This window comes from Corynebacterium sp. MC3, assembly GCF_900099485.1.
GTDB classification, from domain to species: domain Bacteria; phylum Actinomycetota; class Actinomycetes; order Mycobacteriales; family Mycobacteriaceae; genus Corynebacterium; species Corynebacterium pseudogenitalium.
The window spans coordinates 1-57,089 of sequence record NZ_LT622810.1 but is presented as its reverse complement, the minus strand read 5'-3'; the positions used below and the strand labels follow the sequence as shown (position 1 = coordinate 57,089).

The following is a 57,089-nucleotide window of genomic DNA, read 5'->3' as shown; positions in this document are numbered from 1 at the left end:
TGGGTAGAAACTAACGACGCGGGCGAGAAGCTCAACCGGTACCGCACCGTGCTGAAAGCCGACAAGGTTGCGTTCGAGCTCGGCATGCACCAAATCTCCTCCTGGAAGATCACCGAGAACGGCCACACACTCGAGGGCCAGCCCGCGGTGAAGATCAAGACGGCGGTCGACTTCATGACGGAGGAGGAGCGCGAGTTCTACTTCGAGCAAATGAAGATGCAGGCGTCGGCGTCGTCGGCGGACTCGGCGTCAGCCACCGACCTGCAATCGCAGTCGCCTGAGCTCGAGCCGGTCGCTGTGGGCGCTAGCAGCACTGAAAGTGACGACGGTCCCGCGCCGTTCTGACGCCCGCGGTTGCGCTCTCGCTCGGCGCTGGGGAAGCGCACGTTCACCTTTCGCTGATGTACCCTGTGAAACGATGTATGTCCGCTTCAGTTAAAGGGGTTTTTACGTGGCTGAGTTCATCTACACGATGAAAAACGTTCGCAGGGCCATCGGTGACAAGGTCATTTTGGACAATGTCACCATGGCCTTTTATCCCGGCGCCAAGATTGGTGTCGTTGGGCCAAACGGCGCAGGTAAGTCCTCGCTGCTCAAGATCATGGCGGGGATTGACCAGCCAAACAACGGCGAAGCATTCCTGGATCCTGGTGCAACGGTCGGCATCCTCCTGCAGGAGCCACCGCTGAACGAGGAAAAGACCGTTCGCGAGAACGTCGAAGAGGGCCTCGGCGACATCTTCGAGAAGAAGCAGCGCTTCGAAGAAATCGCTGAAGAGATGGCGACGAACTACACCGACGAGCTCATGGAAGAAATGGGCAAGCTCCAGGAGGAGCTCGACGCCGCTGACGCCTGGGAGGTCGATTCCAAGATTGAGCAGGCGATGGAAGCACTGCGCTGCCCGCCATCCGATAGCCCGGTGACCAAGCTTTCCGGTGGTGAGCGCCGCCGCGTCGCGCTGGCGAAGCTGCTGCTGTCCGAACCGGACCTGCTGCTGCTCGACGAGCCGACGAACCACCTCGACGCCGAGTCCGTCCTGTGGCTGGAGAAGCACCTGCAGAACTACCCGGGTGCCGTCCTGGCAATTACCCACGACCGCTACTTCCTGGACAACGTTGCCGAGTGGATCTGTGAGGTCGACCGCGGCAAGCTCTACCCGTATGAGGGCAACTACTCCACCTACCTGGAGAAGAAGGCCGAGCGCCTCGAGGTTGCTGGCAAGAAGGATCAGAAGCTGCAGAAGCGCCTGAAGAACGAGCTCGAGTGGGTACGATCCTCGCCGAAGGCGCGCCAGGCGAAGAACAAAGCGCGTCTGGAACGCTACGAGGAAATGGCTGCCGAGGCAGAGCAGTACAAAAAGCTGGACTTCGAAGAAATCCAGATCCCGACGCCTCCACGCCTGGGCAACAAGGTCGTCGAGGTCGAGCACTTGGACAAGGGCTTCGACGGCCGCGTCCTGATCAAGGACCTGTCCTTCACGCTGCCGCGCAACGGCATCGTGGGCGTGATCGGCCCGAACGGTGTGGGTAAGTCCACCCTGTTCAAGACCATCGTTGGGCTGGAAGAGCCAGACGCAGGCACCGTCGTGGTCGGTGAGACCGTGAAGCTGTCCTACGTTGACCAGAACCGCGAAAACATTGACCCGGAAAAGACGGTGTGGGAAGTAGTCTCGGACGGCCTCGACTACATCGTGGTCGGCCAGAACGAAATGCCGTCGCGCGCCTACCTCTCGGCGTTCGGTTTCAAGGGCGCGGACCAGCAGAAGCCATCCAAGGTGCTCTCCGGTGGTGAGCGCAACCGCCTGAACCTGGCGCTGACGCTGAAGCAGGGCGGCAACCTGATTCTGCTCGACGAGCCGACCAACGACTTGGACGTCGAAACCCTTGGCTCGCTTGAGAATGCGCTGCAGAAGTTCCCAGGTTGCGCTGTCGTGATTTCGCACGACCGCTGGTTCCTGGACCGCACCTGTACCCACATCCTCGCCTGGGAAGGCAACGTTGAGGAAGGCAAGTGGTACTGGTTCGAGGGCAACTTCGGCGACTACGAGAAGAACAAGGTTGAGCGCCTCGGTGAGGAAGCGGCGAAGCCGTCGCGCGTCACCCACCGCAAGCTCAGCCGCTAACAGCGGAAAAGGTAGGAATTGGCTATGTCGGAACAGAATATGCGCGGCAGGATTCACACGCACTCCATCTCGCTGAGGTGGAACGATTTTGACCGGTACGGCCATGTGACAAACTCGGCTTACATCGAGATCGCGCAGCAGGCGCGACTCGCGTTTGCCCAGGAGTTCTTCGAGTCTCAGGGGTACGAGTTTGTGGTGTTCGTTCGGCGCATCGAAGCGGACTACGTTCGCCCAGTGCTGCCGAACACGCAGGCAGTGACCGTTGATACGCAGGTGATCCACCTCGGCAACACGTCGTTTACGACGCGTCAGGAGATCAAGGACGCACAAGGCAGCGTCTGTTGCGTGATTGATTGCGTGCAGGTCACCGTGGATAAGCGGACGGCGACCCCGCGAGCAATCACCTCGCAGGAGCTCGGCATCCTTGCCCGCGCCTACACAACGCTCGACGGAGACGACGAGCTGGGGCAGGCATAGGTGGCTACCACCGAAACGCTGACTGTTGAGCAGGGTGAGCGCGGACTGCGCGCCCTGCTGCAGCGCGTCCTCGCACTCCAGGATGACGCCTACGCGCGGTTCCAACGAGTCGGGGAACACGATGTCGACGTCTTCGTCACCACCCCGTTCGACTGCGTCGTCTCGCGCCGGGTCCGGGGTACCGTCTCCCGCGACGGCGCGGTGGTGCCTGCGCGCCGGGTTCTCGAGGCACTCGAAACTTCGACGGGAGCACTTGGCGCGGCGCAGGATCAGAACTGGCCCGGGGCACTGCCACCGGCGCAAGGGTTCGTGTTGCGCGAAGAGGTACCGATTTCTACAGCGCGCCAGCTCGCCGACGAAGGCCGAAACCTTGCGCGCCAGTTCGCGGGCCCGCTCGGCCCGCCGGTTTCACTTCTCGACGCCGTGGTCATCACCGTCGACGCGGACGACCGCGGCCCGAAACTTGAAATACCCATGCGTGCGGTGTTTACCTGCACCTCGCTTGGGCTCATTCCGGGGTTCGAAGCCCCGGTCGAAGTGCCTCGCTACCTGCGGGTTTCGAGCGCAGGCAGGTGGGTGCGTATCGACGCCCCCTTCGGCACCGTCTACCACAGCAAGTCGCTGAGCCTATTCGTATGACCGCGGGCCCTGGTTGATCATCATGTACGCGACTCGCTGCATGTGATTCCACATAGCGTCGCGGTAGGGCTGGGGCAGGGTGGCGTCGTCAAACTCGGCGACAGCCTTGCCCATTAGCTCGAGCCAGCGGTCCGCCTCAGCCTCCCCGATTGCGAACGGGAAGTGGCGGCGGCGCAGCATCGGGTTGCCGCGGCGCTCCTGGTAGGTGCGCGGGCCGCCCCAGTATTGCGTGAGGAACCAGCGCAGGCGTGATTCGGCGCCCTCCCAATCGTCGTCGGGGTACATGGGGCCGATGAGGTCGTCTTCCTTGACCTGGGCGTAGAAGCGGTGCACGAGCGTGTGGAAGAACTCCTCGCCGCCGACGGCTTCGTAGAGCGTTTGCTGTGCCTCGTTGCTATTGCTGATCTGCATCGTTGTTCTCGCCTCCAGGGGTGCGGTCCAGGTGTCGGATGTAGGTCGGCTCCGTGCCAGGCAGCGGCACGCCGTGCGTGTGAAGCGCCTCGAGGATGACCGCGGTCATGAAACGGGAGACGCCCCATTGCTCGCCAGGCAGCGTATTGACCATCACGCGCAGGGTCGCGCACTCTGGGTCGAACTTGGAAATGCCCAGTATGGTGGCCTCGCCGACGATTTTGTCCTTGATCTCGGGGCGCGTCACTGCGTCCTGCATTGCGGCCTCGACGACGCTGGCTGCCTGCTCCGGATCAGCCTGGATGGAAACAGGGATCTCGAGGCGGGCAACGGAGAAGACGTCGCTCTGGTTGCCAAGCAGATCGATGTTACCGTTTCGGACGTACCAGAGGGTGCCGTCAATATCGCGGACGGTGGTGATGCGCATCGTGACGTGCTCTACAGTGCCCTCAATGTCGTTGACCGCGATGACGTCACCGACACCGTACTGGTTTTCCAGCAACATGAAGATGCCGCTGAGGAAGTCTTTCACAAGGGACTGCGCGCCGAAGCCGAGGGCGACGCCGACGACGCCCGCAGAGGCCACGAGCGGGGCGACGTTGACCCCGAGTTGGTCGAGCACCGCGAGGACCGCCCACACCCAAATCACAATTGCTGCCGCGGAGCGTCCTACGTTCGCCAGCGTGAGGATGCGCTGCTGGCGGCGCTGCTCCCGCGAGCGCGAATGCGCAGTGTCGGGTTTCACGGCGCCAGCGCGGCGGCGGAAGGGGAGAGCCGCGCTGGAGGAGTTGATGGCGTTGTTCGCGGCCTTCGTGATGATTCTGCGCACCACGATGTGCAGCACGAGGGCAATGGCCAGGATGACCAGGATCCACAGGGGGCGGGTCACAAAGATGTCCCGCGTGGCGGGGTCATTCCACCACGAGGTGACGGAGTCGACGGCTTCGTCGACATCTGGAACGCTCACGGATTTGGCTAAGACTGATGGAGATAACTGCGTAATAGAAAACATTGTGCTCTAGTTTACGCGCTACGTTTCGAGTGGCTGTCGAGCACCCGGTTTACCGCAAATGGGGGTGTTCGCAGTGGCTTGGGCGATGTTGGCATTGGCGTTGGAGATTCCTGAATTTGGCACGTCGATAGGGTTCAACTGAAAGTATGACTTTGCCATTTGTGGCCGCATCAAGTGTCGCGCATTTTGCTCAAATTTATTGTTAGGTACTTTTATGGTCCAATGAACTATATTAGAAACAACTGAGATTTTGGTGTTGTACCTTTTGGCGTCACACCTGGAGTTATGGGCGGGCGGCAGTGAACCTAAACGCAGCCGCAAAAATAGGAGGAATTTATGGCGAAAAAGCCAGCGTATGTAGCGATTGCTGACGCTCTGCGGAGCCAGATCGAATCGCGCGAGCTCGAACCCGGCGACAAGCTACCCCCAGAACGCGAACTTGTAGACATGTACGGGGTGGCACGCATGACCGTGCGCCATGCACTGGACCTATTGCAGCTCGAAGGAATTATTGAGCGTAAGCGTGGCCGCACCGGTGGCACATTCGTTCGCGCGCTGCCTCCGATCATCGACTTGACGGGCAAGGTACCGCTGACGGAGCAGCTTATCGCGCATGGTCTGGACGTCTCTTCCGAACTGATTTCGGAGACCGCTGCGCCCGCACCGCAGATCGTCGTCTCTGCATTCGGCGTAGACTCCCGCGATAAGTTGCTCACCAGCGAGCTCGTTCACTTTGCCAACGGTAACCCGGTGTTCGCTGAAACCACGTACGTTCGCCCCGGTTATGAGTCCAAGTACAGCCGTAGCTCCGTCGACTACGCACGTGGCCAGCGTACCGACCTGGGTGGCGTGACTCCTCACCTGCGCCGCGAGGACATCCTGTTCCCGGCCAACCCGACCGATAAGGAGCGCGAGAGCCTCTCCTTGGCGGCGAACACCCCGGTGCACCGCATCACGCGCAAGCTCTTTGAGGGTGACACGCTGGTCATTTTCGCCTCTATCGTGGCTCGCACGGATGCGGCGCAGATCCGCATCGTCGAGGAGCTCTAGCCTCTAGCGCAGCGTTTTCGCTGCGCCTTCCGCGCCTGCGTCACCAACACGGTTGCGCAGCGCGCGCTCCACGCGGGCCTTACCCTCCGAAACGATGCGGCGCAGGCCCGCCGGAATGTCCTCCCGCGCAAGGAGCGCCTCGGCGCGCTCGACTGTAGCAATCGAAATATCCCACAGCGGGAACAGGCCCTCGAGCGTGTTCTGAGCCATCTCGTTGGTCAGTTTGTCCCACAGCTCTGGCGCGATCTCGAAGTAGCGCTCGGCCAAGCCGTCCATGCCTTCGGAGGTGAAGGTGAGGCCGTCGATAAGGAAGCGCACCTCGAGGTTTGTGCGTGTACCGCTGACGATCTCATCCCACGCCCACTGTTTGTTCGTGACGGCGTCGATGCGCAGGCGCGACAGCGCACCCTCGGAGGACGGATCCTCCTCGTTCTTGGCGGTCTTGGCCAGCATGGCGCCGCCTGCGACAAGGTTCGTGAGCACGAGCCAGCGAATCTCCTGGTTATCCAGCGACTGTAGGAGTTCGTGGAAGTACGTCGTGTTCTGCTTCGAAGGCTGCAGGCGGGCGAGCGCGCGCTGGTAGATACCTGCAGGCTCCTGGCCGCGGAATGCCTCGCTGAGCATGTAGAAGCCGGTGCGCTGCCAGGACCATGCCACGTACTGCTTGACCGCCAGCGTCGCCTGCGCGAGGAGGCGCTCCTGCACACTCGGTTGGTCTTCGAGGCGGCTGAAGTTGGCCACAGCCATCACAAACTTGCGCGCTGGCAGCAGCGTGTCGCGGACGGCCTCCCACAGGGATGACCAGCACAGGGTGCGCGCAAGCGGGTCCTCGATCTGCCCGATGTGCTCCAGAACGAACTCAGTGTGTGCTGGGGTGAGGCGCATCTTGCAGTAGGTGAGGTCCTCGTCGTTGACCAGCGCGAGGTCGTGGTCGATGCCGGCGAGTTCGGGTACCTCGGTGCGCGCCCCCTCGATATCGACGTTCACGTGGTGGGTGCGCACGACCTTGTCGCCGTCAAGCTTGTACAGCCCGATGCCTACCCGGTGGGTGCGCAATACGTCGGACTCCTGCACGACTGCGAAGGAATCCTCGGTGATTTCAGGGCGAAGGGTGGACACACCGGTGGTGCGCAGCCACTGCTGGGACCACTCGCTCAAATCGCGGCCCGACGACTTCTCCAACGCGCCCAGCAGATCGTCGAAGGAAGCGTTGCTAAACTTGTGGTTGTTGAAGTGATCGCGCACGCCCGCGAAGAACTCGTCGCGGCCAACGTATGCCTGCAGCTGCTTCAGCACGGACGCGCCCTTGGCGTAGGTGATCCCGTCGAAGCTCTGCTCGGCGGTCTCGATGTCCGGGGCGTCAGCGGCGATTGGGTGGGTCGTCGGTAGCTGATCTTGCTGGTAGGCCCATGCCTTCTCGACGGCCGCGAACGTCGTCCACGCATTCGGGTACTCGCCGATCTCGGTCTGGGCAATGGCTGCGGACCAGGTCGCGAAAGACTCGTTGAGCCACAAGTCGTCCCACCACTGCATCGTGACGAGGTCGCCGAACCACATGTGCGCCATCTCGTGCAGGATCGTGTCGTTGCGGCGCTCGAGGCGATACGGGGTTGGCTCGGAAGTAAAGACGTACTCATCCCGGAAGGTCACCGCGCCGGCGTTCTCCATTGCGCCCATGTTGTACTCGGGGCAGAAAATCTGGTCGTACTTGCCGAACGGGTACGCAATCGCAAAATTCTTGTGGTAGTACGCGAAGCCGTCTTTCGTCTGGCGGAACAAGCGTTCCGCGTCGAGGTGCTCCATGAGTGAGGCGCGGGCAAAGATGCGAAGCGGGATACGCTTCAGATCGTCGACGTACTCGTCTTCGACGAACTCGTACTCGCCGGCGCAGATTGCCACCAGGTACGTCGACAGTGGGTAATCAATGGTGCAGGACCACACGTTGCCCTCACGGGTCGCCTCCTCGTTGAGCACGACCGTGTAGGAAGTCGGTGCGTCGACGGAAAGCTTGTACGTGGCCTTGATGTCCGGCTGGTCGAAGCAAGCAAACACCTTCATCGCCATCGCGGGCTCGAACTGGGTGTAGAGGTAATCCTTGTCGTCCACCGGGTCGACGAACTTGTGCAGGCCTTCACCAGTGTGGTTGTAGGTAATGGTGGCGTCGACAACTAACGTGTGCTCGCCCTCGGTGAGCGTGAGGGTGCGGCCGTCGACGGGGCGGCCGTCGAGCGTTGCGGAGAACTCGTCGGCGACCAGGTCGAAGAACGTCTCACCTGCGCCCGAGCGGAACGTGACCGTGGTGGTCGACGTGAACTGCTCTGCTCCGTTGACATCGAGCGCAATATCGTAATGGACATCTGAGATAAGTTGTGCGCGAAGTTGTGCGTCGCTGCGCTTGAGGTTTGTCTTCATGTCCTCCAACATACTCGCCGTACCTGTGTGTTTTTCGCTATGGTGGCTGCATAATTTCCGGAACGAATGGAGGAATGATTCTGTGACTGCACCAGTTACCTTTTGGTTCGACGTAAGCTGCCCATTTTGCTGGCTCACTTCGCGCTGGATGAAGGAAGTAGAAAAGGTCCGCGACATCACGGTCGAGTGGGTGCCGATGTCACTGTCCATTCTTAACGACGGCCGCGACATCCCCGCCGACTACGCCAAGATGATGGAGGCTAACTGGGGTCCCGCGCGCGTGTTCGCAGCGGTGAAGCGCGACCACCCAGAGAAGATCGACGCGCTCTACACCGCGATGGGCACCGCCATTCACGCCGAGGAGCAGGGCGGTAAGAAGGGCTACGGCGCCTACGACGAGATCATCGCGGCAGCGCTCAAAGAGGTAGGTCTCGACCCCAGCTACGCCGACCTTGCCAACACCAACGAGATGGACGAGCTGCTCGGCACCTACCACCAGGGTGCGATGGACGCCGTCGGTGACGAGGTGGGCACCCCGGTGGTCAAGCTCGGAGACACCGCATTCTTTGGGCCGGTCATCACCCGCGTCCCAACGGGTGAGGAGGCAGGCAAGCTTTTCGACGCCTCCCTGGCACTGAGCGAATACCCCTACTTCTTCGAACTGAAGCGTTCCCGCACGGAACCGCCGCAGGTGAGCTAGCAGGAAGGTAGGGTAGAGCGCATGCGAATTTACCTTGGGGCAGATCATGCCGGTTTCGAACGAAAGAATCAGATTAAGGCCCACCTGGAAAAGCAGGGCCATGAAGTCATCGACTGTGGTGCGCACGAGTATGACGCCCTCGACGACTACCCAGCGTTCTGCATCGCCGCAGCTGAGCGGACGGTAGCGGACGAAGGCTCCCTCGGCATCGTGCTGGGCGGCTCTGGCAATGGTGAGCAGATCGCCGCGAACAAGGTGAAGGGCGCTCGCTGCGCCTTGGCGTGGTCTGAGGAGACCGCGCGCCTGGCACGCGAGCACAACAACGCGCAGCTCATCGGTATCGGTGGGCGCATGCACACCGAGGAAGAAGCGCTGAAGATCGTCGACGCGTTCATTGGTCAGGAGTGGAGCAACGAGGAGCGCCACCAGCGCCGCATCGACATCCTGTCCAAATACGAGGAGACGGGCGAAGCCCCGGCTATCTAGCCCAGTTCTTCGTAGTCCGCGGGGTGCGGGCCGTGGCGCCCAAACTCCTCCTCGTCGAGCGCGACGATGGCGGACATTTCTTCGGGGCTGAGCGTGAAGTCGAAAATGTCCATGTTTTCACGCATCCGCTCCGCGGACGTGGTCTTGGGGAACACGATCACGTCGTTCTGCAGATGCCAGCGTAGAACCACCTGCGCTGGCGTTTTGCCGTGTGCCTCGGCGGCGTCGGTAATTTCGGGGAAGTCCGTGAGGTCGTAGGCGCCGCCGCCGAGCGGAGCCCAGCCCTCGATTGCGATATTGTGCACGCGCATCGCGTCGAGCTCTTTCCAGTTCTGGAACAGCGGGTGCAGCTCAACCTGGTTGACCACAGGGGTGACATCGGTATGCATCTCAATCTGCTCGATGTGCTCAGGCAGGAAGTTTGAGACGCCGATTGAGGTGGTGAGTTTGGCCTCCCGGAGTCCAATGAGGGATTTCCACGCATCCACGTATGCGCCCTGTCCGGGCAGCGGCCAGTGAATGAGGTAGAGGTCGACGTGGTCAAGACCGAGTTTCTCCAGTGACTCCTCGAGCGCCGCCGGGGCGTCGTGGTGGCGGTTGTTCCACAGCTTCGTGGTGATGTACAGCTCCTCGCGCGGGATCCCCGACTTCGCGATTGCCTTGCCGACGCCCTCTTCGTTCCCATAAATGTGGGCGGTGTCGAAGTGCCTGTAACCTGCCTCCAGCGCTTCGCTGACCAACCGCTCGGCCTCCTGTGGGTCTACGCGGTGGAGGCCGTAGCCGAGCTGGGGGATTGATGTGCCGTCGTGAAGCGCAAACATGGGTACCATGCGCTTTACTTTAGCGGCTTGTCACCTTGCCAGTCGCTTGCGCCACCGGGGCTACCAGTGCGGGGCGAGCCAGCCTGCACACCACCGCGATCACGGCTGCCGCAACGAGGAACAGGATGACGCCAGTCCAGCTCGTACCGTACACGTCTGGGTCGACGTCGCCGGAGGCAGCGAACATCGCGTTCATGTTCCTGCGCAGACCCGTGGTGAGCACCAGGAAGACGTGTACCACGGTGAACAGGACGAAGAACAGCATGGTGGGAAAGTGAATGGCGCGTGCAGCCTTCAGCGAGAAGAAGGACCAGGACTTCGGCCACCACTCGCTCATGCGAGCGCCGGAGAGGATCGCCAGCGGGGCAGCGATGAACACCACCGCAAAGTACGACAGCTCCTGCAGCGCGTTGTAGTGCACCCACGGGTTCTCCGTCGGCCAGTCCAGGCTGAGGTACTGGATCCCCGCGGAGACCGCTTGCGGGATGACCTCCCAGCTCGTGGGCACGATTCGCATCCACTGGCCAGTGGCGAACAGGACGATGTAGAACGCCACGCCGAGCGCCACCCACAGCACGTCAATAGTGAGGTGCAGCCACAGGGTAAGAGAAATCTTCTTCTTGGGGTTTGTGCGCGGCGCCCAATACGCTTCGGGTTTGCGCTCGTGGCGCACGGTCATACCAGTCTTGATGATGAGCGCCATGAACAGCATGTTGAAGAAGTGCGACCACCCCAACCATGCGGGCAGCCCAACAGGTGCGCCTTCCGGCAGGGGCTGCTGGCCGGTGTAGCGCTCGATGAAGCTGCTGCCCGTCGGGGTGCTGACGAACCAGCGCGCCACCAGGACCGCGACTACGAACGCAGCGAGCAGCGCGACGCCACCGTACGCCCACCAGCGACGCGATGGAGTTTGAGTCGGCGCAGGCACGGGCTGTGCCGCCGGCTCCGGCCGCTCGGGCTGTGCTGGCTGCGGCGTGGACTCGACTGCTGGTACCGGTACCAGTTCCGGTGCCTGCTCTGCAGTCTGCGCCGCTGCGCCGTAGAGCGGAGGAACCGCCACAGCGGGGTCCTCTGGGACGTCGACACTCGCGACAGGCGGGAACGGGCCAGCCCCGGCAGTACGCGGAAGGCCCTGACGCACGGCGACCGTGGTGAGCGGGCCAGCTGGTTGCTCTTCCGCGGGCTGTTCGGCGGCAGCGCGTTCTGCAGCCGCTGGGAACACCTGCTGCACGGCAGGGTCCGCAGCGACTGCGGCCGAGTCTGTAGGAGGCCATGGCTGGCCGCTCGGGGTACGAGGCAGGCCGCGACGGAGGGGCGTCGATACGCCTTCGGGTTGCGCTGGGGCCGGAGCCGCTTGAGCGCCGACCAGATCGCCGGTCACGGCCGGATCGGGTTCGAGCGCGACCTCATCAACTGGTGGCCACGGCTGGCCGCTCGCTACGCGGGGCAGGCCACGACGAAGGTGCACCTGCATTACTCGGACGCCTCCGTGCCGCGGCGAGCTGCGATCTGCTCGATGAGTTCCGGCACCACGTCGAAGAGATCGCCAATGATGCCGAAGTCCGCGATATCGAACAGTGGAGCGTCCTCATCGTTGTTGATCGCGATGATGGTGTCGGCTGTCTGCATGCCCACGAGGTGCTGCACAGCGCCGGAAATGCCGATGCCGATGTAGAGCTTCGGGCTGACCACGATGCCGGTCTGCCCAATCTGGGCGTCGTGGCTGATTTGGTCCTCGTCCGCAGCGGAGCGGGTCGCGCCGACTGCGGCGCCGAGCTCGTCGGCAAGCCCGCCCACGAGCTGCTCGAACATGTCCGCGTCACCCAAAGCAACGCCTCCTGCAACCACGCGATCGGCGGTGAGCAGCTCCGGGCGCGTCGAGGTGCGCACCACCGGCGTCACCGAAGTCACCGTCGCGGCGCGTGTCCCGGAGGCGGTGACGTCCAACTCGTGAACCTCGGGCGCGGTGGCGTCCGCACGGCGACCGATCGCGCCGACGCGCACCGTAATAATCGGTGCCGAGTGGGTCGCCGCGGCCGTCGCGGTGTAAGCGCCGCCGTAGTTCTCGTGGTCCGTCACAATGCCCTGGTCGTCGCGCCGGACATCAATCGCGTCGGTGAGCAGCGCCTTGCCCTTGCGCACGGCGAGGCGCGACGCGACGTCGCGGCCGAGGCGCGACGCGACGTCGCGGCCGCGGACGGAGTGGGCGAGGATCACGGCTGCCGGGTCGGTGGCGTTGAACGCGGCCTCGGCGGCGTCGACAAGTGGGACTGCCTGCTGCTGCGCGTCAACGTTAGTGGTCAGCACCACGGCTGCGCCGAGCTCGCCGAGCGCTTCGGTGTGTGCAGGGTTGGTGGTCAGCACCACCGGGGTACCCAGAGGCGCGGCTGCGCCGATGAGTTCGGCGGCGGTGGAGTCGAGCTGGTCGTCGTGCGTCGCGTCGAGCACGACCAAAACTGTGCGGGGAGAGGTTGCCATGTCAGTATCCTTCGTTCGGCGGGTTAGATGTAGTGCTTCTCTGCAAGGAAGTCGACCAGCTGGCCCACAGCGTTCGGGCCGTAGTCAATGATCTCGCCGCGCTCACGCGCAGGACGCTTTTCGACGTCCACCATGATCGCCCGCGGCCGTGCGAAATCCTCCGCGTCGACGCCGAGCTCCGCCAGCGTCAGCGTGTGCAGTTCCTTCTTCTTCGCCGCCATCAGACCCTTGAAGTTCGGGAAGCGGGCATCCGGGTACTCGTCCGAGACCGCGACCAGCGCCGGGAGCTGCGCCTCCAGGGTGAGCGTGGCGTGATCGCTGACCTGCGTCGCAGTCACCATGTCGTTGTTGAGCGTGACCTCGGTCGCGTTGGCGATGGCGGGCCAGCCGAGCATCTCTGCGAGCAGTCCAGCCATGACGCCGCCACCGCCGTCAGAGGACGCGGTACCGAGCACAACCAGGTCGTAGTCCTTGTTGCGCAGTGCCGCCGCGAGCACTTCTGCCGTCAGCGTCACGTCCGCGCCGAGGAGCGCGTCGTCGGCAATGATGTAGGCATCATCCGCGCCCATCGCGAAGCCCTTGCGCACGCTGGCATGCGCTGTTTCTGGCCCTACCGTAATGAGGTCGACGATGGTTTCCTCGTCGCCGCGGGCCTCCTTGAGTCGCATCGCGGCTTCGACGGCGCGTTCGCAGACCTCGTCAGCGACGACATCACCGGAGCGATCGGTCAGGCCGGTTTCCAGATTCAGGTCGCGGTCGCCGTACGTATCCGGGACTTCCTTGAGCAACACTGCAATGTTCACGAAACGCTCCTTCAGCGGTGGGGTGCTAAACGGTAGGCATTCTAGCGCACTGGCCTGGACTAAAAGTCAAATCCCCCGAAGTCGAAGCCACCACCATCCCCAAAGAGGCCGCCGTCACCGAACAGGCCCTCGCCGCCGGCGTCGCCCATGTCGCCCATCTCCCCGGCATCGCCGATGTCTCCAGCATCTCCCATATCGACGAAGTCGCCTGCGCCGGCGTCCCCGAAGTCACCCGCTGCGAAGGCCTCTGGCGATGGCGTGCCGGCCATACCTGCGAACATCGCGGAGTAGAACATCATCGAACTTGCAGCCCACATGCCAGTCATCATCGCTGGCGCCCACCAGGCGGTGGAGTACCAGCCGGCCGGTACTGGGCGGCCGGCGACAACGCCGCCAGGGTAGTAGTTCGGGGTGCGCTCAGAAGCGTACGGGGATGCGGTGACGGTGGTGCCGTCTTCCTGGCGGATCGTTCGCTCCTCGGTCACCCGGCCCGCGCTACGCTGGCCTTCCAGTTCCGGAAGCTCTGGGCCCGCGGGCATGCCCATGATTTCGCGTGCTGCGTTGACATAGTGCAGCCCCTCCAGGGCAGATTCGCGAGCGAGCATGGCCTGCTTCGGTGTGGTCGCCTGGCCCAGCGCGCCACTTGCTGCGTTGTAGCGTTCAGAGGCGTCGGCCATCGCCTGGGTCGAAGCAGCGTCGGTACCGGAGATAGTAAGGACTTGGGAGCCAAGTCGCTCTGTCCAGCGGCGTGCGTCCGCAATCGCGTCCTCGAGCTGGAGCTGTTCGCGCTGGTTGGTCGCGCCATTCTGGCGACTCTTTATCAGGTACACCGCGGCGCCAACGATAGCGAGGATCAAAATGAGGTTCATAGTGAGGGAAAGCTCCTTCGGGATCGGCCACAAATTATCAGTACTTACAACGTGCAACGCACGTGGTTGGGAGAAAGTTCCACGCTAAGCGGGTGGTTTTGTCTCAAAGTCGGCGGTGGGTTACACTTGCGCCCATCACCTTTTGGTGAAGTGGGAATGTCGTATAGTGGCTAATACCTCAGCCTTCCAAGCTGAAGACGCGGGTTCGATTCCCGTCATTCCCTCCAAATGATAAAAGCGGAAGACGCGGTTGCACGAGATGTGTAGCCGCGTTTTTGTTTCTGTGAATATAGCCCAAAAGTAGTGTTGAACTGTCGATTTGCGTATTGCTCTGGGGCATGGTTATAGTTGCCAACGTCGCAATGAGCAATCATTCGCGGGGCGTGGCGCAGTTTGGTAGCGCACCTGCTTTGGGAGCAGGGGGTCGCAGGTTCAAATCCTGTCGCCCCGACATCAACAAGCCCGCTAGAAATAGCGGGCTTGTTTACATATCCGTACAATTTACCCGATTAATTACAGGAGTAATCCGTGAAGACTTCCGTCGACAAGCTCAGTGAGACTCGTGTCAAGTTGGACGTCAGCGTTCCTTTCGATGAGCTCGGCAAGGAAATCGACCAGGCGTACAAGTCAATTGCGCAGCAGGTCAACATTCCTGGCTTCCGTCGCGGTAAGGCTCCTCGCCAGCTGATCGACGCCCGCTTCGGCCGTGGCCCGATCCTGGAGCAGGTTGTCAACGACATGCTGCCAACCCGCTACGAGAAGGCTGTCCTGGAAAATGGCCTGAACCCGATCGGTCAGCCAGAGATCAACATCACCAAGATCGAGGACAACGACGTCGTCGAGTTCACCGCTGAGGTCGACGTTCGCCCAGAGATTACTGTCCCTGACTTCTCCAAGATTGACGTCACTGTTCCGGCCCTCGAGGTCAGCGACGAGGACGTCGACAAGGAGATCGACCAGCTCCGCGAGCGCTTCGGCGAGCTCAAGGACACCAAGCGCAAGATGAAGACCGACGACTTCGCAGTCATCGACCTGCACGCTGAGGTTGACGGCGAGAAGGTCGAGGAGGCTTCCACTGAGGGCCTGACCTACCAGATCGGCTCGGACGACCTGATCAAGGGCCTCGACACCGCGCTGCGCGGCATGAAGACCGGCGAGGACAACGAGTTCACAGCGACGATCGAGTTCGGCGAGCACAAGGGCAAGGAAGCCACCATCAAGGTACACGTCCAGCAGTCGAAGGAGCGCAAGCTTCCTGACTTTGACGACGAGTTCGCTCAGATGGCCTCCGAGTTCGACACCGCTGAGGAGCTGCGTGAATCCACCAAGGAGCAGCTCGCTGAGGACAAGAAGACCCAGCAGGCAGCTGACATCCGCGACGAGGTACTGAAGGCAGCGCTCGAGGAGACCAAGTTCGAGCTTCCGAAGTCCATCGTCGAGGAGCAGGAGCACAACATGCTCCACCAGATGCTCGGCCAGCTGGCACACGACGAGGCTGCTGTCGCACAGTTCCTCGAGGCACAGGGCATGACCCGCGAGGAGTTCGACAAGAAGAACCACGAGCAGGCTGAGTCCGCTGTCCGTACCCAGCTGTTCCTGGACGCTGTTGCTGACCAGGAGGAGCCTGAGGTTTCCCAGCAGGAGATGACCGACCACATCCTGTTCACCGCGCAGTCCTACGGCATGGACCCGAACCAGTTCGTGGCGCAGCTGCAGCAGGCAGGCCAGATCGGTAACCTCTTCGCAGACGTCCGCCGTGGCAAGGCACTCGCTACCGCGATCTGCCGCGTGTCCGTGAAGGACGACAAGGGCGAGACCGTCGACCCGAACGATTACTTCGGTGAGGTTGAAGAGGAAGAAGCAGAGGCTTCCGAAGACTAAATCTTGAGTTGAAACGCCCCGGCGATGCGCACGCGTTGCGCCTACGCCGGGGCGTTTCGCCATTCACTACGGGTTCACAACGTACGTGTACGCCATCAGCGAACAACCCCGTGCAAAGTGGACTATCGGAGTAGGGTGGTGGCATTGTTGACGCTACATAAAAGAGTTTGAACCACGAAGGAGCCATTTTTATGACATCCCCATCGCAGGGCATGAACTTGGGTGATTCTGTCTATGAGCGCCTGCTGCGCGAGCGCATTATTTTCTTGGGCCAGCAGGTTGACGACGAAATTGCGAACAAGCTGTGCGCGCAGATCTTGCTGCTGTCCGCGGAGGATCCAACTCGCGACATTTCGCTGTACATTAACTCCCCGGGTGGTTCCGTGACTGCCGGCATGGCGATTTATGACACGATGAAGTACTCGCCGTGCGATATTGCTACGTACGGCATGGGCTTGGCGGCGTCGATGGGGCAGTTCCTGCTTTCCGGCGGCACGAAGGGCAAGCGTTACGCGCTTCCGCACGCTCGGATTATGATGCACCAGCCGTCCGCAGGCGTTGGCGGTACTGCTGCCGACATTGCTATTCAGGCTGAGCAGTTCGCAGCGACGAAGCGCGAGATGGCCCAGCTTATCGCTGAGCATACCGGCCAGACTTTCGAGCAGATTACGAAGGATTCCGACCGTGACCGTTGGTTCACGGCCCAAGAGGCGATGGAGTACGGCATCGTGGACCACGTTATCGAGAGCGCTCAGGGCTCGATCAGCAACTAAGTAGACAGGAGAATTTACGTATGTCTTTCCAAATGCCTTCCTCCCGCTACGTGCTGCCACAGTTCTTGGAGGAGACTTCCTTCGGCACGAAGCAGATCGACCCATACGGCAAGCTTTTCGAGGAGCGCATCGTCTTCCTGGGCACCCAGGTCGATGACACTTCCGCGAATGACATCATGGCGCAGCTGCTGGTGCTGGAGTCTCAGGACCCGGACCGCGACATCACGATGTACATCAACTCCCCGGGTGGCTCGTTTACCGCGCTGATGGCGATTTACGACACGATGCAGTACGTCCGCCCGGACGTGCAAACGGTGTGCCTCGGCCAGGCTGCGTCCGCTGCGGCGGTCATCCTTGCCGCTGGTGCGCCGGGGAAGCGCGCTGCGCTGCCGAACTCGCGGGTGCTGATCCACCAGCCCGCGACGCAGGGTACCCAGGGCCAGGTTTCTGACCTCGAGATCCAGGCCAATGAGATCGAACGCATGCGCCGCCTGATGGAGGACACACTCGCGCACCACACCGGTCGCACTGCGGAGCAGGTCCGCATCGATACGGATCGCGATAAGATCCTTACCGCGCAGGAAGCTGTCGAGTACGGCATCATCGACCAGGTCTTTGATTACCGCAAGCTGAACGGCTAACTTCTGATCGCTTTTCGACGCCACCAAGGGTAACCGGGTGGCGTCTTTTTGTGTGCTTGACCAAGCGTGAATAAAAGGGCGCGAATAGACAGACCGTGCGGTACATTCTTCACACATCTGCGAAAACACGACACGTGAAGATAAAGGAAAGAGCGCGGTGGATATCAGAACTTCCATTAACACTCGGCCGATGAGTCCGTACCAGTGGCTGATCATTGCCGTCATTACCTATTTGAACGCCCTTGACGGCTATGATCTCGTCGCAACCGCATTTGCGGCGCCGCACCTGGCGGAGGAGTTCGCGATCGGCTCGTCCCTGCTGGGTTGGGTGCTGTCGGCAGCGCTGCTCGGCGTTGGTGTCGGCGCGGCGGTCTTCGGGCCGGCGGGGGATCGATGGGGGCGTCGAAACGTGATTCTTGTGGCGCTGCTGATTGATACCGTGGGCCTGCTCCTGTCGGGCTTCGCGGGGAGTACCGCGGCGTTTATCGCGTGGCGCTTCGTCACTGGTGTGGGCGTGGGCGGCGTGCTCGCGTGCGTGACCGTGCTGGTCAGTGAGTATTCTAACGACCGGTTCCGTGGGCTGGCGATGGCGGTCTACGCGTCGGGGTACGGCGTTGGCGCGACGCTGTGCGGCGTGCTGGCGTCCAAGGTTGTGGAGAGCCACGGCTGGCACTCGATATTCTTCGTGGGCGCGGCTCTGTCTGCCGTGGCGCTGGTGCTTGCAACGGCGTTGCTGCCGGAGTCAGTGGACGTGCTCGCGAGTCGCGGGGATGCTGCGCGCGTTGAGCGTATCGCACGCCGCATTGGGCACGGGGGAGCAGTGGTTCCGGCCCAGACGAGCGCCCCGGCTTCCGCCTCGGGCGCACTGCGCGCAATCGTCTCCCCAGTATGGCTGTCGACGACTGTACGGATCTGGATTGCATTCTCGCTGATCAGCTTTGGTTTTGCCTTTGCTAATTCCTGGACGCCCAAGTTGCTCAACGAACTGGGACTGTCCGCGCAGCAGGGTATTTTCGGCGGCATCATGATCGCGTTCGGCGGCACGATCGGCTCGCTGATCTTCGGAGTGATTACCACGCGTGTTGACGCCCGCGTGCTGCTCATCGCCTTCGCCATCGGTGGCGCGGGCGCGTTGGTGGCCTTCATCTTCTCCGCGGGCGCGTCGTTCGTGGCGTTCCCGCTGGGCGTACTGGTTGGTATGTTGCTGAACGCGTGCGTTACTGGCATGTACACCGTGACTCCGGCGTCCTACCCGACGCACTTGCGGGCGACCGGCGTTGGAGTGGCGTTGGCTGTAGGGCGAGTTGGTTCGGTCTGCGGACCACTGCTCATCGGCTACCTCGCCGAGGCCGGGCTGGGGCCACGTGGACTCTACATCGTTGCAGCAGGCGTGTTCGTGTTGAGCGCGGTCGCCCTGGTAGGACTGCGTGCGCCGTCCGCGAAGCCGGTCGTCGTCAAGAAGCCAGCGGAGGTGCTGCAGGCTTAAGGGCAGTACGGGACCGCGTCGCGCACCGCGGCCGGTGCGGAGGTGAAGTCCTTACGGTCCCAGCAGGCGTTGCCTTCGTGCTCGCCGACGGGGTCAACGGATGCCCAAGAGTTGCCGTTGGAAGCCCAGAAGTACTCCTGGCCGTTCGGCATCACGGTGCGGGCCCAGTCGCCGTCGCAGAAGGTGCTGTATTCGTCGCTCGCTGACTGCTGGCCCTGCTTCGGCCACGCGCACGTCGCGCCGTTCTGTGGGGCGGGCTCGGCAGGCTGTACCGGCGCGGGCTCGTCGCTGTCATCATCGCTAGAGGAGGCAGAAGAGCTCGACTTTTTCGAAGAACTCGAGGAGCTAGACGAGCTTGAGCTCTTCTTCGACGTGCTCGTCGATGTCTTCGTCGAGGTGGACGTCTCGGTCTCGGTCGCGTCCTCGTCATCATCGTCGGGCGCCGGGCTTGTCGACGTCTCCTTCGCCGGGAACGAGATCTCAGGCTCCGCCAAACGATCCTCCGGCGACGAGTTACACCCGGCCAACAGCGTCGTGCACGTCAAGAGTGCGGCAAGCACAAGTTTGGGCCGGGTGTTCATCACTAGGGGATCCTTTCTGACAGACTTCTGCGTCTAGCGTAGCCGACAAATCTTAGCCCAAAAACTTCAGCAGCGCTTCATTGAACGGAGCAGGGTTCTCGATGGGCACCTGGTGCGAGCCCGGCTCAATGACCACAGACTCCACGGGGCCTGCGACGCCGTCGGCGATTTCGGCCAGTTTGTCCGGGCCGGTACCGGCGTCGCCGGTGGCCGCGATGGTCAGCACTGGGCAGGTGATCTGATCCAGGTGGGAAGCGAAGTCCCACTTTGCCAAGGCATCGCCGTTTTGGGCGTAACCCTCGGGGTCGATGGCGCTGACCATGTCGTGGATGCGCTCGACTTCCCCTGGGTGGGCGTCGATAAATGCTGGGGTGAACCAGTTAGGAATGAGCATGTCGGCGATGGGGCCCATGCCTTCCTCCCGTGCGATGCGCGTGCGCTCGTCCCACTGCTCATTGCCACCGAGGTAAGTCGCGGTGCAAGCGAAGACAGCCTTCTCCACGCGCCCGCTGTACGCCGCAAGATACTGCGCAATGGCGCCGCCGAGGGAGAGGCCGACAACGCTGAAGCGGTCGACCCCCTCGCGGTTGAGTGCGCTCAAGATATCCTGCGCAAGCAGCTTCACGGTTGCGGAGCTGGGAGCCACCTGGGCGACGTCGGAGCCGCCGTGCCCGCGATGATCGACCGCGATGACACGGTGGTGCTTCGCCAGTTCAGGAATCTGCTTCGACCAGGATTCGTGCGTCGTCGCGATGGAGGAGAGGAGCACCACGGTGCTGGTGTTGTCTTTATTGCCGTATTCCACAGTATGTATATGCGTCATGCGCTCCATTGTGCCCTTGATCGCCACGATGCGCGACAACGTGCGAGAGTGTGTGAGTTTGACGTACCCGCTAAGCTCTAAGGTCAACCCTTAGGCGAGACGAAGAAGCTGGAGTCCAACGCATCTATGGCAACATCCCAAAACACCTCAAACCTGTTGAAGTGCTCCTTTTGCGGCAAGACGCAGAAGCAGGTTCGCAAGCTTATTGCCGGTGGCGGAGTCTACATTTGTGATGAGTGCATCGAGCTGTGCAACGAAATCATCGAGGAAGAACTCGGCGGGGCGCAGGCTGAGCAGGATGAGGCTGCGGATCGGCTGCCGAAGCCAAGTGAGATCACCAAGTTTTTGGACCAGTACGTCATCGGGCAGGACTCGGCGAAGCGCACGCTCGCGGTGGCGGTGTACAACCACTACAAACGCATCCGGGCGGAGTCGGAGAATGTAACGAACCGCAAGCGTGATGAGGAAGTGGAAATCGCGAAGTCGAATATTTTGCTGCTGGGGCCGACGGGCTCCGGCAAGACGTACCTCGCGCAGTCGCTTGCCAGGATGCTCAACGTGCCATTCGCAATTGCCGACGCCACCAGTCTCACCGAGGCGGGGTACGTCGGAGAGGACGTCGAAAACATCTTGCTGAAGTTGCTGCAGGCCGCGGACTTCGACGTTAACCGGGCGCAGCACGGCATCATCTACGTCGACGAGGTAGACAAGATCTCCCGCAAGTCCGAGAATCCCTCGATTACCCGCGACGTGTCCGGCGAAGGCGTGCAGCAGGCACTGCTGAAAATCCTGGAGGGCACGGTCGCGTCCGTGCCGCCGCAGGGCGGGCGCAAGCACCCGAACCAGGAGTTCATCCAGATTGATACGACGAACATCCTGTTCATCGTCGCCGGTGCGTTCGCGGGCTTGGACAAGGTGATTGCGGAGCGCGTGGGCAAGAAGGGCATTGGCTTCGGGGCGGAGATTGACTCGAAGCAGGAGCGCGACGAAGCCAACATGCTGGCGCAGGTGCAGCCGGGTGACCTGGTGAAGTTCGGCCTCATCCCTGAGTTCATTGGGCGCCTGCCGATCATTGCGAACGTGGAGAACCTCGACCGCGACGCCATGGTGCGCGTACTCACCGAGCCTAAGAACTCACTGGTGAAGCAGTACAGCCGCCTCTTTTCGATGGACGGCGCCCAGCTCACGCTCACCGAGGACGCCCTCGAGGAGATCGCGGACCGCGCTGCCGAGCGCAACACTGGCGCCCGTGGCCTGCGCGCCATCATGGAGGAAGTGCTCGTGCCCATCATGTACGACCTGCCCGACCGCGAGAACGTCAGCGAAGTCGTCATCAACGGCGACGTGGTGCGGGGCGCTGCAGAGCCGCAGTTCGTGGAAGCGGAAGGGCAGCGCTCGGCGTAAGGCTGCCGAGTCGCAGCTAGTAGATGTCGTAGAGGTCGTCGCTGGCGCCGGTGCCTTCGCTGTCCGGCAGGGGAGTGGCCTCGAGGTAGCTTTCGTAGCCCGAAGGCGCGATGTTGGATGTCAAAAACGCCAGCACGGTATCAATAACCATGCGCCGCATCCCTTCGACGTTTCGCGGCTCGTCGAGGTCGAGGTGGCTCGTAATTATCGACGCCGCGTTGCCCGATACCCGCAGCGTGCTCAGCGCCGTGAGCAGCGCGAGTACGTCATCGGCGGAGATCCCCGGCCGGAAGGCGCCGGCGTCCTGGCCCACGAGCAGGAGGCGCTCGACGTGCAGCGTGATCTCGCTGCGGCCGTGCACAATGTCCGCTGAGGCGTCCTCGAGGACCGGCTCGAGCCGCTCACGAATGAGCAGCTGAACTGCCTCGGGGTTTTCCTGGAAGGAGTGGAACATGCTGTCTACGAAGCGGCGCATGCCGTCAACCGGGACTGCGTAGGAGCGCTGCAGGATCTCTTCGGGTGGAGCCAGGCGGTCGAGCGCGCGCCTGATCGTTTTTGCGTAGAGGCCCTTTTTGTCGCTGAAGTGGTAATGGATCATCCTTTTCGACATGCCGGTTTCCTTCGCGATGGCACCCAGCTTTGTTTGGGAGAAGCCACCGCGGGCGAACATGTCGAGGGCGATGTCAACAACACTGTCGATTTCTGCGTTGATATCTGGTTCAGGTGCTTTGATACTCGCCGAGGTGGGGTCGGTGGGGAAATCCATCGTTGTATCCGCTCCTGAATTACTACGCATGCGTGAATGTTGGCTCATTGGTGACATCTACTTTTCTCTATGATGCCCCCATTTGAGAATTTGCACCGTGCAAAACGGGAATTTGTCTGCCTTACTATGCCTTTTAGGCCTAAAGGGGGGAGGGTATGCACGATTTCGGGGGTAGTGCGTCGGTTGTACTACCTATACTTTGAATGTCAGATACCGCACACTATTCACCCGAGGTTTTTCTATGACACACCATTCTTCCACTCCCGTTAAAGTCGTTGTCACCGGCGCAGCAGGCAACATTGCGTACTCCCTGCTGTGGCGTATTGCCTCCGGCGACGTCTTCGGTGCGGATCAGCCGGTCGAGCTGACACTGCTCGAGATCCCGGCAGCTGTCCGCGCGGCGGAGGGCACCGCGATGGAGCTGCACGACTCTGCCTTCCCACTCGTGACTGGCATCAACGTTTCCGATGACCAGCTCAAGGCATTCGAGGGCGCAAACGCCGCATTCCTGGTTGGCGCGAAGCCACGCGGTAAGGGCGAGTCCCGCGCGGATATGCTCACCGCGAACGGCAAGATCTTCGTCGAGCAGGGCAAGGCCATCAACGCTGGCGCTGCGGACGATATCCGGGTGCTCGTCGTGGGCAACCCGGCGAACACCAACGCGCGTATCGCTGCGAAGGCCGCGGCGGATGTCCCTGCCGAGCGCTTCAACGCCTTGATGCGACTGGACCAGAATCGCGCACTATCCATGCTGGGCCAGAAGCTGGAGGTGCCGTCGTCGACAATTGAAAAGATGGTGGTGTGGGGCAACCACTCGGATACTCAGTTCCCGGATGTGACCTTCGCTGAGGTCGGCGGCGAGAAGATCGCCGACAAGCTGGACCGCGACTGGTACGTCGACGAGTTCATCCCGCGCGTTGCCAAGCGTGGCGGCGAGATCATCGAGGTTCGCGGTAAGTCCTCGGCGGCCTCGGCTGCGTCTGCGGCGGTTGACCACATGCGTGACTGGGTCAACGGCACCGACGGCAAGTGGACGACGGCAGCGCTGCCTTCCTCCGGCCAGTACGGTGTCGAGGAGGGGCTGCTTTTCGGCTTCCCGGTGATTGGCCGCGATGGCAAGTGGGAGGTCGTCGAGGGGCTGGAGATCAGCGACTTCCAGCGCGAGCGCATCGACAAGAACGTCGAAGCGATGCGCGGCGAGTGGGAGATTGCCTCCAAGCTTTTCTAACCGGTCGCGCCTACTGGAAGTTGATGGCTAAGATAGTCAACCGTGACTGACGCGACTGAACATTTGGTAGGCAAGAACCGAGCCGATGCGCTCCCGAAGTCTTGGGAGCCCGGCGAACACGAGCAGGCTTTGTACGAGGGCTGGGTGGAGAAAGGATACTTCACCGCCGACGCTTCCTCGGACAAGCCTGCTTATTCTGTGGTGCTGCCCCCGCCGAATGTGACGGGCCAGCTGCACATGGGCCACGCCCTGGACCACACGCTTATTGATGTTATGGTGCGCCGCAAGCGCATGCAGGGCTACGAGGTGTTGTGGCTGCCGGGTATGGACCACGCGGGCATCGCTACGCAGACAAAGGTCGAGGCGAAGCTGAAAGCTGAGGAAGGCAAGGACCGCTACGACTACGGCCGCGAAGAGTTCGTGGACAAGGTGTGGGAGTGGAAGCACCAGTACGGTGGCACGATTACCACGCAGATGCGGGCGATTGGTGACTCCGTGGATTGGTCGCGCGAGCGCTTCACGCTTGACGACGGCCTCTCGCGCGCAGTGCAGACCATCTTTAAGCAGCTGTATGACGCCGGAATGATCTACCGCGACTACCGCCTGGTGAACTGGTCGCCGGTGTTGGAGACCGCGGTGTCCGACATCGAGGTCGTTTATAAGGATGTTGAGGGCGAGTTCGTCTCCATCCGTTACGGCTCGCTCAACGACGACGAGCCGCACCTGGTCGTTGCCACGACCCGTGTTGAGACCATGCTTGGCGACGTCGCCATTGCCGTCCACCCGGACGACGAGCGCTATACGGACCTGGTTGGCCAGGAGTTCGACCACCCGTTCCGCGATGACCTGAAGATTCAGGTGATCGCCGACGATTACGTCGATATGGAACTGGGCACCGGCGCGGTGAAGATCACGCCTGCGCACGACCCGAACGATTACGAGATGGGCCTGCGCCACAACTTGGACATGCCGATCATCATGGACGAGACCGGCCACATCGCCGATACCGGCACCAAGTTCGACGGTATGAGCCGCGAAGAGGCGCGCGTCGCGGTGCGCGAGGCGCTGGCGGAGCAGGGGCGCATCGTCAAGGAAGTGCGCCCGTACGTGCACTCGGTGGGCCACTCGGAGCGCTCCGGCGAACCGATTGAGCCGCGTCTGAGCTTGCAGTGGTTCGTCAAGGTTGAAGAACTGGCGAAAATGTCCGGCGACGCGATCCGCAACGGCGATACGAAGATTCACCCGGCGTCGATGGAGAAGCGCTACTTCGACTGGGTGGACAACATGCACGACTGGACGATTTCGCGACAGCTGTGGTGGGGCCACCGCATCCCTATCTGGTACGGCCCGAACGACGAAGTGGTCTGCGTCGGCCCTGACGAGGAGCCGCCGGCTGGCTACACCCAGGACCCGGACGTGCTGGATACCTGGTTCTCCTCTGCGCTGTGGCCGTTCTCGACGCTCGGCTGGCCTGAGAAGACGCCGGATCTGGAGAAGTTCTACCCGACGTCCGTGTTGGTCACCGCGTATGACATTTTGTTCTTCTGGGTTGCCCGCATGATGATGTTCGGCACCTTTGCTGGAAAGAACACCCCTGAGATCCTCGGCGAGGGGGTTGACGGCCGCCCGATCATCCCGTTCACGGACCTGTACCTGCACGGCCTGGTGCGCGACGAGAAGGGCCGCAAGATGTCGAAGTCCCTGGGCAACGGCATCGACCCGATGGATTGGGTCGAGCGCTACGGCGCTGACGCGCTGCGCTTCGCCCTTGCGCGCGGCGCGAACCCGGGCGTGGACTTGCCGATCGGTGAGGACAACGCCACGTCCGCGCGTAACTTCGCCACCAAGCTGTACAACGCGACCCGCTTCGCTCTGATGAACGGCGCAGCGGTTGGTCCGCTGCCGGCCCGCGAGGAGCTGACGGACGCCGACCGCTGGATCCTGGACCGCGCGGAAGAAGTCCGCGCGAAGGTCGACGCCTACTTGGACGACTACCAGTTCGCGAAGGCGAACGAGGATCTCTACCACTTCGCGTGGGATGAGCTGTGTGACTGGTACCTGGAGATCGCAAAGACCCAGATCCCGCGCGAGGGCGAGACCGCGCAGGGCCGTAACACGCAGATCGTGCTCGGCCGCGTGCTCGACGTGGTGCTGCGCCTGCTGCACCCGACGATGCCGTTCATCACCGAGGTCCTGTGGACCGCGTTGACGCAGCAGCCTTCGGTGACACAGGCGCCTTGGCCGACTGCGGAGGACACCAATGGTGGCGTCGAAACGGATGATGTGGCGCGCCGCAGGATCCAGGATGCGATCAAGCTGATTACCGAGCTGCGTCGTTTCCGCGCTGACCAGGGTGTGAAGCCGAACCAGAAGGTGCCGGCGAAGCTTGACTTTGCCAAGGCGGACCTGGCTGGGCTGGAAAACGTTATCCGCGATATCGCGCGGGTGGAGACGCCTGCTGAGGGCTTTGCGGCGTCGGCAAGCATTGAGATGCGCCTGAGCCAGGCGACGCTCGACGTGGCGCTGGACACCTCCGGCACCGTCGACGTTGCGGCCGAGCGCAAGCGCCTGGAGAAGGAACTCGCGGCGGCGGAGAAGGAGCTCGATACCACTGGCCGTCAGCTCGGCAATGAGCAGTTCCTGGCGAACGCGCCGGAGCAGGTCGTTGAGAAGATCAAGGTGCGCCAGCAGGTTGCGAAGGAAGAGTTCGCACGTGTGACGGCGCGCCTGGCGCAGCTGCCGGAGGCGTAGATGGCCGACAATGCTGACCTGCCGGAGCTTCCGGAGCTACCCGAGCAGTTCGATATCTCCGTCGAGGAGTCCGGGCTGCGCCTGAACCTGGGCGCGCCGCAGGCGGAGGAGACGGAAGACGTCGTCGCGCGCGAGGTCACGCCTGAAGACCTTGTAGCGCTGCGCGAAGTGCAGCAGCAGCTCGAGGAGCGCTGGGGTGAGACGCAGATCGACCCGACGCTCGAGCGCGTCGAGTACGTCATGGACCTGCTGGGGTCCCCGCAGCGTTCGTTCAAAGCGATTCACGTCGCGGGGACGAACGGGAAGACGTCGACAACCCGGATGATCGAGTCGCTGCTGCGCAGCCTCGGGCACCGGGTGGGGCGCACGACGAGCCCGCACCTGCAGTTGATCACCGAACGCATCGGGATCGACGGCCAACCAGTCCACCCCGCGGACTTTGTGCGCATTTACGAAGAGATTCAGCCGTACCTTGCGATGGCTGACGACCACTTCGGCCAGCCGCTGAGCTTCTTCGAAGCCATGGTGTGCATCGCCTACGCCGCGTTTGCCGACGCCCCGGTGGACATCGCCGTGGTGGAAGTCGGCATGGGTGGCCGCTGGGACGCAACCAACGTGATCGACGCGGACGTCAACGTGATCATGCCGATCGGCATCGACCACACGCAGTACCTCGGCGACACGATTGAGCAGATCGCGGGCGAGAAGGCCGGCATCATCACGAATCCGGACTCCGTCACGGTCATCGCAGATCAGCAGCCGGAGGCCATGCGTGTGGTGCTGGAGCAGACCGTCCAGGTCGGTAGCGCGGTGGCGCGCCTCGGCTCCGAGTTCGGCGTTGAGGAAGCCGGGGTGGCCGTCGGAGGCCAGCAGCTACGGCTGCGCGGGCTCGCCGGCAGCTACGACGACATCTTCCTGCCGCTGTCCGGCCCACACCAGGCCCGCAACGCGGCCGTCGCGCTCGCGGCGGTCGAGGCATTCCACGGTGCGCACGCCGAGCACCCGCTCAACATCGAGGCAGTGCGGGAAGGCTTTGCGGCGGTCCGCTCTCCGGGCAGGCTCGAGCGAGTGCGCGCTACACCCACCACGTTTATCGACGCCACCCACAACCCGCACGGCGCAACCGCCCTCGCGGAGGCACTGCAGCACGACTTCGACTTCACCCGACTCATCGGCGTGCTGGGCATCCTCGGTGACAAGGACGCCGCTGGCATTTTCCAGGCGCTAGAACCGGCGCTCACGGAAGTCGTGATTACGCAGAACTCCTCGCCACGCGCGATGGAGGCCGAAGACCTTGCCGAGATCGCCCGCTCCATCTTCGGCGATGAGCGCGTGCACGTGCAGCCGCACCTGCCGTCCGCCTACGAGCTGGCCGTTGAGCTTGCCGAGGACGCCCTTGCAGAAGTCGGCGTGCAGTCCGGCTCCGGTGTGATCATCACCGGCTCCGTCGTGACCGCGGGGGAGGCCCGCACCATGTTTGGAAAGGACCCAGAGTGAGCAGAGAAAAACGCCAACCGCCGATCAGCCCGCTCGGGCTCGGGCACGAGCCGGTCAAGGACCCAATCGCAGGACTGCGCGGGGTGCTCTCCGGCACGCTGATCATGGAATCGATCACCGTGCTGCTCATCCTGCTCGTGATTCTTAAAGTCGACGGTGGCGCCTACTGGACCACGTTCAACTGGGTGTACATCGTGGTCATCGGCGTCGCCCACGCGGTGATGGCGTTCGCGCAGAAGGTGCCGGGCGCGATGTGGATTAACTTGGCCCTGCAGGTGCCGCTCATCTTTGGGTTCTTCGTGCACTGGTCGGTCACGGTGGTTGGCCTGATGTTCGGCCTGGTGTGGTTCTTCATCGTGAAGCTGCGCTCCGACATTGTGCAGCGCATGCGTGGCGGCTACCTGACCACGCAGCACCTGGACGCCGACTAGAGTTCGCGCCGCAGAATTTTCCCCGCCGCGTTGCGGGGGATGTGATCCGTGAAGGTGACTTCACGGATCTTTTTGTATCCGGCCACCCGCTCGGCGACCCACTCCATGATTTCCTCGCGGCTCAGCGTAGCGCCGTCGGCGACGACGATGCAGGCGCGCGGGACTTCGCAGTCGACCCCGTGAGTGCGCACGATATGGCGGACGACGGCGGCGTCGGCAACCGCGGGGTGGGTGCGTAGCAGCGCCTCGAGCTCAGTGGGGGCGACGTGGAAGCCCTTGTACTTAATCACTTCTTTCGCCCGGTCGACGATGTAGACGGTGCCGTCCTCAGCCAGCGTGACGATATCCCCCGTGTGCAGCCACCCACCACTGATCGTCGCCCGAGTTGCCTCAGGGTCGTTGCGGTAGCCCCGCATCACCTGCGGGCCCCGGATGAGCATCTCACCGGGTTCGCCGGGGGTGACGTCGTGGCCGTCGCGAAGGTCGACGATGCGGAACTGCGTGTTCGGCACCGCGAACCCAATCGAGCCCGGCTTCGACCTCCCAGCGATGCCCACGTGGGTCACCGGGGACGTCTCCGTGGTGCCGTAGCCCTGCAGGATCACCGTGCCGAGCCGCTGCTCAACGCTGTCCGCCAACGCATCGTCCAGCGGGGCGGCGCCGCACACCATGAACCGGGAGTCCGCGAACGCCTCCGCGGTCGCCTCAGAGTGTCGTGAGAGTGCGAGCGCGATCGGCGGGGCAATAAAGCCCAGCTCAATATGGTGGCTTCGCTGCGCCTCAATAAACGCTCCCAGGTCGAAGCCTGCCATCGTGTGAATATGGTGGCGCGCGTAGAGCGACGACAGCAGCAGCGTGTTCAGCCCGTAGATGTGGGCGAACGGCAGCGGCGCCAGTGTCGAGGTGCCCGCGCCGATGCCGCTTGCGCGCAGCGCGGCCGAAAACTGCAGCATGTTCGCGCACAGGTTGCGGTGCGTCAGCTCGACGGCCTTCGGCAAACCGGTGGTACCGGAGGAAAAGGCAACCGCGGCGATATCTTCCGGCCCGGCTGGGGAGGCCCTGTGCTCGGCAGGTTCGGTGGGGGCGATGGGGGCGTCGAGAAGAACTTTGGCCTCGGCGAGCGCGCAGAGGTGGTCACGTTCGGCAGCAGTGAGACTCGTCCCCAACAAGCTTGCCGACGCCCCCACCTGCACCAACGCGAGGAAAGTGACTGCGAAATCGATGCCGTTGGGCAGCTGCACCGCGACGCAATCCCCGGGACCGATGCCGCGGTGGCGCAACGTGGCGGCGAGCGCCAGCACCTCCTGGTGAAGCTGCGCATAGGTCACGCTGCGCCCCGTCTCGACTTCCGTGAGCGCCGGCGCCGACGCATGCTCGCCGAGGTTGCCGAAGAGCAGATCGGTGATGGAGCGCGCTCGCGTGCCGACGTCCGGAATTGGCGGCAGGGGACTCTCATATGTCATGGAGCAAACTTTAATCACCCCCACATCAAGATGTTCGCACCCGGTGGTTGTTGTTTAGTAGGGTAGGGAGACATGACTGAACGTACACTGATTTTGATTAAGCCAGACGGCGTTGCAAACGGCCACGTCGGAGAGATCATCTCCCGCATTGAGCGTAAGGGCCTCAAGCTGGTCGAGATGGACCTGCGCACCGCAGACCGCGAGACCGCTGAGAAGCACTACGCAGAGCACAAGGACAAGCCGTTCTTCGGTGAACTCGTTGACTTCATCACCTCTGCTCCGCTGGTAGCGGGCATCGTAGAGGGCGAGCGCGCTATCGAGGCTTGGCGCCAGCTCGCCGGCGGCACCGACCCGGTTGCCAAGGCAACCCCTGGCACCATCCGCGGCGACTTCGCCCTGACCGTTGGCGAGAACGTCGTCCACGGTTCCGACTCCCCAGAGTCCGCCGAGCGCGAGATCGCAATCTGGTTCCCGAATAAGTAAGAACCACGCTTCAACCGCCCATCCTGCTGTACATGGCAGGGTGGGCGGTTTTGTTGTGTTGGCGGCGGTTTCAGCTTTGAGCATATTGCTCGTGTGGAGGTATTAAAAGAGTGCGATGCTGGTCGTTGGAAACAGATCAGGGTAGGTCAAAAGACGCGACCTGCATCGCACGCTTCTAATCGCACGCTTTGAGTGGTGGCGTTGGAATAGGCGCAGTCGGCGTCGTGTGTCACAATGGAGGCAAGCTTTTTACAACTTTCTGTAGGAACGTGTGTCAGCCGTGTGGCAGCGGCAACGGCTTCGCGCCCGGTTGACGCAGCTTGCAGATGCAAAAATATAGGAGCACGTACGTGGCGAAAAAATCTCATACCGAAATTCAGGACTTTGATCGATCAACCCTGAAAGACAAAATGCGGGTGTTCCAGCTCGCGAAGGCGTTGGGGGTGGCATCGAAGGACGTTGTCGTCGCGCTGACCGAGCTGGGGATTACAAAGGTTGCGCAGTCCTCGATTACTCGGGAGGAAGCCGAGAAGGTCATCGATGCGCTGCAGCAGCCCGCGGACAAGGCTGAGGCGAAGAAGTCGAAGGATAGCAGCGACGAAAAGATCCGCGAGCGGGTGCGCAAGGACGTAGAAAACGAAATCCACCAGATCGAGGAGAAGGTGGATGCCACCTTCGAGGTCGCCGACGAGCCAGAGCAGGAACCAACACCAGAGCCTGAACCAGAGCCGGAGCCCGAACCTGAAGAGGAAGCAACGGTCGAATACGCGCCGATCTTCAAGGCGCCGACGCGTCCAAAGCGCCGCCGGGCAGTGCGCACCTCCGAACCGAAGGAAGCGGATGAGGATGCCGCACCGAAGGGTGAAGTTGAGGAGCCCAAAGAGGAAGAACCTAAGGTCGAGGTTATTGACGAGCCGAAGGGGATCAGCGGTTCCGCCCGTCTGGAGGCGCAGCGTCGTCGGCGGAGTGAGCGTCGAGAAGCGGAGCGCCAGCGCTCCCGTATTGTTTCTGAGGCGGAATTCCTTGCGCGGCGCGAGTCGGTGCACCGCACGATGGTGGTGCGCGAGCGCGACCGCAACGACGGCCCAGGCCGCATCACGCAGGTAGCGGTCCTGGAAGACGGGCTGCTTGCGGAGCACTTTGTGTCCACGGACGATAACGCGTCGATCATCGGCAATATTTACATGGGCCGTGTCCAGAACGTGCTGCCGGGCATGGAAGCGGCGTTCATCGACATCGGAACCGGGCGCAACGCGGTGCTCTACGCCAGCGAGGTTGACTGGAAGGCTGCGAAGCTTGGCGGAAAGAAGCGCAGGATTGAGCACGCACTGAAGTCCGGCGACCAGGTGATGGTGCAGGTCTCGAAGGATATTAACGGGCACAAGGGTGCTCGCCTGACAACGCACATTTCGCTGGCCGGACGTTTCCTCGTGTACGTGCCGGGTGGCCGTAACGCTGGGATCTCCCGCAAGCTGCCCGTCACCGAACGCAAGCGCCTCAAGGGCATCCTCAACGAGGTTGTGCCTGGCAAGGGTGGGGCGATTATTCGTACGGCTGCCGAGGGCATGTCGAAGGAAGCGATTGCTGAGGACGTCCAGCGCCTGCACAAACAGTGGGAAATGGTGCAGGAAAAGGCAGAAGCCGCGAAGAACGGGAAGGGCTCGCGCCCGGTGCTGCTCTACGAAGAGCCGCGCCTGATCGTCCGCGTCGTCCGCGACGTCTTTAACGAGGACTTCTCTGAGTTGATCATCGACGGCAAGAAGTCCTACAACATTGCGCACGCTTACCTGCAGTCCGTCGCGCCTGACTTGTTGGGCCGCATAACCAAGTTTGACCGCTCCGAACACGACGGTGCCGACGCCTTTGCGGAGCACCGCATCGACGAGCAGGTCCAGAAGGCGCTTGCCCGCGTGGTGTGGCTGCCGTCGGGCGGCACGCTCGTTATTGAGCGCACCGAGGCCATGACGGTGATTGACGTCAACACCGGCAAATTCACCGGCTCCGGCGGCAACCTCGAGGAGACGGTCACCGCGAACAACTTGGAGGCCGCGGAGGAAGTCGTCCGCCAGCTGCGCCTGCGCGACATCGGCGGCATGGTGGTCATCGACTTCATTGACATGATCCTGGATGAAAACAAGGAGCTGGTGCTGCGTCGCCTGAAGGAAACGCTGGGCCGCGACCGCTCCCGCCACCAGGTCTCCGAGGTCACCTCGCTCGGCCTGGTACAGCTGACCCGCAAGAAGCTCGGCGACGGCCTGCTTGAGACCTACTCCAAGCCGTGCGAGTGCTGTGGTGGCCGCGGTGTGATCATCACCGAGGAGCCTGTTGAGCACGCGACGTACAACCCGGAGGAGGACGACCTGCAGCACCGCGGTGGCCGCGGCAAGCGTCGCGGGAAGTCGAATGGCGAGCGTTCCAACAAGAAGGCGGAGGAGAAGCGCCGCAGCAAGCTGGACGAAAAGGCTATCGACGAGCTGGTCGGCTCGGTTGTTTCCGAAGATAATGAAGCACACGAGGACAACGACGAGCCGAAGCCGCCTACAGTAGGTGAATCCTCCAAGCGCGAGTCTGGTTCGCGCCGTCGTGGGCGTCGAGGCACGGGCCGCGGGCGTGGGCGCGCGCAGGAACAGGACAAGCCGCAGGACAAGCCGCAGGAGCAGGCTCAAGAGAAAGGCAAGTCCGAGCAGACGTACGAGGAGGCCGTCGACGCCTTCGAGCGCTCCCCGCGCCGGAAGCGAGCGACCCGCGGTAACTCCCGTTCGGACCACAAGCCAAAGCGCGAAGATTTCGAACGCCAGGAGCACGTGCAGGAGCCTGCGAAGAAAGCTCCACGCGAGGAAGCGCAAGAGCAGCCGAAGGTGAAGGTGACGGAGTCTCCTCGCCGGCGCGGGCGTCGGCGCGCAGTGCGTAAGACGTCCCAGCCGCAGCAGCAAGAGCAGCCGAAGGCGAAGGAAACGAAGCAGAAGGCAACCAAGCCTGCGACGAAGAAACAGGAGTCGAAGGCGAGTGCGCGGCGCAGACGGCGACGCGCGACACGCCGAACCTCTTCCAAATAGAGGGACAGAGGGGTGCGGTTTGATAATCGCACCCGCTTCTGTGTAGTATTTGACAGTCGCTGTTTTGGGCTGTGAAGCCGCGCCGTTTACGCATGCAGGCACGGTGGAACACGAAAGGCCACAAAGCGCTAGAGAACTGTACCAACTGTCTTCTATGCATGCGGGGAGACACAACGAGTTTAGATAAGGGGTAACCCTCTATGTACGCGATCGTCAAGACTGGCGGCAAGCAGTACAAGGTTGCCGAAGGCGACCTCGTCAAGGTCGAGAAGATCGAGGGTGAAGCGGGCGACAAGGTTGCCCTCACCCCGGTTCTGCTCGTCGATGGCGCGGATGTCACCGCAGGCCCTGATGCTTTGTCCAAGGTTTCTGTTGAGGCTGAGATTGTCGAGCACGGCAAAGGCAAGAAGGTCGACATTCTGAAGTACAAGAACAAGACTGGCTACAAGGTCCGCCAGGGCCACCGCCAGCCACAGACAACCATCAAGATCACTGGTATCAAGTAAGACTTCCATCTAAGGAGATTCAGACATGGCACACAAGAAGGGTGCATCCAGCTCCACGAACGGTCGTGACTCAGAGTCGAAGCGCCTCGGTGTGAAGCGTTTCGGTGGTCAGCAGGTAAAGGCTGGCGAGATCATCGTTCGTCAGCGCGGCACCAAGTTCCACCCAGGCGACAACGTCGGCCGCGGTGGCGACGACACGCTGTTCGCACTTGCAGCGGGCGCAGTCCAGTTCGGCATTAAGCGCAACCGTCGCATCGTCAACATCGTCCCAGCGGACGGCGAGGGCGTTTCGGCAGAGGTGCTCGAGGCTGCAGAGGCAGCTGGCGTCGCACAGGAAACTGCGTAGCCCGTAGCAATACTTGAAACACCGCACACCCCGACCGGGTGCGCGGTGTTTTTCTTTCCCACAACCCGGTACCCTCCACTACTAGAACTCTTTTGCAAGGAAGGCGGAACTAATGGCCCAATTTGTTGACCGCGCGGTGCTGCACCTCCAGGCCGGTGACGGCGGACATGGCTGTGTCTCTGTCCACCGCGAAAAATTCAAACCCCTCGGTGGCCCGGATGGCGGCAACGGCGGCCACGGTGGTGACATTGTGCTGGAGGTGTCCAACCAGGTGCACACGCTGTTGGACTTCCAGTACCGCCCGCACGTCAAGGCGAAGCGCGGCGGCAATGGGGAGGGCGATCACCGAAACGGCGCCCGCGGAGAGGACCTTATCTTGGAGGTCCCAGTCGGAACCGTTGTGCGTAGTGAGGATGGCGAAATCCTCGCCGACTTGACGGTGCCGGGCACCCGTTTCCTTGCGGCTGAAGGCGGCTTCGGTGGGTTGGGCAACGCGGCTCTTGCCACTGCGAAGCGAAAGGCCCCGGGCTTCGCACTCAAGGGTGAGCCTGGCGAAGCGCACGATTTGATCCTCGAGCTGAAGTCCATGGCGGATGTGGGGCTGGTGGGGTTCCCGTCGGCGGGGAAGTCCTCGCTGATTTCGGTGCTCTCGGCCGCGAAGCCGAAGATCGCGGATTACCCCTTTACGACGCTCGCTCCGAACCTTGGCGTGGTCAACGTCGGCGATGATACGTACACTATCGCGGACGTGCCCGGCCTGATCCCTGGCGCGAGCCAGGGTAAGGGCCTGGGTCTGGACTTCCTGCGCCACATCGAGCGCACCGCGGTGCTCGCGCACATTGTGGACGTAGCCACGATGGAGCCGGGGCGCGATCCGATCTCTGACATTGAAGCGCTCGAGCACGAGCTTGACTCCTACGCCGACCAGCTTGACCTGGACTCTGGCCTCGGTGACCTGCGTGAGCGCCCTCGCATCGTCGTGCTGAACAAGATGGACGTGCCGGAGGCCCGGGAGCTCGCCGAGTTCTTGGAAGACGACATCAAGGAAAAGTTCGGCTGGGATGTATACATGATCTCCACCGCGACCCGCGAGGGCCTTGACCCGCTGAAGTGGGCGCTGTGGAAGATCGTGGAGCGTGCCAGGAAGCGACGCGTGAAAGCCGAGAAGGCAACTCCTACGGAGGTGCTGCGACCGAAGGCGGTTGCGCCACGGCGCCGTGGGCACGCGCAGGAGGGCGGCATCGAAGTTGTTCCTGACCCGATGTGGCCGGGCGGCTGGCTGGTCACTGGCGAGAAAGCAGAGCGCTGGATTCGCCAGACCGACTTCGAAAACGACGAGGCGGTCGGCTACCTCTCGGACCGCCTGAACAAGGCCGGCGTGGAAGACCAACTGCGTAAGATCGGCGCGAAGGAGGGAGACACCGTCACCATCGGCGAGATCTCGTTTGATTGGGAGCCATCGCGAGCGGGCGACCCAACCATGGCGGGACGTGGCCAGGACGCCCGACTCTACGACACCACGCGCGCGTCCGCATCGGAGCGCAAGCGCGCGTCCCAGGCGCGCCGCGGGCTTATCGACGAGTTCGATTTCGGCGACGGGGAGACAGCCGACCGGGAACGTTGGCAGGGTTAGCGCTACACTGAGCTGCTATGAACGCAGCAACAACTTCGGAGGCACAGCTTCGCAGCCACATTGCTGGTGCGAAGCGGGTCGTCGTCAAGCTTGGTACTTCCTCACTGGTCAATGAGGATTCCTCGGTGAGCAGGGTCAAGATTGACCGCCTCGTGGATGCGCTAGTGGACCGCATGGATGCGGGCACGGACGTCGTGGTGGTCTCCTCCGGCGCGATCGCGGCGGGCATGAGCCCGCCGGGGCTGCGCACGCGCCCTTATTCCCACTCCGGTGTGGATAAAAGGCCGTCGGGACCCGGCGCCACGCGCTTCGCCAGGCATGGCCGCACGGTGGGCCAGGTGCTGCTGACGCAGGCCGATGCCGGCGTGCGGGAGCGCGCGCGGAACGCCCAGCGCACGATCGACAGGCTGCGGCAGCTGGGCACTGTGCCGATCGTGAACGAGAACGACACGGTGGCGACCTCCGAGATGCGCTTCGGCGATAACGACAGGCTCTCGGCGATTGTGGCGACGCTCATCGGAGCCGATGCCCTCGTGTTGCTTTCAGATGTCGACGGCCTCTACGACCGCAACCCGGCCGACCCCGAGGCGCGCTTTGTCTCTGAGGTCCGCACCGGCGGTGACCTCGAAGGCGTCGTGGCCGGTGACGGTGGTGCGCTCGGGACCGGGGGAATGGCGGCGAAGGTGTCGGCGGCGCGGCTCGCAGCCCGCGGCGGAGTGCCCGTGCTGCTGACCAGCGCAACCAAAATTTCGCAGGCGCTGCAGGACGCAAGCTGCGGGACCGTCTTCCACACCCGTGAGCAGTCAACGCTTAGGGCGTGGAAGTTCTGGGCGCTCTACGCCGCGGACGCAGAGGGTGTGTTGCGCCTCGACAAAGGCGCCGTGCAGGCGGTCACCAGTGGGGGCACGAGCTTGCTCGCGGTGGGTATCACCGACATCGAGGGGGACTTCCACGCCGGTGACATCGTGGAGATCCTGGGGCCTGACTCGGAAGCCGTCGGGCGCGGCGAGGTTGCGTATGATGCCGCGGAGCTTGCCGGCATGCTGGGCAAGCACACGGATGAGCTGCCGGAAGGGCAGCGCAAACCCGTCGTGCACGCCGACTATTTATCAAATTTCGCCACCCGTCTGTAAATACACGCTAGGTTGGGGTGCATGAAATTTGCATTCTTACCGAAACCTTGGGACGCAGTCGTCGATGACCTGACAGATCACGGCCACACGTTTGTGGACCTCGACGAGTCTCCAGACGTGTTGGTGTTTCGCGGGAATCCGGAAGATTTCCCAGAGGAATTACCGCCGAGCGTGAAGCTTGTGCAGGTGGCGTATGCGGGCGTCGAAAAGCTGGTAGAGGCAGGGGTGCTCGATGTCGATGTGCCGGTGGCTAATGCCGCTGGGATATACGACGACACTGTGGCCGAGGCGGCACTGGCGCTGCTGTTGGGGGTGCTGCACCGGCACAAGGCGGTGACGCCGCAGTGGAACGACAGGCAGCTCAACGAGGAGACGGACTACCTGTTCGACAACAAGAAGGTCGCGGTGATTGGGGCGGGTGGCATCGGTAAGATGCTGATCCGCTTCCTCGAGCCGTTCGGGCCGGAGATTATTGCGGTGAACCGCTCCGGCAACCCGGTGCCGGGGGCCAAACGCACCGTGGCGATGTCCGAGGCGCAGGATGTGTGGTCGGAGGCGGACTACTTCGTGCTCATCGCGCCACTGACGAAGCAGACGCACCACCTCGTCAACGCGGAGGTGCTGCGCGCGATGAAGCCGAACGCGGTGGTGGTCAACGTTGGCCGTGGCCCACTGATTGATACGGAGGCGCTGACCAAGGCCCTGCAGGATGGCACGATTGCTGGCGCTGGCCTGGACGTGACGGACCCTGAGCCGCTGCCGGAGGATCACCCGCTGTGGCAGATGGACCGCTGCCTGATTACCCCGCACACCGCGAACATCCCGCGCTACATGCAAGCGCGCGTGGGTGAACTGACACGCCGAAACTGGGAGGCACTGCAAGAGGACCGCCCGTTGCCGACGCAGATTGATGTGGAGGAAGGATACTAATGACGACTATCGAAGCTCAGGTACTGCAGTTGGCGAAGGCTGCGAAGCAGGTGGCGCCGGTGATCGCGACGCTACCGACCGTCCGCAAAAACGCTGTGCTGCAGCACGCGGCGCAGGCGCTGGAAGCACGTACTGCGGAGATTCTGCAGGCCAACGCCCGCGACATCGAGGAAGGCCGCGCGGCTGGCATGGACGAAGCGTTGGTAGACAGGCTCGCGCTGGATGAGCAACGCATCGCGGGCATCGCGGACGGACTGCGTCAGGTCGCGAGCCTCCACGACCCAGTTGGGGATGTGGTGCGCGGCGGCACGATGTACAACGGGATCCGGATGCGCCAGGTTCGCGTGCCGCTCGGCGTGATGGGCATGGTCTACGAGGCCCGCCCGAACGTCACGGTCGATGCGTTTGGCCTGGCGCTGAAGTCAGGCAACGTGGCACTGCTGCGTGGTTCGAAGTCGGCGGCGCATTCGAACGCGGCGCTGGTCGCGGTGCTGCAGGGCGTGCTGGCGAAGGAGGGGCTGCCAACCGAGGCGGTCCAGCTGCTGCCGAGCGACTCGCACGACTCCGTCACCGCGCTCATCACGGCACGCGGCCTCGTCGATGTGGTCATTCCGCGCGGCAGCGCCCGGCTTATCGACGCCGTCGTTACCCAAGCAACCGTGCCAACCATCGAGACCGGCACCGGCAACTGCCACGTATACGTGGATGCTTCAGCGGACATTCAGCAGGCGATCGACATTGTCGTCAATGGCAAGACGCGCCGGGTGTCGGTGTGCAACGCGACTGAAACGGTGCTGCTTGACGCGGCGTTGCCGGATGCGGACAAGCTGGCCGTCGTAAAGGCACTGCAGGACGCCGACGTGACCGTCCACGGGGACCCGGCAGCACTTGGTGCGTTTGGGGCTTGCGACGTAGTCGAGGCCGACGAGCACGATTGGGCGGAGGAGTACCTTTCGATGGACGTTGCCGTCGGTGTCGTCGACGGCGTTGAGGGGGCCGCGAAGCACATTGCACGCTACTCCTCGGGGCACACGGAAGCCGTGGTCGCCACTGATGCACGCGTGCTGCAGTACTTCGCGGACCACGTGGATTCGGCAGCCATCATGCTCAATGCCTCGACCGCGTTTACGGATGGCGAGCAATACGGCATGGGTGCAGAGATCGGGATCTCTACCCAGAAACTGCACGCACGTGGACCAATGGCGCTGCCTGAACTGACAAGCACGAAGTGGATCCTGGAGGGCAGCGGGCAGACTCGAAGTTAGGAAAATGGTGTGGGCGGGCTACACTAATGCGCAGTTTCTTCACACCCGGAGTCCAAGGTGTGACTCATCCATAGAGAAGGTGCATAGTGTTCCGCAAAATGCGTACGTTTTTCCGTCGTCGGCTACCCGTGACTGCAGTTGCGTTCGTCGCAGCAGCAGCTGCGGTGGTTACCCCCGTGCTGCCGACGGAGGAAGCGACCGCCCAGCAGCGGTGCCCTTCGGTTGCGGTAATCGCTGCACGCGGCTCCGGTCAGAATAACCAGATTTACCGAACACGCTATGCCGGGGAAGCCCCGTGGACCTCGAATGGTTGGGAGGGGGAGACCATTCGCGCTTTCCTTCGCTATTCGGAGTCGCGCTACCGTGCCACTCACGGCGGGAACTCCCTGATGAAGGACGTGGAAGTCCTCGGTATGGAGCCGCGCTACTACCCAGCGATTTACCCGGATTATGATATCCCTTCCGTTGCAGCACCCGCGACGCTGCTGCAGGCGCTGGGTTTGGCTATCCAGTACGCGGTGCCGTTGTTTACGATGGCGCGACAGGCTGGCACGGACTTTATGGACTCCGTCAACATTGGTCGTACTGGCGTGATGGCGCTGGTGAACGACTACGAACGCGCGAGCGGGTGCCACCCGAAGTACGTGCTGTCCGGTTACTCACAGGGCGCGATGATCCTGCTGGAGCACGAGCGTGAGCTGGCACGCCGCGGCAAGCTGGCGGGCGTTGTCTACTTTGGCAACCCGATGACTGCTGCGCGTGATGCTGGCACGGTGGGCGTGACAAACGGCGGTGCAGGCGGCATGCTTGGCTTCCTGCCGTTTAACACCCGCACCGCGGGTGCGACCCGCAACAAGGTCAACTACTGCTTGCCGCTGGACGCAGTGTGCGATCTTTCCGTCCAGGTCCTGCGGGCCGCTGCCCCGACGGGCGGTACCCACGGCCAGTACTTCCTGCGGTGGAACCGTTGGGATGACCAGGTGGCAGACTCTTTTGGTCGCTTTGTTGATCAGGTTCGGTACCGCTAAGAGTTGAAGGAAGGACAAGGACACAGTCATGGTTTCGTGGAAGCGGGCAGCGTGTAGCGCTCTTGTAACAGCGACGCTGTTGACCAGTGGGGTGTCGGTTGCGCAGGCTCAGGAGACTGAAGCAGGCGTGGCGGTGCCGACGCCCTCACGCGGGGTATACATCCAGTCGCAGAAGTGCCAGTTCCGGACGGATGGCAAGGGCAACGTACTTGTCGACGCCAACGGGCAGCGCATCCCAGTGCTTGACGAGCATGGCAAGCCGGTGTGTGAAGACCTCAACGCCAGCTCGATGTCATCGATGAAGCAGCGCCCAGATTCATCCGCAGAAGGCAAGGAGAAGTTGCCGTGGTGGGGCATCCTGCTCATTGTGCTTGGCTCAATTGTTGGCGTGGGGCTTACAGCGTTCTGGCTCGCTTTCGAGCAGGCGAACGTCTGGATCGGGTAAGCACGTGGCAGAGGCCGTAGCAGCGTCATTGCGCGACGCCCGACGCGTGGGCGTCATGGGCGGTACTTTCGACCCGATTCACAACGGCCACCTCGTGGCCGCGAGCGAGGTCGCCGACCGTTTTGACCTCGACGAGGTCGTGTTTGTGCCGACGGGTCAGCCCTGGCAGAAAGCGGATCGGCAGATCACCGACTCTGAAGATCGCTACCTCATGACGGTCATCGCGACTGCCTCGAATCCGAGGTTCTCGGTCTCTCGGGTAGACATTGACAGGGAGGGGCCGACCTACACCCTGGACACGCTGCGGGATTTGCGCGCCCTGTTGCCGCAGGCGGAACTGTTCTTTATCACGGGTGCGGATGCGTTGGCGTCGATAATGTCGTGGCGCGACTGGGACTTGATGTTTGACCTGGCGCAGTTTGTCGGCGTGACGCGCCCCGGCTACGAACTGAGCGAATCCTTCCTGCCCGAAGACGTGCAGGAGCAGGTGCATTTGATTGAGATTCCTGCGATGGCGATCTCGTCCACGGGGTGCCGCGAGCGCGCCAAAGAAGGCCGCCCGGTGTGGTACCTGGTGCCAGATGGCGTGGTGCAGTACATTGCGAAAAACGACCTATATCGTTCAAGTGGCGAACAGCGCCCTTAGCGTGGGACAATAGGCGCGTTACTGCTATTTTTCATTACTGACGAAGGACTGAGTACTTGACTGCTCTGCAGATCTCTCTTGATCAGGCCGCGATCGCCGCGAAGGCCGCCGACGAGAAGCTCGGCGAGAACATCGGCGTCATCGATGTGTCGAACGTGATCGGCATTACCGATATTTTTGTGATTGTCTCCGCGGACAACGAACGCAAGGTAAACGCGATCGTCCAGGAGATTGAGGACGACATGACCGACGCCGGTTTCGAGCCGAAGCGCCGCGAGGGCGTTCGCGAAAACCGCTGGGTGCTGCTGGACTACGGCAACATCGTGGTGCACGTGCAGCGCAGCCCGGAGCGCGATTTCTACGGCCTGGACCGCCTGTACGCAGACTGCCCGGCCATTAGCGTGGAGGGCCTGCCAGCCTACGAGCGCCCGGGTGCGTTCGCGGACGGCGAGAGTGTGCGTTCGGCACAGCAGATTGAAGACCTTCCGCTGGCGGGCGATGCCCCTGAGGACGAGGACGAGTTCTAACACCATGGCGCGACGACTCATCTTGCTGCGACATGGCCAAACCACGTATAACGCCACGTCGAGGATGCAGGGGCAACTCGACACGGAGTTGTCGGAAGAGGGGAGGCAGCAGGCGCGAAACATTGCGCCGGTGTTGGCAGAAATGGGCGTCGCCAAGATTGTGGCTTCGGACCTGAGCAGGGCTGCAGTCACGGCGCAGATCGTCGCGGAGCACCTCGAGCTGCCGGTGACCTATGATGCGCGCCTGCGCGAGACGCACCTCGGGCAGTGGCAGGGCAAGACACACGCCGAGGTCGATGGTGTCGACGGCAGCGTTCGCGCCCACTGGCGCAATACCCCAACGTGGGCGCCGCCGGAAGGCGAGAGCCGGATTGACGTCGCGCAACGGGCGCGCCCGGTTGTTGACGAGTTGATGGAGCATTTCGACGAGTGGGATGACGCGGCGGTGCTGCTTGTCGCCCACGGGGGTACGATCGCGGCGCTGACGTCGAGCCTGCTGGACCTGGAGATCTCGCAGTACCCGATGATGAAAAGCCTGCGTAACGCGAACTTTGCGCAGCTGCAGGCGTTGCCGCGCTACGGCGAGCCGGACACTGGCGTGCAGTGGTACCTCGAGGCGTGGAACCAGGGGTTGACGGTCTAAATGGCGGTACGGGTTGTTGTTGATTCCTCGGCGGGTTTGCCAGCTGATATTGCCAGTGAGCTCGACATTACGGTGCTCCAGCTGCACGTCATGGAACAGTCTGAGGATGACGAGGTGTCGACGAGCGGGCTGTCCGCAATCGAGCTTGCCGCCGCGTACGGGCGCCAGATCGAGCGCTCTGGGGACGATGGCGTGGTAGCCCTACACCTGTCGAAGCACTTTTCTTCCACCTGGTCCGCGGCGGTCTCTGCATCGGGGGTGTTCCCGGGGACCGTGCGTGTGCTCGAGACCAGCACCGTCGGCATGGCGGTCGGGGCGGCAGCGATGGCGGCGGCCACCGTGGCGCGTGAGGGCGCGAGCCTCGACGAGGTAGAAGCGATGGCCTCGTCCACGTTGAAGCGCTCGGAGACGTGGTGCTACCTGCACCAGCTGGACTGGCTGCGCAAGTCTGGCAGGATTTCCACGGGGACTGCGGTGTTGTCGGCGGCGTTGCTGGCAACGAAGCCGATTCTGCGGATGCACAACGGCAAGCTCGAGTTAGCCGGCAAGACTCGCACCCAGACGAAGGCGTTTTCCAAGCTCACGGAGCTTGTTTTGGAGCGTGCGGATTCCCAGCCGGTATTTGCTGCGGTGCAGCATGCGGACGCGGAAGAGTCCGCGCAGCAGCTGGCGGGCATGCTCGAAGAGGTCCTGCCGAGGCACTCGCGGGTGCTGGTGGAGCCAATGGTCGACGTGCTTGCGGCGCACACCGGGCCCGGCGCGATCGGGCTGTCGGTCGTGTTTGGTTCACGCACGTAGCGGCGCTGTCAAGGGGGTTGGCTGCGGCTGTGGAGAAGTAGCCTGCACGGGGTGTGCGGTTTGGGGGTTGTCCACAGCGGGTTTGCTTGGTCTGTTGGGGCGAGGACACCGGTTTTAGCCTGTGGTTATGCAGGTCAGTGAACGGATTCAAGAGCTTACGCGCCCGACTGGTGAAGAGGCGCTGCTGCAGGTGAAGTACCCGACTCCTCGCGTGCACGTTCCGGTGAAGCCGGCGGCCGCGGTGATGGGGGTTGTGATGAGCCTACTGGTGCTGTGGGCGGTGGTGCAGGTCCGCGGCCCGGACGTGGCGGAGGAGGACGCGCCTGTTTGGGAGAACGTTGCTACTGCGACCGATGTGCCGGAGCGCGTGGTGGTTGCGGTGGTGGGGGAGGTGGCAAATCCTGGGCTGGTGACGCTGAACCAGGGTTCCCGTGTGGCGGATGCGCTGGATATTGCGCAGCCGCTCGACCACGCGGACTTGCTGCAGTTGAACCTCGCTCAAGTGCTTGTCGACGGCCAGCAACTCCACGTCGTCGCAATCGGTGAAGGCCCTGCCGTGCTAGGTGGGGATGGTGGTGGTGGTGCTGTGGAGGCGAAAGGTCAGATTTCGCTCAACGGGGCGTCGGCCGCGCAGCTGGTCACGCTGCCTGGTGTAGGGGAGGCGACCGCGGCGGCGATTGTCGCGCACAGGGAGGCGAACGGCCCGTTCCAGAAGGTCGAAGATCTGATGCAGGTCAAGGGGATCGGCCCTGCGAAGTTTGAGGCGATTGCGCCGCTGGTGGGGCTGTAAGCGGTGCAGGAGCTTCGGCTGGTGCCCACGGCGCTGTGCGTCTGGATAGCGACGATCGCGGCTGTTGCCCTCGCGCCGTGGGCGGGGTTCGCGGTAGTTGCCGCGGCGGTAGTGCTGTGCGGGTGTGCGCGTGCGGTGGGCCAGGCGGTGCTGGTCAGTTCCGGTGGCGTGGCGGCCGTCGTGGTGGCCTGGGTCCGCATCGCGGTGGCGCGGGCGGGGACGTTGCGCCTGCCGGTGGAGGCCACCGTGACCGCTGCCCCAAAGGAGCTTGCCTCTGGCGGGATGCTGGTACGCGTGCGCGCCGGGAGCGGTGGCGCGGAGCTGCCGGTGTTTGTCCGCGGCGGCGTCCCCGATGGGGTAGTCAGTGGTGCGACGGTGCGGGTGGACGGCACCGTGTCGGAGTCTTCGCGCGCGGGCGTGAACCCGTGGGCGGTCAATGGCACGATCGAGCCGTTAACAGCTCCGACGGGTGCATCCGGGTGGGCGCAGCACGTGCGGGCAACGTTCGCCGATGCGGTGCGCGAGCACGTCGGGGAACACTCGCAGGGCCTCATCCCGGGCATGGTGCTGGGCGACACCTCGATGCAGGGGGCGTCGGAGCAACAAGCGTACATCGCTACCGGGCTGTCGCACCTCTCGGCGGTATCGGGTGCGAACGTTGCCATCGTGACCACGTTCGCCGTGGTAGTAGCTGCAGCACTGCGCATCGGGCTCTATGGCAGGCTCGTTGCAGCGGGTGCTGCGTTGGCGGTGTTCGCCTTGCTCGTTGGGCCGGAGCCGAGCGTGCTGCGAGCATCGGTGATGGGGCTGGTGGGACTCGTTGCGGTGGTGGCGTCGAGTCAAACGGAGGTCATCCACGCGTTGTGTCTAGCGGTGATCGCGCTTATTTTCTTCGATACCGACCTGGCGATGCACTACGGGTTCGCGCTGTCGATAGCGGCGACCGTCGGCATCGTGGTGCTCTTCCCGCTGTTTTACAAGGCGCTCGCACCGACGGCGTTGCCGGACATCCTCGTACGCGCCGTCGCGGTCGCCATTGCCGCCGACGTTGCGACGATGCCGCTCGTAGCCGCGATGGCGGGGCAGGTCTCGCTGGTCTCTGTTGGCGCGAACGTGCTGGTGGCCCCCGTCACGCCCCTGGTGACGGTGCTCGGGCTGTGCGCGGTGGTGCTGGCGGTGCTACCGGGAGGTCTTGAGGCGATCGTGCTGTGGGTGATCTCCCCGCTGACCTGGTGGGTCCACACCGTGGCTGAACGTGGAGCGGCGCTGCCTGCCGCGACTGTCGCTGCGAATCCGGTGACGGTGCTCATCGGCTACGGATGGGTGGTCGCCGTGCTGTTGCTTGTGCCGTGGCGCCGCCAGACACTGGCGCTGTGCCTGACCTGCGCGGTGGTAGCAAGCGCTTGTATCGCGTGGCCACGAGGCACCGTTGTGGATCCCGCGACGCTCCGCAGCCACGTCGTGGCCACCAAAGACGACATCCTCCCCGTCCCACCAGGCACCCAGCTCGTTGTGGTGTTGGAAGAAGGCAGCGCACCCAAGCGGCCGGCAGCAACCCCGGACGGCATCCCCGTCATCTTCCCCAACCGGGGAGCGGTGCCCGTCCTCTACGCAGATGGGAGGCAACAGCTACGCTAAGAAGCATGCTCAACCCAGTGCACCTGGTCCTCGGGGAAGACGAGTTCCTCGCCGAACGCGCCACCAAAGCCATCATCGCCCAGCTCAGCCCATCTGCGGAGCGCACCACCCTACGCGCAGGCGACGTCACCGAAGGCGAACTGGCCATGGCGACCAGCCCGTCACTGTTCGCCGAGGAACGCATCGTGTTGGTCAAGAACACCGAACTGGCAGGCAAGGAACCGCTCGAGATCCTGCTGCGCGCCTGCGTGGACCCGGCGCCCGGTATGACGCTGATCATCGAGCACTCCGGAGGTGGGCGTCAAAAAGCCTATGTAAAGAAGTTCGAAAAGATCGCCGAGGTCCACCGCGCGAACCCGCTGCGCGACCGCGACCGGCACTCGTGGCTCACCCAGGAGTTTAGGCGCTACGGGCAGCGCCCAACCCCGGACACTGTCGCGGCACTACTCGAATCAGTAGGTTCTGACCTGCGGGAACTCGCCAGTGCGGTGAGCCAGCTCGTGGCGGACACCGACGGGGAAGTCGACGTAAACGCTGTGCGCAACTACTACACGGGCGTGGCGGAAGTCGCGGGCTTCGACATCGCGGAGCAGGCCATCGCCGGACGCGGCGACCGCGCGCTCGCCTCCACACGCCGGGCACTGCAGCTGGGCACGAGTCCGGTGGCGATCGCGGCGGCGCTCGCGCACAAGGTCGGGGACATCGCCAAGCTGTACGGGGTGCGGGGTAACCCGGACCAGCTCGCGCGGACGGTCGGGATGCACCCCTTTGTGGTGAAGAAGACCATGAACGTTGCGCGTCAGTGGTCGGGTGATGCGGTGTCGCAGGCCGTCATCATTGTCGCTGAGCTGGAGTCTACGGTGAAGGGCAATGGTGGGGAGCCGGAGTACGCGGTGGAAGAAGCAGTCCGCAGGATTGCCCAACTCGCGTGATAGCGTAAGAAAACTATGACGCAGCAACAACCGAACGAGATCCCCGAAGACGTCCAAGCCTTCGCCACCCGCCTATTCCAGATGGCGCGTGACGGCGAGGCAACCCTGCTCGATTACGTTGACCAGGGCGTCGACGTCAATCTGGCGAACCAGGACGGAAACTCGTTGTTGATGCTCGCCAGCTACTCCGGGCACCTCGCCCTGACCGAAGGGCTCATCGCGCGTGGCGCGGATGTCAACGCCCTGAACGCTCGCGGGCAAAGCCCGCTGGCAGGGACGATCTTCAAGAAGGAAGACGACATCGCCCGTGCACTTATCAACGCGGGTGCCGACGCCACCATCGGCACTCCGAGTGCCATCGACACGGCGAGCATGTTCGGTCGCGAGGACCTCATCGACCTGCTTCAGGGCACGCAGCGGTGATCGCGCCGGCAGATCTCGCGGTCATTGTCGGTCTGAACTTGGTTGGTGCAGCCGCGCCTGGGCCCGACGTCATCCTGGTCACGCGTACCGCGACGCGCTCGCGGCCGCACGCGTGGGCAACGACGTGCGGAATCCAGCTCGGTGTGCTGTGGTGGTGCTCGCTGACCGTGTTCGGTGCGGCGGCGCTGCTGACCGCCGTGCCGCGCGCGCTGCAGGTAGTGCAGGTGATCGGCGGAGCGTATCTGGTATGGATGGGTATCAACGCGGTGCGCCAGGGTTGGCGCGACCGGCGCAACCCACCGCTTTCCCTCGAGGAAGCAGAGCAGCGGCTCGGTAGCCTGCGAGCCAGCTTTGTTCGGGGACTTTCGACGAACCTGGCGAATCCGAAAATCGTGCTGGCGTTGTCCGCCATGATTGCGCCACTGCTGCCAGCTAGTCCGTCGTGGGCAACGCAGATTGTGGTGATCCTGTCGCTGTGGGCCAGCTCGTTCATCCTGTTCGGCGTGCTCACGCAGGTGGTGTCTACGAACCGGGTGCGGCGCAAATTACTAGCCGCCGGGCCCGTAATCGATATGGGCTCCGGCGGCTTCTTCTGCGTTGTTGGCGCGCTCCTCGTGGTGCGTGGTCTGCTTAGCGCAGGCTGAGCAGGAAGTCCACGGTGGCGGTACTTGCAGATGGATCCGTGAACCACGTGTGGCCGCCACCTTCGACGCGCTGCAGCTCAGTTCGGGCGCCACAGGCAGGGCTCAACGTGGTGACGTTGCCCAGGCGGGTCTCGGTGGCGGAGCCCGCGATGCAGCCGTTCTTGTCCATGAACAGGTTGAACACGTCGTTGACCGAGCGGAACGCGGCTCCGTGGCGGGTGCCGCCGTCGTAGCCGACGACGTTGTCGTTGGTGCCGTGCATGATGAGCGTCGGCACGGAACCGCTCTTGCAGCCCTCGACGGTCGGGTTGTAATAGGCGCCCGCCACAGAGGCGATGCCGTTGACCAGCTCAGGGGCGTGGCAGGCGAGCGAGGCCACCATGCCGCCACCGTTGGAAAGTCCGACGGCGCTCACGCGGTTGCGGTCGGCGCCGAAGTTCTCGACGAGGTCGTCGATAATCGCGCGGGTGTATGCAATGTCCTCGCGCGTCGACGTGCGGGCGTACGGCGCACCCGCCCAGGCCTGGGACTCGCCCTCGGCGTAGACGACGATGGCGCGGCCCGCTGCCGCGGACTCGAGGTGGGCGTAGCCCTGCATCTGGTCGGCGGTGTGCTGCCACCCGCCGTAGCCAATGATGACGGGGTAGGACTTTCCTTCCTCATAGCCCGAGGGCAACACCACATTGTAGGAGCGCGACAGGCCATCAGCGTTGACGGTGCGGCGCTCCTGGGAACCGCGGCGGCCCGGCTCGTGCGAGGAGCCGATCGTGCCGGTGACCGGGCCCAAAATCACAATGGCCGCGACAAGGCCGACGAGCAGCGCCAGCCGGTCCAACCGAATGTTCTGCGGGTTCAACATCTTCTGGAGCTGACGCAAGTCAGGCATCTGCTGCGCCTGAGCGGTAGGGGTGACGGCGGACTGCTCAGGGGCCACCGCTACGGCGCCCAACGTCAGAGTTGTAGCTGTTACTGCTGCGCAAAGCGCACGACGATAGTTCTTCACAAATTCAGTATCGTAGAGCAGATCCAGCAATGTTACGAATGCAAAAAATCCTGCGCACCGGACGGAGCCGGGGCACAGGATTGCTATGCGCGAAAAGCTTAGGCCATCTTGTTCAGAGCGCGAGCCATGTTCGACTTCTTGTTCGCCGCGTTGTTGCGGTGGAACACGCCCTTGGACACAGCCTTGTCCAGCTTGCGGGAAGCGAAACGCAGCTGCTTCTCAGCGGCAGCCTTGTCGCCGGACTCAACAGCCTCACGGAACTTACGGATCTCCGTGCGGACAGCGGAACGGACGGACTTGTTGCGAACGCGACGCTTCTCGTTGGTGAGAACGCGCTTCTTCTGCTGCTTGATGTTAGCCATAATGTGCACCTCTTAAATAAGTTGGTATCGATTGCAATGTCGAAGATTCGGCAACGGGCTGTTGCTGCGTAATGCTTTGAACTTGACGCGAACCCAAGGTCCTGCCCGCGTAGATCACGCACCCGAAACCGGATACAAACAACTCGACTAAGATACCCCACCACGAGAAACGGGGCAAGTGGCAGGCTTACTAGGTCCAGTGGTAGGTGTCGCGCAGCCGGTTCGCCACGCGATCGAAGCGCCGAGCGGGGAGGGTGGCGCCTCGCCGGTGGATACTTGCCTCCGGCACGACAAGCAGCAGGTCCAGGCGCAGCCAGCCGGGCTGACCGGAGGCGTCCCAGTCCCCGGTGCCGATGCCGAGCCACTCCTCAGTGGCGGACGCAGGGTCCGACACCGGCTCCTCGCCGCAGTGGATGAGCAGGGCGAGAACATCGTGGTGGTCGCGTCCGACGACGAGCATCGCGCGTTCCTCCGGGGGAGTCGACGGCACGAGCGCCCACACGACCTCGCCGGGTTCGGCGTTGCCGTCCATGTCCGGACCGTAATACAGGTTCCGGGCGTGTTGCTCCGTAGGTTGGACGTCGATACGCGTGGCGGTGGTGCGGGTCTTGGTGCCGGGGGTGAGCCCGAGGCGCTCGTTGAGCAGCGCGAGCCCCTCCTCGAGGGAGGCACGTCGTTGCTGTTGAAGCTTGCGCCAGAAAACCATGGTGCAAACTTTAAGTGTTTTGCCTGGCCTGGGCAAGGTTGTGTTTCGAAATGGGGCACTGCGAGGTAGAGTGGCACAATTATGGCTGCCCAAAAACGAAATTTCGCGGAAACCACGTTCACGGACCCGGAGCGGATCCGAAACTTCTGCATTATTGCCCACATTGACCACGGAAAATCCACGCTCGCGGACCGCATTTTGCAGCTGTCTGATGTCGTCGAGGCCCGTGAGATGCGTGATCAGTACCTGGACAATATGGATATTGAACGCGAGCGCGGCATTACTATTAAGGCCCAGAACGTCCGCCTGCCATGGACACCACGCTCCGGCGAGTTCGAGGGCCAGGAGATGGTCCTGCAGATGATCGACACGCCGGGCCACGTCGACTTCTCCTACGAGGTCTCGCGCGCACTCGAGGCGTGTGAGGGCGCAATCTTGCTTGTCGACGCCGCCCAGGGCATCGAAGCCCAAACCCTCGCGAATCTGTACATGGCCATGGACAATGACCTGGAAATCATCCCGGTTCTTAACAAGATCGACCTTCCGGCAGCCGACCCGGAGAAGTACGCGCTGGAGATCGCCAACATTATCGGCTGCGAGCCGGAGGACGTGCTGCGCGTGTCAGGCAAGACAGGTGAAGGCGTCCCGGAGCTTCTGGATAAGGTCGTCGAACTAATCCCGGCACCATCGTCAGAGTTTGACGCCGATGCGCCGGCCCGCGCCTTGATCTTCGACTCCGTCTACGACACCTACCGCGGCGTCGTTACCTACATCCGCATGATGGACGGCAAGCTGCTGCCGAACCAGCAAGTGCAGATGATGAACATCGGCGTGCGCCACGAGATCCTCGAGATCGGCGTGGTCTCTCCAGCCATGAAGAAGACCAAGGGGCTCGGCCCCGGCGAGGTCGGCTACCTGATCACCGGCGTGAAGGATGTGCGCGAAACCCGCGTCGGCGACACCGTGACCTGGGCTAACAAGGGCGCAGAGGAGCCACTCGACGGCTTCGAAGAGGTCAAGCCGATGGTGTACTCGGGCCTGTTCCCGGTCTCGCAGGAGGACTTCCCGGCGCTGCGCGAATCGCTGGAGAAGCTGCAGCTTAACGACGCCTCCCTGACCTGGGAGCCAGAGACCTCTGTGGCGCTGGGCTTCGGTTTCCGCTGCGGCTTCCTGGGGCTGCTCCACATGGAGATCACCCGTGACCGCCTCGAGCGCGAGTTCGACCTGGACCTGATTTCCACCGCGCCGTCGGTCACCTACCGCGTGATCGCCGAGGACGGCTCAGAGCAGATGGTGCACAACCCATCCGACTGGCCGGGAGGCAAGCTGCAGGCGGTGTACGAGCCGATCGTCAACATGACGATCATCGTCCCGCAGGAGTTCGTCGGCACCACGATGGAGCTGTGCCAGTCGAAGCGCGGCACCATGAAGAACATGGAGTACCTCTCGGAGGACCGCGTCGAGCTGCGTTACTACATGCCGCTCGGCGAGATTATCTTCGACTTCTTCGACATGCTCAAGTCCCGTACCAAGGGCTATGCCTCCCTGAACTACGAGGACGCCGGCGAGCAGGAAGCGGACCTGGTCAAGGTGGACATCCTGCTGCAGGGTGACCCCGTGGACGCGTTCTCCGCGATCGTGCACAAGGACTCCGCGCAGTGGTACGGCAACAAGATGACCAAGAAGCTCAAGGAACTCATCCCACGCCAGCAGTTCGAGGTCCCCGTCCAGGCGGCGATTGGTTCGAAGATCATCTCGCGTGAAAACATCCGTGCGCTGCGCAAGGACGTGTTGTCCAAGTGCTATGGCGGCGACATTTCGCGTAAGCGCAAGCTGCTGGAGAAGCAGAAGGCCGGTAAGAAGCGTATGAAGGCGATCGGCTCGGTCACCGTGCCGCAGGAGGCGTTCGTCGCGGCGCTGTCGACCGACGAGGCGTAGCCCCTCAGCGCCGAGTGTGGTGGAAATCACCACGCCATTTACGGTCTATATTCTTTGTGGGACATCCACCGCGTGAGTGTGCGGTGGATGTTTTTGTGACCTTGAAGTTTCGTTAGTGTGCGGCGCCTGTTTGTGGCCAGGTGTCGAAAATGTACTGTATGGGCTACGGCGTGACGGCTCATAAATGTGCAGGCAGGAGAATTGTCTACCGTGTTTCATATGTTTTTGTCGGGCTAATTAGGATGCGTGTTTTCGGGAAACTTTGAAGTAGCATCAGGGCGATTTTATTGCCTCCGAAAGGACACCCCTCATGCGAAACTTTGGAGCGTCCCGCGCCGCCCGCCGACGTGCGCTGATCGCCGGAACCATCATCTGCTCACTCGCGCTTAACGACGTGCCCGTTCTCGCGGCGGACCCGCACCCCGCTGTAGAGCAGGCACAATCTGCAAATGACGCCATCGCCGCCGGCCGCGTCACCTCGCTGGAGCAGATCGAGCAGCAGCAAGTACAAGGAGTCGTGCAGGGTCGCGCAGTGCTGGCCACGGACGCCTACTCGCTGAACGCTCAGCAACAAGGACTCGGAAACGGCTACACCGTCTACCTGCAGTGGATGGACAACACGTCCCCGGCGTCCCCAGTCTTTGCTGCGGGCACCCACACACTTGCCGACGGCACCCCTCCGGGAGAAGGCTACTTCGTCTTCGACAACCTCGACTGGGTTGACTCCGAAGGCACCCTGCACCGCTTTGCCCCGGAATCTGGAGGCAAGCGGACCCGCTACAAGCTGTGGCTGCGCCCCAACCAGCAAGGCCCCGCCGGCAACACCCTGGTCACGCTGCGCCAGGGACCAGGTTCCGGTGTCGGATTCATGAGCCCCGACACCGACGAATTACTCGGCGCCAAAGTCATCGAAGGCTCCGCACTGACGCACGCCCACATCTACGCCGCCGAACAACCCGCCACCGCCGACGCCCCCTTCGCGTTCGCCCGCCCGCGCGCTGAGTGGAAACTCGACGAGAACGGTCCTGCCGCAGATCGACCACAGTACTCAGTCTCCGGCGCGGTGTACTGGTCCAGTATCAACCAGGAAGACGGATTCCCGCGCAAAACCGAAGGCCAAGATGGCGACGGCCACTACGTGGTGATGAGCCGCTTGAGCGAAGAGGGCGTCGAAAAGCTGAGGGAGGCCACCGGCGACATCGCAGACCCTGCCGAGCTTTCCCGCGCACAGGCAGCATTCTTGCGCGAACACCCCGAAGCGATCGCTGAAACCGTGATGGCCAAGGTCGAGCACGGCCACTACACCGTGCGATTCAGCGGACGCGTAACCGAAGACTCGCTGTACGGCTTCGTCGTCGCAGGATCGAAGCACTCCGGGCCAACGCAGCAGGTGCTCCCGGCGTACTCGGGATGGTCCGTGCCGATGTTTGGCCCCGCTGGCGAACACTCCGTACTCCCGGCGGCCCAGTACCGCGCGGAAGGCATCTTCGCCGCCGACGGCGTCCACTTCGCCCTCGTCCCCGACGCCTCCGACCCCCGCCTCCACCTCAGCGCAACCACCGGCCTGCACCGCGCCGCGCCTGGAGCCGACGTGCACCCTTTCGTAGAAATGGTTTCCGCACTTGGCCAGTCCGCCGACATCGAGTGGACCAACGCGCGAGGCGAAATCGTCGGCGCCTGCAACGACGACAACCTCAACACCTGCACCTTCACCGTCCCCGACGACACCCCCGACGGCGCCACCTTCCAGGGTCGATTGATGCTCGAGTCCCAAATTGTGGACTCCGCACAATTCTCAGTCAGCGCCAAACCACTCGCCGAGGACTACCAGCCGGAATGGCAACCAATCACCGTCGAAGCAGGGAAGCGCACCACGGCGCCGGCACCCACACTCGCCCCCACAGGTCGTCCCGCGCCTGACGACGTCAGCTTCGCCCGCGACGCCCACACACAAGATTGGGTCACCGTGTCCGCCGATGGATCCCTCACCGTAACCCCGCCCGCCGGGACAAAAGCCGGGCGCCACGACGTCCCGGTTTTGGTCACCTACCCGGACCAGTCCACCGAGACGGTTACTGTCGCTGTGACAGTGTCCGCGGCTGAGGCCACGCCGTCGAGTTCGGCGCCGAGTGTGGTGCCGAGTGTAGCGCCTAGTTCGACGTCTACTCCGAAGACGAAGCCGTCCGCCCCGCGGACAACCACGCAGGTTCCGTCGAGCGTTGAAAGTTCCGCGCCGCGGACAACCGCGAAGCCGAAGCCTTCAACTGCAACGTCTGCTCCGAAGACCTCTCCGCGGACAACCGCAACCACCAAACCGTCCGCCCCGCGGACAACCACGCAGGTTCCGTCGAGCGTTGAAAGTTCCGCGCCGCGGACAACCGCAACCACCAAGCCGTCCGCGCCGCGGACAACCGCAACCACCAAACCGTCCGCCCCGCGGACAACCACGCAGGTTCCGTCAAGCGTTGAAAGTTCCGCGCCGCGGACAACCGCAACCACCAAACCGTCCGCCCCGCGGACAACCACGACCACCAAACCGTCCGCCCCGCGGACAACCACGAAGCCGAAGCCTTCAACTGCAACGTCTGCTCCGAAGACCTCTCCGCGGACAACCGCAACCACGAAACCGTCCGCCCCGCGGACTACTAGGCCTGCTCCGTCGAGCGCTGAAAGTTCCGCCCCGCGGACAACCGCGACCACGAAACCGTCCGCCCCGCGGACAACCGCGACCACGAAACCGTCCGCCCCGCGGACAACCACGACCACCAAACCGTCCGCCCCGCGGACAACCACGAAGCCGAAACCATCGGTTACGACGTCGGCTCCGGAGTCCACGCCGCGGACAACCACGACCACCAAACCGTCCGCCCCGCGGACTACTAGGCCTGCTCCGTCGAGCGCTGAAAGTTCCGCCCCGCGGACAACCGCGACCACGAAACCGTCCGCCCCGCGGACAAAGAAGGCACCAACTCTGGACACTGTCGTTGAGGGAGCGACAGAGCTCCGTGGTGGGGCTGATCGTGCAGGTCAGACGTTAACGGTGTCAGTGACTGGCCAGGGCGAAAGCTCTGTTCAGGCGGACAGTAAAAAGAGGTGGAGTCTTCGGTTGTCGCAGCCGCTCAAGGCAGGAGACATCGTGAAGGTTCGTGATGCTGCCGGCAACGAAACGAAAATGACTGTTCAAGCGAAACCGACGGCAGCACCTATGCCAGGCTCTTCGAAGGGCAGCATCGTTGGTATCGTGCTCGGAATCTTGGCGGTGTTGATCGGTGGTGCTGTCGCGTTCGGGCTGCACACGGGTATGTTGAAGCTGCCCGGGGTGCTGCATCGATGAGGTGAGGCTCGGCCGTAAAACCTAAAAGGTAGTAACAGGATTGTAGTAATCCCTTTTTCCGGGGCTGCGGATGTTTTGTTGGAGTGCATCACGAGGGACTTTGTCTCGTAGTTATGCACTCAGTGCCTGTCTATGCTCAGCGATGGTCGTATAACCATCACCAAGTGTCGACTTCAACCTTGTATGGATATAGAAGTCAATGTAGGACTCAATATACTCGCGCATCTGCGCAACTGTCATCTGCGACGTATGCGCCCTGCCTTTGAGTAGTTCTTGTTTCATCGTGCCGAAGAACCCTTCTGTGCGCGCGTTATCACCACTGGTGCCCTTCCTGGATAGTGACGGGATGTAGCGCCACCTGGCCCGACACCACTTGCCTTCCTGACACTTCGGACAGTCCAGGCGGTTATGCGTGTGATCGGTAATCAACTTCACCCACTTAGTGCTGCGGTAGAGTCCACCCCGGTCAGAATGGATAATTGGCTGCACCCCGTCAGGTTTTACCGCATCAATACGCGCGATCATGTCTGCGACCAGATCATGATTCGGTGATGTCGACATGGTCACCGCAATGGGCATTCCGTCATAGAAGTCAATAGCGGCAGACAGATAGAGTTTGCCGTCTGGGCAGTGGATTTCTGTGACATCGGTACCGATTTTTTCCCACGGTGTATCAGCATGAAAATCATGGATTAATCCCTTGGCATCAGCGTGGGTGCGAAAGTGCTCAGATAGCTCGATGACTTCAGGCGTTGGCTGCTGTGCGGTGTCGTGACATGCACACGCAGTGGTGCGGGGTTTGACCAACAGGAGGTTTGCTGGACTGTGGGCGGTCTCACCGGTGTAGGACGAGTACTTCGTTGACTGCTTCGCCGGTGGCCTGCATGCAAGTTCACCCATTAACTCACGCACGATCTTTTCCGATACCCGATGTCCTCGAGCTTTCAGCCAGGCATGGATACGCCGATACCCATAGCTTTGATTCGACTCGGCAACTGCTTGCAGGATCATCGGTTTGTACTGCTCACGACGCGCACTACGCCGGGCCAGCACACGCTGATGCTTGCCCTGGTGGTGATAAAACGTTGACTCGGCAATACCAACAAGCTGACACGCTTTCTTGATAGAGACACCGCGGGCGTCCGTGATGGCAACAACGACGGCGGCCTTCGCCGCTGTCGTGAGTACACCGTCACGGACGGTGACTTTTCCCTGCGTCTCACCACCCATGAGTACTTCAATAATCGCGTCTTTGACTGCTTGGCGGTCACGTTCATCAGCCAGCATCTTTTTCAACACTTCCGGATCATCCGGCAAAGCATCCAAGTCAGGTATTGGGCCAGGCCCGGGCAACCACTCATCAACCGGGCGTGGCGGTGTCGCAGTGTTGCGGTTGATGGTGGTTCGTTGGTGTTTGCGGGCTCGTTTGGTTTTGCGGTTATAACTCACGCGTTTCATTGTGGCTTGATATGCCGCATCGAACGTCATCGACGCTGCGTCGTTGCGTTCTTCTTCGTCAGGCCATAATTCACGCGTCCACCTGCCTACCGAGTGAAATGACACCTGGAACTCCGCCGCGATCCGGCGCAGTGACTTCGTGGAGGTCAGTCTGCGCGCGACGGCTTTGGCGATCGCCTCCGCGGTTGGGGGACCATCAGATCGGATGTAGCCGTTGCGTCTGTCAGTAATCCAGTTTTTCACCGAGCCTGCTGCGGGGCGTCGGCCGGTAACGTGTGCTACCCAGTCGCAGACCTCGGGGGTGGTCATGCCTTCGAAGTACTTGTCGACCGCGGACTCGCGGACGGTGTCGGGGAACTTTGCGGGCATCGGAATACCTTCCAGCCCTCAACACTCCAACGAAATGTCCGCGCTCCC

Annotated in this window: 53 protein-coding genes and 2 tRNA genes (1 of these 55 running past the window's edge); 39 read left to right on the top strand and 16 right to left on the bottom strand. The window is 62.7% G+C overall.

The genetic code is table 11. From position 1 onward, the window contains the following. The 4 genes from BQ4436_RS01265 to BQ4436_RS01250 all read left to right on the top strand — a co-directional run. Positions 1-345, top strand: the 3' portion of a protein-coding gene (locus BQ4436_RS01265; RefSeq protein ID WP_070975238.1) for a single-stranded DNA-binding protein. The gene continues 276 nt to the left of window position 1, outside the view; only the last 345 of its 621 coding nucleotides appear in the window; its start codon lies beyond the left edge, outside the window; it ends in the stop codon at positions 343-345. 106 nt (positions 346-451) lie between these two features. Beyond that, positions 452-2,122 carry an energy-dependent translational throttle protein EttA gene (gene ettA, locus BQ4436_RS01260; protein WP_070362014.1) on the top strand — a complete coding sequence of 557 codons (1,671 nt, stop codon included), beginning with the start codon at positions 452-454 and terminating at the stop codon, positions 2,120-2,122. A gap of 24 nt (positions 2,123-2,146) precedes the next feature. Beyond that, entirely contained in the window at positions 2,147-2,599 is a 453-nt protein-coding gene (locus tag BQ4436_RS01255; protein ID WP_070362015.1) for an acyl-CoA thioesterase, read from the top strand. Further along, positions 2,600-3,238, top strand: coding sequence for a DUF8185 domain-containing protein (locus BQ4436_RS01250; protein WP_070975237.1), 639 nt, complete (start codon positions 2,600-2,602; stop codon positions 3,236-3,238). It abuts the gene before it with no gap. Here the strand turns inward: BQ4436_RS01250 and BQ4436_RS01245 are convergent. Together BQ4436_RS01245 and BQ4436_RS01240 are read right to left on the bottom strand one after the other, a co-directional pair. Beyond that, positions 3,227-3,649, bottom strand: a complete 423-nt coding sequence (locus tag BQ4436_RS01245; protein ID WP_070975236.1) for a globin — start codon at positions 3,647-3,649, stop codon at positions 3,227-3,229. The genes BQ4436_RS01250 and BQ4436_RS01245 overlap by 12 nt on opposite strands. After that, complete coding sequence (locus tag BQ4436_RS01240) at positions 3,633-4,616, bottom strand: mechanosensitive ion channel family protein (protein WP_255366080.1); 984 nt, start codon at positions 4,614-4,616, stop codon at positions 3,633-3,635. Before BQ4436_RS01240 ends, BQ4436_RS01245 begins: the two co-directional genes overlap by 17 nt. A gap of 381 nt (positions 4,617-4,997) precedes the next feature. On the opposite strand from BQ4436_RS01240, the gene BQ4436_RS01235 reads away from it, so the two are divergent. Beyond that, complete coding sequence (locus BQ4436_RS01235) at positions 4,998-5,711, top strand: GntR family transcriptional regulator (protein WP_070975234.1); 714 nt, start codon at positions 4,998-5,000, stop codon at positions 5,709-5,711. Positions 5,712-5,714: 3 nt separating this feature from the next. Here BQ4436_RS01235 and pepN read toward each other — a convergent pair whose 3' ends face one another. Beyond that, the gene (gene pepN, locus BQ4436_RS01230) at positions 5,715-8,123 is read right to left on the bottom strand and encodes an aminopeptidase N (RefSeq protein ID WP_070975278.1); all 2,409 of its coding nucleotides are present in this window, start codon (positions 8,121-8,123) and stop codon (positions 5,715-5,717) included. An 82-nt stretch (positions 8,124-8,205) separates the two neighbouring features. On the opposite strand from pepN, the gene BQ4436_RS01225 reads away from it, so the two are divergent. Together BQ4436_RS01225 and BQ4436_RS01220 are read left to right on the top strand one after the other, a co-directional pair. Then, the gene (locus BQ4436_RS01225) at positions 8,206-8,823 is read left to right on the top strand and encodes a DsbA family protein (protein ID WP_070975233.1); all 618 of its coding nucleotides are present in this window, start codon (positions 8,206-8,208) and stop codon (positions 8,821-8,823) included. Between the two features lie 21 nt (positions 8,824-8,844). Continuing rightward, positions 8,845-9,309 (top strand): ribose-5-phosphate isomerase, encoded by a 465-nt coding sequence (locus BQ4436_RS01220; protein WP_070362021.1) that lies wholly within the window; start codon positions 8,845-8,847, stop codon positions 9,307-9,309. On the opposite strand, the gene BQ4436_RS01215 is transcribed toward BQ4436_RS01220, so the two are convergent. From BQ4436_RS01215 to BQ4436_RS01195, 5 genes are read right to left on the bottom strand one after another with little or no spacing between them, the layout of a single operon-like run. Further along, a complete protein-coding gene (locus BQ4436_RS01215; RefSeq protein ID WP_070362022.1) occupies positions 9,306-10,139 on the bottom strand; it encodes an aldo/keto reductase in 834 nt (277 codons plus the stop codon). The genes BQ4436_RS01220 and BQ4436_RS01215 overlap by 4 nt on opposite strands. Before the next feature lie 10 nt (positions 10,140-10,149). After that, a complete protein-coding gene (locus tag BQ4436_RS01210) occupies positions 10,150-11,604 on the bottom strand; it encodes a cytochrome b/b6 domain-containing protein (protein WP_083329375.1) in 1,455 nt (484 codons plus the stop codon). Then, a complete protein-coding gene (locus tag BQ4436_RS01205; protein ID WP_070975232.1) occupies positions 11,604-12,608 on the bottom strand; it encodes an electron transfer flavoprotein subunit alpha/FixB family protein in 1,005 nt (334 codons plus the stop codon). Before BQ4436_RS01205 ends, BQ4436_RS01210 begins: the two co-directional genes overlap by 1 nt. 23 nt (positions 12,609-12,631) lie before the next feature. Then, positions 12,632-13,411, bottom strand: a complete 780-nt coding sequence (locus BQ4436_RS01200) for an electron transfer flavoprotein subunit beta/FixA family protein (RefSeq protein WP_070975231.1) — start codon at positions 13,409-13,411, stop codon at positions 12,632-12,634. Between the two features lie 59 nt (positions 13,412-13,470). Continuing rightward, positions 13,471-14,280, bottom strand: coding sequence for a hypothetical protein (locus BQ4436_RS01195; protein ID WP_070975230.1), 810 nt, complete (start codon positions 14,278-14,280; stop codon positions 13,471-13,473). A 152-nt stretch (positions 14,281-14,432) separates the two neighbouring features. On the opposite strand from BQ4436_RS01195, the gene BQ4436_RS01190 reads away from it, so the two are divergent. The 6 genes from BQ4436_RS01190 to BQ4436_RS01165 all read left to right on the top strand — a co-directional run bounded on the left by BQ4436_RS01190 (position 14,433) and on the right by BQ4436_RS01165 (position 19,061). Beyond that, positions 14,433-14,507 (top strand) — tRNA-Gly (locus BQ4436_RS01190). Between the two features lie 150 nt (positions 14,508-14,657). Continuing rightward, positions 14,658-14,731 (top strand) — tRNA-Pro (locus BQ4436_RS01185). A gap of 77 nt (positions 14,732-14,808) precedes the next feature. Beyond that, positions 14,809-16,161, top strand: a complete 1,353-nt coding sequence (tig, locus tag BQ4436_RS01180; protein WP_070362026.1) for a trigger factor — start codon at positions 14,809-14,811, stop codon at positions 16,159-16,161. 191 nt (positions 16,162-16,352) lie between these two features. After that, positions 16,353-16,934: an ATP-dependent Clp protease proteolytic subunit gene (locus BQ4436_RS01175; RefSeq protein WP_070362027.1), complete on the top strand. Its 582-nt coding sequence runs from the start codon at positions 16,353-16,355 to the stop codon at positions 16,932-16,934. Positions 16,935-16,954: 20 nt separating this feature from the next. After that, positions 16,955-17,575, top strand: a complete 621-nt coding sequence (locus BQ4436_RS01170) for an ATP-dependent Clp protease proteolytic subunit (RefSeq protein ID WP_070362028.1) — start codon at positions 16,955-16,957, stop codon at positions 17,573-17,575. A gap of 190 nt (positions 17,576-17,765) precedes the next feature. Next, complete coding sequence (locus BQ4436_RS01165; protein WP_255366079.1) at positions 17,766-19,061, top strand: MFS transporter; 1,296 nt, start codon at positions 17,766-17,768, stop codon at positions 19,059-19,061. Here the strand turns inward: BQ4436_RS01165 and BQ4436_RS12110 are convergent. Beyond that, a complete protein-coding gene (locus BQ4436_RS12110; protein ID WP_176754779.1) occupies positions 19,058-19,645 on the bottom strand; it encodes a hypothetical protein in 588 nt (195 codons plus the stop codon). The genes BQ4436_RS01165 and BQ4436_RS12110 overlap by 4 nt on opposite strands. A gap of 49 nt (positions 19,646-19,694) precedes the next feature. After that, complete coding sequence (locus BQ4436_RS01155; protein ID WP_070363448.1) at positions 19,695-20,465, bottom strand: alpha/beta fold hydrolase; 771 nt, start codon at positions 20,463-20,465, stop codon at positions 19,695-19,697. A gap of 126 nt (positions 20,466-20,591) precedes the next feature. Here BQ4436_RS01155 and clpX point away from each other — a divergent pair, with 126 nt between their 5' ends. Then, positions 20,592-21,869, top strand: coding sequence for an ATP-dependent Clp protease ATP-binding subunit ClpX (clpX, locus tag BQ4436_RS01150; RefSeq protein ID WP_070362031.1), 1,278 nt, complete (start codon positions 20,592-20,594; stop codon positions 21,867-21,869). Between the two features lie 16 nt (positions 21,870-21,885). Here the strand turns inward: clpX and BQ4436_RS01145 are convergent, their stop codons facing one another. After that, positions 21,886-22,683 carry a TetR/AcrR family transcriptional regulator gene (locus tag BQ4436_RS01145; RefSeq protein WP_083290888.1) on the bottom strand — a complete coding sequence of 266 codons (798 nt, stop codon included), beginning with the start codon at positions 22,681-22,683 and terminating at the stop codon, positions 21,886-21,888. A 193-nt stretch (positions 22,684-22,876) separates the two neighbouring features. Here BQ4436_RS01145 and BQ4436_RS01140 point away from each other — a divergent pair, with 193 nt between their 5' ends. From BQ4436_RS01140 to BQ4436_RS01125, 4 genes are read left to right on the top strand one after another with little or no spacing between them, the layout of a single operon-like run. After that, the gene (locus tag BQ4436_RS01140) at positions 22,877-23,863 is read left to right on the top strand and encodes a malate dehydrogenase (protein WP_070975229.1); all 987 of its coding nucleotides are present in this window, start codon (positions 22,877-22,879) and stop codon (positions 23,861-23,863) included. A 42-nt stretch (positions 23,864-23,905) separates the two neighbouring features. Continuing rightward, the gene (locus BQ4436_RS01135) at positions 23,906-26,614 is read left to right on the top strand and encodes a valine--tRNA ligase (RefSeq protein ID WP_070975228.1); all 2,709 of its coding nucleotides are present in this window, start codon (positions 23,906-23,908) and stop codon (positions 26,612-26,614) included. After that, positions 26,615-28,111: a bifunctional tetrahydrofolate synthase/dihydrofolate synthase gene (locus BQ4436_RS01130; RefSeq protein WP_070975227.1), complete on the top strand. Its 1,497-nt coding sequence runs from the start codon at positions 26,615-26,617 to the stop codon at positions 28,109-28,111. It begins immediately after the preceding gene. Further along, positions 28,108-28,542, top strand: coding sequence for a DUF4233 domain-containing protein (locus BQ4436_RS01125; protein WP_070975226.1), 435 nt, complete (start codon positions 28,108-28,110; stop codon positions 28,540-28,542). The genes BQ4436_RS01130 and BQ4436_RS01125 overlap by 4 nt, the downstream gene beginning before the upstream one ends. Here BQ4436_RS01125 and BQ4436_RS01120 read toward each other — a convergent pair. Further along, entirely contained in the window at positions 28,539-30,005 is a 1,467-nt protein-coding gene (locus BQ4436_RS01120) for an AMP-binding protein (RefSeq protein ID WP_070975225.1), read from the bottom strand. The two genes, BQ4436_RS01125 and BQ4436_RS01120, sit on opposite strands and share 4 nt — an antisense overlap. Positions 30,006-30,077: 72 nt before the next feature. Between BQ4436_RS01120 and ndk the strand changes: the two genes are divergently transcribed. The 19 genes from ndk (at position 30,078) to BQ4436_RS01025 (ending at position 47,871) form a co-directional block, all read left to right on the top strand. After that, positions 30,078-30,488: a nucleoside-diphosphate kinase gene (gene ndk, locus BQ4436_RS01115; RefSeq protein WP_070478404.1), complete on the top strand. Its 411-nt coding sequence runs from the start codon at positions 30,078-30,080 to the stop codon at positions 30,486-30,488. Between the two features lie 410 nt (positions 30,489-30,898). Further along, the gene (locus BQ4436_RS01110) at positions 30,899-33,544 is read left to right on the top strand and encodes a translation initiation factor IF-2 N-terminal domain-containing protein (protein WP_369822019.1); all 2,646 of its coding nucleotides are present in this window, start codon (positions 30,899-30,901) and stop codon (positions 33,542-33,544) included. Between the two features lie 200 nt (positions 33,545-33,744). Beyond that, positions 33,745-34,050: a 50S ribosomal protein L21 gene (rplU, locus tag BQ4436_RS01105; RefSeq protein WP_070362040.1), complete on the top strand. Its 306-nt coding sequence runs from the start codon at positions 33,745-33,747 to the stop codon at positions 34,048-34,050. Between the two features lie 25 nt (positions 34,051-34,075). Continuing rightward, positions 34,076-34,396: a 50S ribosomal protein L27 gene (rpmA, locus tag BQ4436_RS01100; protein WP_070975223.1), complete on the top strand. Its 321-nt coding sequence runs from the start codon at positions 34,076-34,078 to the stop codon at positions 34,394-34,396. 112 nt (positions 34,397-34,508) lie between these two features. Continuing rightward, the gene (gene obgE, locus BQ4436_RS01095; RefSeq protein ID WP_070975222.1) at positions 34,509-36,029 is read left to right on the top strand and encodes a GTPase ObgE; all 1,521 of its coding nucleotides are present in this window, start codon (positions 34,509-34,511) and stop codon (positions 36,027-36,029) included. A 17-nt stretch (positions 36,030-36,046) separates the two neighbouring features. Further along, positions 36,047-37,162, top strand: a complete 1,116-nt coding sequence (gene proB, locus BQ4436_RS01090; RefSeq protein WP_070975221.1) for a glutamate 5-kinase — start codon at positions 36,047-36,049, stop codon at positions 37,160-37,162. A 21-nt stretch (positions 37,163-37,183) separates the two neighbouring features. Continuing rightward, positions 37,184-38,092, top strand: a complete 909-nt coding sequence (locus BQ4436_RS01085) for a D-isomer specific 2-hydroxyacid dehydrogenase family protein (protein ID WP_070975220.1) — start codon at positions 37,184-37,186, stop codon at positions 38,090-38,092. Then, a complete protein-coding gene (locus BQ4436_RS01080) occupies positions 38,092-39,357 on the top strand; it encodes a glutamate-5-semialdehyde dehydrogenase (RefSeq protein ID WP_070975219.1) in 1,266 nt (421 codons plus the stop codon). Before BQ4436_RS01085 ends, BQ4436_RS01080 begins: the two co-directional genes overlap by 1 nt. A gap of 98 nt (positions 39,358-39,455) precedes the next feature. Then, positions 39,456-40,385 carry a cutinase family protein gene (locus tag BQ4436_RS01075; RefSeq protein WP_070975218.1) on the top strand — a complete coding sequence of 310 codons (930 nt, stop codon included), beginning with the start codon at positions 39,456-39,458 and terminating at the stop codon, positions 40,383-40,385. Positions 40,386-40,413: 28 nt separating this feature from the next. After that, a complete protein-coding gene (locus tag BQ4436_RS01070) occupies positions 40,414-40,830 on the top strand; it encodes a hypothetical protein (protein WP_070975217.1) in 417 nt (138 codons plus the stop codon). 4 nt (positions 40,831-40,834) lie between these two features. Continuing rightward, a complete protein-coding gene (gene nadD, locus BQ4436_RS01065; protein WP_369822018.1) occupies positions 40,835-41,476 on the top strand; it encodes a nicotinate-nucleotide adenylyltransferase in 642 nt (213 codons plus the stop codon). A gap of 56 nt (positions 41,477-41,532) precedes the next feature. After that, positions 41,533-42,003, top strand: a complete 471-nt coding sequence (gene rsfS / locus BQ4436_RS01060; protein ID WP_070478390.1) for a ribosome silencing factor — start codon at positions 41,533-41,535, stop codon at positions 42,001-42,003. Positions 42,004-42,007: 4 nt separating this feature from the next. Continuing rightward, complete coding sequence (locus BQ4436_RS01055) at positions 42,008-42,646, top strand: histidine phosphatase family protein (RefSeq protein WP_083329373.1); 639 nt, start codon at positions 42,008-42,010, stop codon at positions 42,644-42,646. Then, a complete protein-coding gene (locus tag BQ4436_RS01050; protein ID WP_070975215.1) occupies positions 42,647-43,444 on the top strand; it encodes a DegV family protein in 798 nt (265 codons plus the stop codon). 127 nt (positions 43,445-43,571) lie between these two features. Further along, complete coding sequence (locus BQ4436_RS01045) at positions 43,572-44,234, top strand: ComEA family DNA-binding protein (RefSeq protein ID WP_070975214.1); 663 nt, start codon at positions 43,572-43,574, stop codon at positions 44,232-44,234. A gap of 3 nt (positions 44,235-44,237) precedes the next feature. After that, complete coding sequence (locus BQ4436_RS01040) at positions 44,238-45,872, top strand: ComEC/Rec2 family competence protein (RefSeq protein WP_070975213.1); 1,635 nt, start codon at positions 44,238-44,240, stop codon at positions 45,870-45,872. Between the two features lie 5 nt (positions 45,873-45,877). Further along, the gene (gene holA / locus BQ4436_RS01035; protein ID WP_070975212.1) at positions 45,878-46,804 is read left to right on the top strand and encodes a DNA polymerase III subunit delta; all 927 of its coding nucleotides are present in this window, start codon (positions 45,878-45,880) and stop codon (positions 46,802-46,804) included. 15 nt (positions 46,805-46,819) lie between these two features. Continuing rightward, the gene (locus BQ4436_RS01030) at positions 46,820-47,227 is read left to right on the top strand and encodes an ankyrin repeat domain-containing protein (RefSeq protein WP_070975211.1); all 408 of its coding nucleotides are present in this window, start codon (positions 46,820-46,822) and stop codon (positions 47,225-47,227) included. Continuing rightward, positions 47,227-47,871: a LysE family translocator gene (locus BQ4436_RS01025; RefSeq protein WP_070975276.1), complete on the top strand. Its 645-nt coding sequence runs from the start codon at positions 47,227-47,229 to the stop codon at positions 47,869-47,871. The genes BQ4436_RS01030 and BQ4436_RS01025 overlap by 1 nt, the downstream gene beginning before the upstream one ends. On the opposite strand, the gene BQ4436_RS01020 is transcribed toward BQ4436_RS01025, so the two are convergent. From BQ4436_RS01020 to BQ4436_RS01010, 3 genes are all read right to left on the bottom strand, one after another. After that, positions 47,858-48,874 (bottom strand): CE1 family esterase, encoded by a 1,017-nt coding sequence (locus tag BQ4436_RS01020; RefSeq protein ID WP_143000754.1) that lies wholly within the window; start codon positions 48,872-48,874, stop codon positions 47,858-47,860. The genes BQ4436_RS01025 and BQ4436_RS01020 overlap by 14 nt on opposite strands. Positions 48,875-48,972: 98 nt before the next feature. Then, the gene (gene rpsT, locus BQ4436_RS01015; RefSeq protein ID WP_070362056.1) at positions 48,973-49,236 is read right to left on the bottom strand and encodes a 30S ribosomal protein S20; all 264 of its coding nucleotides are present in this window, start codon (positions 49,234-49,236) and stop codon (positions 48,973-48,975) included. Between the two features lie 190 nt (positions 49,237-49,426). Next, complete coding sequence (locus tag BQ4436_RS01010) at positions 49,427-49,942, bottom strand: type II toxin-antitoxin system PemK/MazF family toxin (protein WP_070362057.1); 516 nt, start codon at positions 49,940-49,942, stop codon at positions 49,427-49,429. An 81-nt stretch (positions 49,943-50,023) separates the two neighbouring features. Here BQ4436_RS01010 and lepA point away from each other — a divergent pair, with 81 nt between their 5' ends. Next, positions 50,024-51,880: a translation elongation factor 4 gene (gene lepA, locus BQ4436_RS01005; RefSeq protein ID WP_070975209.1), complete on the top strand. Its 1,857-nt coding sequence runs from the start codon at positions 50,024-50,026 to the stop codon at positions 51,878-51,880. Between the two features lie 310 nt (positions 51,881-52,190). Continuing rightward, the gene (locus BQ4436_RS01000; RefSeq protein ID WP_070975208.1) at positions 52,191-55,214 is read left to right on the top strand and encodes a Rib/alpha-like domain-containing protein; all 3,024 of its coding nucleotides are present in this window, start codon (positions 52,191-52,193) and stop codon (positions 55,212-55,214) included. A 111-nt stretch (positions 55,215-55,325) separates the two neighbouring features. Here the strand turns inward: BQ4436_RS01000 and BQ4436_RS00995 are convergent, their stop codons facing one another. Next, a complete protein-coding gene (locus tag BQ4436_RS00995; RefSeq protein ID WP_070975207.1) occupies positions 55,326-57,041 on the bottom strand; it encodes an IS3 family transposase in 1,716 nt (571 codons plus the stop codon). Positions 57,042-57,089 lie beyond the last annotated feature (48 nt).

Bases quoted from the DNA above. Each gene is read 5' to 3' on its own strand.
- BQ4436_RS01080 (WP_070975219.1), top strand. From the start codon at position 38,092: ATGACGACTATCGAAGCTCAGGTACTGCAGTTGGCGAAGGCTGCGAAG.
- BQ4436_RS01175 (WP_070362027.1), top strand. From the start codon at position 16,353: ATGACATCCCCATCGCAGGGCATGAACTTGGGTGATTCTGTCTATGAG.
- BQ4436_RS01110 (WP_369822019.1), top strand. From the start codon at position 30,899: ATGCGGGTGTTCCAGCTCGCGAAGGCGTTGGGGGTGGCATCGAAGGAC.
- BQ4436_RS01235 (WP_070975234.1), top strand. From the start codon at position 4,998: ATGGCGAAAAAGCCAGCGTATGTAGCGATTGCTGACGCTCTGCGGAGC.
- ndk (WP_070478404.1), top strand. From the start codon at position 30,078: ATGACTGAACGTACACTGATTTTGATTAAGCCAGACGGCGTTGCAAAC.
- BQ4436_RS01170 (WP_070362028.1), top strand. From the start codon at position 16,955: ATGTCTTTCCAAATGCCTTCCTCCCGCTACGTGCTGCCACAGTTCTTG.
- BQ4436_RS01195 (WP_070975230.1), bottom strand. From the start codon at position 14,280: ATGAACCTCATTTTGATCCTCGCTATCGTTGGCGCCGCGGTGTACCTG.
- rplU (WP_070362040.1), top strand. From the start codon at position 33,745: ATGTACGCGATCGTCAAGACTGGCGGCAAGCAGTACAAGGTTGCCGAA.
- BQ4436_RS01055 (WP_083329373.1), top strand. From the start codon at position 42,008: ATGGCGCGACGACTCATCTTGCTGCGACATGGCCAAACCACGTATAAC.
- rpmA (WP_070975223.1), top strand. From the start codon at position 34,076: ATGGCACACAAGAAGGGTGCATCCAGCTCCACGAACGGTCGTGACTCA.
- BQ4436_RS01000 (WP_070975208.1), top strand. From the start codon at position 52,191: ATGCGAAACTTTGGAGCGTCCCGCGCCGCCCGCCGACGTGCGCTGATC.
- BQ4436_RS01140 (WP_070975229.1), top strand. From the start codon at position 22,877: ATGACACACCATTCTTCCACTCCCGTTAAAGTCGTTGTCACCGGCGCA.
- BQ4436_RS01075 (WP_070975218.1), top strand. From the start codon at position 39,456: ATGCGTACGTTTTTCCGTCGTCGGCTACCCGTGACTGCAGTTGCGTTC.
- BQ4436_RS01130 (WP_070975227.1), top strand. From the start codon at position 26,615: ATGGCCGACAATGCTGACCTGCCGGAGCTTCCGGAGCTACCCGAGCAG.
- BQ4436_RS01010 (WP_070362057.1), bottom strand. From the start codon at position 49,942: ATGGTTTTCTGGCGCAAGCTTCAACAGCAACGACGTGCCTCCCTCGAG.
- holA (WP_070975212.1), top strand. From the start codon at position 45,878: ATGCTCAACCCAGTGCACCTGGTCCTCGGGGAAGACGAGTTCCTCGCC.
- BQ4436_RS01165 (WP_255366079.1), top strand. From the start codon at position 17,766: ATGAGTCCGTACCAGTGGCTGATCATTGCCGTCATTACCTATTTGAAC.
- BQ4436_RS01205 (WP_070975232.1), bottom strand. From the start codon at position 12,608: ATGGCAACCTCTCCCCGCACAGTTTTGGTCGTGCTCGACGCGACGCAC.
- proB (WP_070975221.1), top strand. From the start codon at position 36,047: ATGAACGCAGCAACAACTTCGGAGGCACAGCTTCGCAGCCACATTGCT.
- BQ4436_RS01245 (WP_070975236.1), bottom strand. From the start codon at position 3,649: ATGCAGATCAGCAATAGCAACGAGGCACAGCAAACGCTCTACGAAGCC.
- lepA (WP_070975209.1), top strand. From the start codon at position 50,024: ATGGCTGCCCAAAAACGAAATTTCGCGGAAACCACGTTCACGGACCCG.
- obgE (WP_070975222.1), top strand. From the start codon at position 34,509: ATGGCCCAATTTGTTGACCGCGCGGTGCTGCACCTCCAGGCCGGTGAC.
- BQ4436_RS01085 (WP_070975220.1), top strand. From the start codon at position 37,184: ATGAAATTTGCATTCTTACCGAAACCTTGGGACGCAGTCGTCGATGAC.
- BQ4436_RS01120 (WP_070975225.1), bottom strand. From the start codon at position 30,005: ATGACATATGAGAGTCCCCTGCCGCCAATTCCGGACGTCGGCACGCGA.
- BQ4436_RS01030 (WP_070975211.1), top strand. From the start codon at position 46,820: ATGACGCAGCAACAACCGAACGAGATCCCCGAAGACGTCCAAGCCTTC.
- BQ4436_RS01215 (WP_070362022.1), bottom strand. From the start codon at position 10,139: ATGGTACCCATGTTTGCGCTTCACGACGGCACATCAATCCCCCAGCTC.
- BQ4436_RS01255 (WP_070362015.1), top strand. From the start codon at position 2,147: ATGTCGGAACAGAATATGCGCGGCAGGATTCACACGCACTCCATCTCG.
- BQ4436_RS01050 (WP_070975215.1), top strand. From the start codon at position 42,647: ATGGCGGTACGGGTTGTTGTTGATTCCTCGGCGGGTTTGCCAGCTGAT.
- pepN (WP_070975278.1), bottom strand. From the start codon at position 8,123: ATGAAGACAAACCTCAAGCGCAGCGACGCACAACTTCGCGCACAACTT.
- BQ4436_RS01210 (WP_083329375.1), bottom strand. From the start codon at position 11,604: ATGCAGGTGCACCTTCGTCGTGGCCTGCCCCGCGTAGCGAGCGGCCAG.
- BQ4436_RS01070 (WP_070975217.1), top strand. From the start codon at position 40,414: ATGGTTTCGTGGAAGCGGGCAGCGTGTAGCGCTCTTGTAACAGCGACG.
- rpsT (WP_070362056.1), bottom strand. From the start codon at position 49,236: ATGGCTAACATCAAGCAGCAGAAGAAGCGCGTTCTCACCAACGAGAAG.
- BQ4436_RS01045 (WP_070975214.1), top strand. From the start codon at position 43,572: ATGCAGGTCAGTGAACGGATTCAAGAGCTTACGCGCCCGACTGGTGAA.
- BQ4436_RS01155 (WP_070363448.1), bottom strand. From the start codon at position 20,465: ATGACGCATATACATACTGTGGAATACGGCAATAAAGACAACACCAGC.
- BQ4436_RS01145 (WP_083290888.1), bottom strand. From the start codon at position 22,683: ATGAGCCAACATTCACGCATGCGTAGTAATTCAGGAGCGGATACAACG.
- BQ4436_RS00995 (WP_070975207.1), bottom strand. From the start codon at position 57,041: ATGCCCGCAAAGTTCCCCGACACCGTCCGCGAGTCCGCGGTCGACAAG.
- clpX (WP_070362031.1), top strand. From the start codon at position 20,592: ATGGCAACATCCCAAAACACCTCAAACCTGTTGAAGTGCTCCTTTTGC.
- BQ4436_RS01220 (WP_070362021.1), top strand. From the start codon at position 8,845: ATGCGAATTTACCTTGGGGCAGATCATGCCGGTTTCGAACGAAAGAAT.